The following is a 57671-nucleotide window of genomic DNA, read 5'->3' on the forward strand; positions in this document are numbered from 1 at the left end:
AGCGGCCAAGCGCCTTGGTCGCGCGGCGGCGCAGCTCGGCCATCTTGTCGAATTCGTCGGCGAACTCGTCGACCGCGCGCTGCGCCGCCGCTTCCAGCATCTCGACGCGCGATGCGCGCTCGCGGCCGGCGGCGTCGCGGTGCTCGGTGAGATCGGCGCTACGGCGCTTGCCGATTTCGGTCAGGCGGTGGTTCAGCGCCTCGATCAGCAGCGCGCGGCGCTTCGGGTTGTCGAGCAGGTCGTCCTGCAAGTACGGGTTGCGACGCACGACCCAGATGTCGCCGAGCACTTCGTACAGCATCCGTGCGGAACGGCCCGTGCGGCGTTCCGCACGCAGTTCGTCGAGCACCGACCACGCCTCTTCGCCGAGCAGGCGGATCACGATCTCGCGATCCGAGAAGGACGTGTAGTTGTAGGGGATCTCGCGCAAGCGGGGCGCGGGGTCGGCGGCGACGGCGGCGGCCGCGCCATGCGGATCGAAAACTTGTGGTGCGTTCATGTTCGGACGACTCGGAGGGCCGATATCCCGTGCACGGGCGTCGGCAAGCGCGTGGGCGCAATCTTGGGGAAATCTGTTCTGTTACCAGGCGCGCGGCTGTCCTTCATGGGGCCGGAGCGGGCGACTCGCCCCTCCTGGCCGGCGACAGGGCCTGGCGGCACTCGGGACCATCAGCACGATCGCGCGCGGCGCGCATGCCGTTCGGCCGCGGGGCTGGCTGCGCGCGGCGTCGGCTTCAACGGTGCGATCCGAGGGTGCCTCTGCATCTTCCGAATCCTTGATTCAAAACGGAATTCTAACCCATGATCGCGCCGCCCGTGACACGCCGGACAGGTCGTGGGGCTATCGCCGCGAGCCGCGCCGGGCGGGGTTCGGCACGATTTCGGGCGGCCATTCGCCGTCCGTCCGGTCGGTAACCATGCGGTTAAACCGGTAAAAAGCGGCGCGCGGCGCCCCGCCCGTATGCGCAGGTCGCCGCCCACGACCGCCCGCCCGGCATGCCGCTTGCGTGCGGGCGGACCCTTGGCGCTATCATTGACCCTTTACCGTCTGCATCCGCACTGCACGCGAGCGCCCATGGCACCCCACGATTACCTGAAGAAAATCCTCACCGCGCGCGTCTACGACGTCGCGATCGAGACGGAACTCGAACCGGCCCGCAATCTGTCGACCCGGCTGCGCAACGCCGTTTACCTGAAGCGCGAGGACAACCAGCCGGTGTTCTCGTTCAAGCTGCGCGGCGCGTACAACAAGATGGCGCACATTCCGGCGGACGCGCTCGCGCGCGGCGTGATTACCGCGTCGGCCGGCAACCATGCGCAGGGCGTCGCGTTCTCGGCGGCGCGGATGGGCATCAAGGCCGTGATCGTCGTGCCGGTCACGACGCCGCAGGTGAAGGTCGATGCGGTGCGCGCGCACGGCGGCCCGAGCGTCGAGGTGATCCAGGCGGGCGAATCGTACAGCGATGCGTATGCGCACGCGGTCAAGGTCCAGCAGGAGCGCGACCTCACGTTCGTCCACCCGTTCGACGATCCGTACGTGATCGCCGGCCAGGGCACGATCGCGATGGAAATCCTGCGCCAGCATCAGGGCCCGATCCACGCGATCTTCGTGCCGATCGGCGGCGGCGGGCTCGCTTCCGGCGTCGCCGCGTACGTGAAGGCGGTGCGCCCCGAGATCAAGGTGATCGGCGTGCAGGCCGAGGATTCGTGCGCGATGGCGCAGTCGCTGGACGCGGGCGAGCGCATCGAGCTGAGCGAGGTCGGCCTGTTCGCGGACGGCACCGCGGTGAAGCTCGTCGGCGAGGAAACCTTCCGGCTGTGCCGCGAATTCCTCGACGGCGTCGTGACGGTCAACACCGACGCGCTGTGCGCGGCGATCAAGGACGTGTTCCAGGACACGCGCAGCGTGCTCGAGCCGTCCGGCGCGCTCGCGGTCGCGGGCGCGAAGCTGTACGCGGAACGCGAAGGCATCGAGAACCAGACGCTCGTCGCGGTCACGTCCGGCGCGAACATGAACTTCGACCGGATGCGCTTCGTCGCCGAGCGCGCCGAGGTCGGCGAGGCGCGCGAGGCCGTGTTCGCGGTCACGATCCCCGAGGAGCGCGGCAGCTTCAAGCGCTTTTGCTCGCTCGTCGGCGATCGCAACGTCACCGAGTTCAACTACCGGATCGCCGATGCGCAGTCCGCGCACATCTTCGTCGGCGTGCAGATCAAGCGCCGCGGCGAATCGGCGGAGATCGCCGCGAACTTCGAGTCGCACGGTTTCAACAGCGTCGACCTGACGCACGACGAGCTGTCGAAGGAACACATCCGCTACATGGTCGGCGGCCGCTCGCCGCTCGCGCTCGACGAGCGCCTGTTCCGCTTCGAATTCCCGGAACGGCCGGGCGCGCTGATGAAGTTCCTGTCGTCGATGGCGCCGGACTGGAACATCAGCCTGTTCCACTACCGCAACCAGGGCGCGGACTACAGCTCGATCCTCGTCGGGCTGCAGGTGCCGCCGGCCGATCGCGCCGAATTCGAACGCTTCCTCGCGGCGCTCGGCTATCCGTATGTCGAAGAGAGCGCCAACCCGGCTTACCGCCTCTTCCTGTCGTAAAGGCTTCGTGCAATGAATCCCGAACATTCCCCGCTCGGCAAGGCCACCGTCTACGCGGCGCAGTACGATGCGTCGCTGCTGTTCCCGATCCCGCGCGCCGGCGCGCGCGAGCAGCTCGGCATCACGTCGGCGCTGCCGTTCTTCGGCACCGACATCTGGAACGCATACGAACTGTCGTGGCTCAACGCGCGCGGCAAGCCGCAGCTCGCGATCGCGACGTTCTACGTGCCGGCCGAATCGCCGAACATCGTCGAATCGAAGTCGTTCAAGCTGTATCTCGGCTCGTTCGCGCAATCCAAGTTCGACTCGGTCGACGCGGTGCGCGACGTGCTCAAGCGCGACGTGTCGGCCGCATGCGGCGCGAGCGTGTCGGTGCAGCTGGTGTCGCCGCACGAATTCGGCAAGCTCGAGATGGACGAGCTCGACGGGCTGTCGCTCGACCGGCTCGACCTCGACACCGACGTGTACGAACCCGATCCGTCGCTGCTGTCGGCAGCCGACGGCGAGAACGAGGCGCCGGTCGAGGAGACGCTCGTGTCCGACCTGCTGCGCTCGAACTGCCCGGTCACGGGGCAGCCGGACTGGGGCAGCGTGCAGATTCATTACGTGGGGCCGCAGATCGATCACGCGGGGCTGCTGCGCTACATCATTTCGTTCCGCAACCATACGGGCTTTCACGAGCAGTGCGTCGAGCGGATCTTCCTCGACATCATGCATGCGTGCAAACCGGTGAAGCTGGCGGTGTATGCGCGCTATACGCGGCGCGGCGGGCTCGACATCAACCCGTTCCGCACGAATTACAACCAGCCGATGCCGGATAACGCGCGGACGGCGCGGCAGTAAATGAGTCTGTTGGCGGCATCTTGCGGTCCGCCAACCCTCCCTGCTTGCGGAAGGGTGCGTCTCTCTAATTCGGCGCGAACATGGCGGCCCGGCACTTCGGACAATACAGGTAGATTGTTCGACCATCGTGCATGGAAATGAAGCCTCGCCTTGCCTGGTCTATCCTCCATTTCGCCGCGCCACCACCCGCTAGACGCGCTTCGCCTTCGGCATAGCAACTCGCGGCATCCAAGTCATGACTGTACGCCCGTTCCGTTACGCGGTTCGCACGCTTGAAAAACGCGCTGACATCCGTCTGCCGAAGAATGAACTGGCGGCACATATCCGCGGTTTCGCCTCCGCTGATGTCGGCCGACCACGCCCCGTTGCTGACGATTTCGACAGACCTCGGCGCAACATGAGGCACTACTCCTCGCAGCGGCGTCTTGTCGGACAACGTGCTCGCAACGGCAGTGCGGTCGAGCACGAGCAGCAACATCAGAATTGCGATCCGCATCACCATTGCACGCTTGCTCGCCGCTGCGTGGCGCTTGCCCAATGCGACCGTCATTTCGGCTGCGCCGGCAAACCGCCGAAGGTGCGTGCAAAGTTGCTCTCGATATGGGCCAGCAAACGTGTGAGCGTTTCCTGGTCTTCGTACCGATCTGCGAGCGCATCCTCATCGAGCGAATCCGGATCCATGCACTCGATCTGGTCGAGTCGCAAGCGGATCGTTTCCATCAGCACGGCCCATTCGCCCATCAGCAATGGGATGGCCATGTCGCCGCGACCTTGCCGCTGATCACTCATGTTCATTTCAGCATCATCTACGGCTGGCACTGTCATCCTGCTTTCGCTGCACTTCGGCCAATCGCTCGGCATCCCATTTCCTCCCGACCGCCGCACGATGCAGCATCGCGAGCGTAATTGGTTCACGCTCGAGGTGGTGCGGTTTTCGAAGCACCCATCGCCGAAACAGCGAATAGAGCAACCCCTCGCCTTCCATCAAAAAATATCGATGGAAATCGAAGTCGCCGGTATCGACGGCAAACCGCTCAAAAAAGCGCCACATGAAGTCATTGGCTTCGTCGCCGGTTTGACCCAGGTCTTCCCAGAGCCGGGTATGAGCAGCGAGCGGCTTCGATGGACCGAGCCCCACCTCCGACCTCACAAAAGCTTCGATCTCGTCCCAACTCACGTTTTGCATCAAAACACCCTGTCCTCGTTTCTGACGAGGCCGTTGTACCGGGAGGTCGTTCCGTGAACGATCGCGAACACGTCACGCGCAAGCAGCGCCCAACCCACGCCAGGCACGGCACGTCCGACGAACACGCTGAGTTTTCGGGTCAGGATGATCCGAAACGACTTGATACTCTGCAGCGTCACGGTTGGTAAAACCTTCCTGTTCAACTGGTGGCGGAAAATCGATCGAGCCATCACGGATGCGACGGACGTTCCTTTCGTCGCGCCGCCGAATTTCTGCCGCGTCGGCAATACCGGCCAACCCGCCAGAATCAGGATCACAGCTTCGACATCGTCGATCCCGGCCCGTGCACACGTCTCTTCTACAGCGACGAAAAAGAAAAGCTCGGCGGGTGTGAGATCCGAATGAACGCCGTAGCGGTATGTATTGCTGGTCATGGTGCGACTTCACGAAATCGTTGATCGGGAAGACGACCATACCCAGCAATCCACTTAGTCTGCTCGTTCGAATTTCATGATGCCCGTTGCCAATTACGCGTCCATCACTGTTGTCACCCGCCAGACGGACCTGTCGTCTCGCGCTCTCATCGACAGGATTCTATTCAAAGCGTAAAAATTCAGTGCCAAATGCAACAAGGCCGGTGCACGTCCATGCACCGGCCTTGTCGTACAGCTTCCGCCCTCGCGCGTTACTTCACCGGCGGCTTGTACGCGATGCAGTCGACCTCGACCTTGCAGTCGATCACCATGCTCGATTGCACGCACGCGCGTGCCGGCGGGTTCTCGCCGAAGTACGACACGAACACCTTGTTGAACGACGCGAAATCGCGCGCATCGTCGAGCCACACGCCGCAGCGCACGACGTGCTCGAGGCCGTAGCCGGCTTCCTTCAGGATCGCGATCACGTTCTCGATCGCCTGCTTCGACTGCGTGACGATCCCGCCTTCGACGACCTCGCCGTTCACCATCGGCGTCTGGCCCGACACGTACAGCCAGCCGTCGGCCTCGACCGCCCGCGCGAACGGCATCACCTGGCCGCCGGTCCCCTTCGCTTCGCCTACGCCATATCGCTTCATCGTTTCACTCCTCGTGTTGTCGACCGGAGCCGGCGCTTCAGCGCCTGCTCCTGCCCATGCAACGCACGGTTGCGGGTACGCGCGCCGGCTGCTGCGGCGCGCGGAAGATCGGAATGCGCGCGTTCAGAACGCCGCATCGGCACTGGCCGACACGCGTTCGCCGCGCGCGACGAAACCGCCGGCGCGCTCACCGGTCGGCTGGCCGTTTTCGTAAGTCAGCACACCGTTCACCCACACGGCATCGATCCCGTGCGCGGGCTGCTGCGGCTTCTCGAACGTCGCGGCGTCGATCACGCTCGCCGGATCGAACAGCACGAGATCGGCGTGATAGCCGACGTGCACCTCGCCGCGCCGAGCGAGCCCGAAGCGGCGCGCGGACAGCGACGTCATCTTGCGGATCGCCTCCTCGAGCGGCAGCAGGCTGGTGTCGCGCACGTAGTGGCCGAGCACGCGCGGGAACGCGCCCCACAGCCGCGGATGCGGCAGCGGATCGTTCGGCAGGCCGTCGGAGCCGACCATCGTCGCCGGATGCGACAGGATCCGGCGCACGTCGTCCTCGGACATGTTGTGGTACACGGCGCCGGCCGGGCGAATGCGCTGCGCGGCCTCCTGCTCGGTCACGCCCCAGTCGGCCGCGATCGCCTTCAGCAGCTTGCCCGCGACTTCCGGATGCGGTTCCGACCACGTGATCGTGATGTCGATGTCGCCCGTCACCTGCTTCAGATCGAGCGTCGACGAGCTGCGGCTGTACGGATAGCAGTCGCAGCCGACCGGCTGGTAGCGGCGCGCGCCTTCGAGCGACGCGAGCACCTCGGTGCTGCGCCCCCAGTTCGACGGGCCCGCGCACTTCAGGTGCGAGATCACGACCGGCACGCGTGCATGACGGCCGACCTGGTACGCCTCTTCCATCGCGTCGAGGATCGCGTCGAATTCGGTGCGCATGTGCGTCGTATACAGCGCGCCGGCTTGGGCGAGCGGTTCGGCGAGCGCCATCACTTCCTCGGTCGGCGCCGCGAACGCCGAGCCGTACGCAAGGCCAGACGACAGGCCGAGCGCACCGTTCGCGAGCGCCTCCTCGAGTTGCGCGCGCATGCCGGCGATCTCGCCGTCGGTCGCCGCGCGGTCGAGGCGGTCCATCTGGTTGTTGCGCAGCGCCGTATGGCCGACGAGCGCCGCGACGTTCACGGCCGGGCGCGCGTCGTTCACGGCCGCGACGTAGGCGGCGAAGGTCGGGTACTGGAACGCGCCGCGCTCGCCGAGCAGGTTCATCGGATCGGGCGGGTCGCCCGCGAGCGTCACCGGCGATGCGCTGATCCCGCAGTTGCCGACGATCACGGTCGTCACGCCCTGCGAGATCTTCGGGATCATCTGCGGCGCGCGGATCACGTGCGTGTCGTCGTGCGTGTGCACGTCGACGAAACCCGGCGCGAGCGCGCGGCCGTTCGCGTCGACGACGTTCTCGGCGAGCCAGTTCGACAGGTTGCCGATCGCCGCGATCAGGCCGTTGCGGATCGCGACGTCGCGCGTGACGGGCGGCGCGCCGGTGCCGTCGTACAACTGCGCGCCGACGATCAGCGTATCGGCGGCTTCGGGGTGCGAATGCATGGTCAGTCTCCTACCGGTTGACGGTCTCCGCCGCCGCGGTGCGCGTCGAGCGCGTGCTTGATACGGCGCAGCGATTCCCGGCCCGCATCGCCGAGCCGCAATGCGACGCCGGTGACGAGCACGTCGATCGCCATCATCATCGCGTAGCGCGATGTCGAAGGCTTGTAAATGAAATCGGTTTCGAATGCGACGACGGGGATCAGGTGGTCGGCGAGCTTCGCGAGCGGCGATGCCGGCGCGGTGAGCGCGATCAGCTTCGCGCCGTAACGCTTCGCGAGCCGGCAGCTCTCGAGCAGCTCGGGCACGCGCCCGCTCACCGACAACGCGACGACGACGGTATCGCCCGACAGCGTCGCGGCCACCATCCGCTGCAGCAGGCTGTCCTGGTAGCTCGCGACCGGCCGGCCGAAGCGCACGAGCCGGAAGCGCAGCTCGTCGGCGAGCGCGGTCGAGCCGCCGCCCTGCCCGTACACGTAGGTCATCTTCGCGCCGGCGAGCAGATCGGCCGCCGCGTCGAACGACGTGTTGCGCAGCAGCTGGTGGTTGTGCGCGAGCGCCACGCGGATCTCGTCGTAGACGATCGACGCGGGGCTCGTGTCGTCGGCCGGCGCGTCGTCGGACGGCACCAGGAAGCGCTGGCCGACGGCCGCCGCCTGCGCGACGAGCACCTTCAGCTCGCGCACGTCGCGGCAGCCGACGGCCTTCGCGAAACGCGTGACCGTGGCGACGCTGACCTCCGCGTCGCGCGCGAGCGCGCCGATGCTCGCATGCGCGGCACGCGCCAGATCGGCGAGGATGAACGCGGCGACCTTGCGCTCGGCTTCGCGCAGCTCGGGCGCGCATTCGGCGATCCGCGCGACGATGTCGAGGACCGGCGGAGCGGCCTGAGCCGGATGCGGCTCGGCCGCGGGCGAAGCGGACGGGGAAGCGGGCGTATTCATCGGCGGAAAAGGGGGTGAAGCAGGATGTTATTAAATAACATCACCGCGCCGATGCTACTTTCTGTACCATCTGCATGTCAACTTCAGTGCAATGCATAGTGATGATGGAGCGGGATGACATGAAAGTTACAAACTATCAGGAAGCGACGATCGATCCGTTCGGCAAGGGCCTGGGCAATCTGCCGAGCGCGAGCGTGCCGCTCGGCGACGCCGGCCGGCTCGAATGGAACCTGCTCGCGGAAGACGTCAGCCTGCCGGCCGCCGTGCTTTACGAGGATCGCGTCGAGCACAACCTGAACTGGATGCAGGCGTTCGTGCAGAAATACGGCGTCAAGTTCGCGCCGCACGGCAAGACGACGATGGCGCCGCAACTGTTCCGCCGCCAGCTCGACGCCGGCGCGTGGGGCATCACGCTCGCGACCGCGCACCAGACGCAGGCCGCGTATCACGGCGGCGTGCGGCGCGTGCTGCTCGCGAACCAGCTGGTCGGCCGCCAGAACATGACGATCATCGCGGGGCTGCTGTCCGATCCCGATTTCGAATTCTTCTGTCTCGTCGATTCCGCGGAGAGCGTCGACCAGCTCGGCCGCTTCTTCGGCGACGCGAAAAAATCGCTGAACGTGCTGATCGAGCTCGGCGTGCCGGGCGGCCGCGCGGGCGTGCGCGATGCCGCGCAGCGCGAGGCCGTGCTCGCCGCGATCGCGCGCTATCCGGACACGCTGAAGCTGGCCGGCATCGAACTCTATGAAGGCGTGCTGAAGGAGGAAGGCGAGATCCGCGCGTTCCTGCAGCAGGCGGTCGCGCTCACGCGCGAGCTGGCCGAAGCCGGCCGCTTCGCGCGCACGCCCGCGATCCTGTCCGGCGCCGGTTCGGCGTGGTACGACGTGGTCGCGGAGGAATTCAGGAAGGCGTCCGATGCGGGCTTCGCGGAAGTCGTGCTGCGTCCGGGCTGCTACCTGACGCACGATGTCGGCATCTACAAGAAGGCGCAGACCGACGTGTTCGCGCGCAACCCGATCGCCCGCTCGATGGGCGAAGGGCTGCTGCCGGCGCTGCAGCTGTGGGCGTACGTGCAGTCGGTGCCGGAGGCCGACCGTGCGATCGTCGCGCTCGGCAAGCGCGATGCGGCGTTCGACGCGGGCCTGCCCGAGCCGGCGCGCCACTTCCGCCCGGGCCGCGACACCGCGCCGCGCGACGTCGCCGCCGCCGAAGGCTGGGCCGTCACCGGGATGATGGACCAGCACGCGTACCTGCAGATCCCGCCGGGCGCGGACGTGAAGGTCGGCGACATGGTCGCGTTCGACATCTCGCACCCGTGCCTGACGTTCGACAAGTGGCGCCAGGTGCTCGTGCTCGATCCGCAGTTCCGCGTGACGGAAGTCGTCGAAACCTTCTTCTGACGCATGCCGCGCGCGGCGCCGCCTTGCCGCTCGCGCGGGGCGGCCGTCACGCGCGCTTCAATCCGCCGGAGTACACTGCGCTTTCGCCCTCGGGCCCGTCGCGGCCGTCATGCACGGCGCGATCGGGCCTTCAACGCTGCTTCTCTGGAGAAAGCCATGGCCGCCAAGAAGATCCTGTTCCTGACCGGCGATTTCGCCGAAGACTACGAAACGATGGTGCCGTTCCAGGCGCTGCAGGCCGTCGGCCATCACGTCGACGCAGTCTGCCCGGGCAAGCGCGCGGGCGACAAGATCAAGACCGCGATCCACGATTTCGAGGGCGACCAGACCTACACCGAGAAGCCCGGCCACAACTTCACGCTGAATGCGGCGTTCGACGACGTCGATGCGGCGCGCTACGACGCGCTCGCGATCGCGGGCGGCCGTGCGCCCGAATATCTGCGGCTCGAACCGAAGGTGATCTCGCTCGTGCGCGAGTTCGCCGAAGCCGGCAAGCCGATCGCGGCGATCTGCCACGCGGCGCAACTGCTCGCGGCCGCCGACGTGATCCGCGGCAAGCGCATTTCGGCCTACCCGGCCTGCGCACCGGAGGTGAAGCTCGCGGGCGGCGAATACGCGGACATACCGGTCGATGCGGCCGTGACCGACGCGCCGTTCGTCACCGCGCCCGCGTGGCCCGCGCATCCTGCCTGGCTCGCGCAGTTCCTCGCGCTGCTGGGCACGCGCATCGAGCTGTGAACGACGCGGGAATGAATCGAAATGATGTGAAGTGAAACGCCGGCCGGCAGCGGGTGCGTACGTGCGCTCGGCCGCGCCGGCCACGATCGGCCGACGGGGGGGCGCCCCGTCGCGGCCTGCCCTTCAGTGCGGCGCAGGCGTCGAGCCGACGTCCGCGATCCGCGACTCCAGCATCGCCAGCGCGCCCGACAGCGCGGTCAGCACGTCGTCCGGCAATTGCGCCATCGTCTGGTCGATGAACGCCTTGCGGCGCGGCAGGCACGCTTCGAACGCGGCGCGGCCGTCGGCGGTCAGCGTGACGTTGGTCACGCGGTTGTCGCGTGCATCGGACGCGCGCTCGATCCAGCCGAGCGCGTCGAGCGACTTCAACTGGCGCGTGAGCGCGCCCGGATCGATGCGCAGCACCTCGACGAGCTTCTTCTGCGACGCATGCCCGTCCATCGTGTGCAGCGCGACCATGATGCGCCAGCGCGGCATCGGCTGCCCGACGTGCGTTTCGAATGCGGTCATGAACGCACGATACGTGCGTCCGAATTGCTGCAAGATCGCGACGCGGTCCTGTTCTTCCATGCGCTCAGTTCTGTTCGTTCAATCGGTCAATCGGCCGCGACGTGCGGTTCGATCTTGCGCCGCAGCGCGATCGGCGGCACGCGACGGCACTGCCACACCGACACCACGGCGACGACGGCCGCCATCGCGACACCGAGGTGGATCGCGCCGACCAGCGATTCGCGGGCCGCTTCCAGCAGCAGCGCGCCATTATGCCCGGCACGCGTCAACTCCGCGACGAGACCGCCCTGCGCCGCGCGATCGATCAGGATCTGCGGATCGGCGAGCCGCGCGTGCCACTGCATCGCGTGGTCGGCCGACAGCGCGCTGCGCACGCCGCCCGAATACATCTGGTTGACGAGCGTGCCCGTGAGCGCGGTACCGAGCATCCCGCCGACCATGCGCAGCGACTGCAGCAGCGCCGTCGCGATGCCGAGATGCTCGCGGCCGGCCGTCTGCTGCGCGAACACGGTGAGGTTCGGCAGCACGAAGCCGAGCCCGATGCCGCCCGCGACCATCAGCGCCATCAGCATCCAGGCCGGCGTCGCGTGGGTCGCCACGACGACGCCCGCGCAGGCGGCCGCGAACAGCACGAAGCCGACGTGCAGCATCGCGTTCGGGTTGCGGATGCGCGTGATGACGCGGCCGTTCATGATGCTGCCGATCGTGATGAACACGACGAGCGGCGTGATCACGAGCCCCGCTTCCTTCGGCGACATCCCGAAGCCGCCCTGGAACAGCAGCGGCGCGTAGAACAGCAGCGAGAACATCGAGAAACCGGCGAGGATCGCGAGCACGAACAGCGCGGACAGCGCGCGGTTGGCGAACATGTCGAACGGCAGGATCGGCTGCGCGCAGCGCTTCTCCCAGTGCCACAGGCCGGCGCCCGCCGCGACCGCGACGACGAGCAGCAGCGACGCCCAACTCATGACGCCGTACTTCGGCAGCCATTCGACGAACAGTTGCAGCGCGCCGAGCGACAGCGCGATCAGGAGCGCGCCCGGCCAGTCGAGCCGCATCTTGCGATCGTGCTCGACGTGGCGCAGGTGCGGCAGGTAGCGCCACACGAAGAACAGCGACAGGATGCCGATCGGCAGGTTCACGTAGAACACCGAGCGCCAGCCGAACGATTGGGTCAGGAACCCGCCCAGCGACGGCCCGACCGCATTCGCGATGCCGAACGCGGAGCTCATCAGCACCTGCCAGCGCAGCCGCACGACGGAATCGGGAAACAGATCGGGAATGCATGCGAACGCGGTGCCGACCAGCATCCCGCCGCCGATGCCCTGCAACCCGCGCGCGAGCACGAGGGTCAGCATGTCGTTGGCCATCCCGCAGAGCACCGACGCGCCGGTGAACACGACGATCGACGCGATCACGAACGGCTTGCGCCCATAGTAATCGCCGAGCCGGCCGAAAATCGGCACGGTAATCACGGAGCTGAGCAGGTACGAGGTCGCGACCCATGCGTACAGGTCGAAGCCGCGCAGTTCGGCGACGATGGTCGGCAGCGCAGTGCCGACGACCGTCTGGTCCAGCGCGACCAGCATGGTGACGAACGAGATCCCGATCATCGCGAGCAGCGATTCGCGGAACGGCAGGACTTGCCCGCTCGAATGGTGGGCGGCAGTATGGACGGCCATTTTTTGTCGATGCAACTTTTGCCGGGTCAAATAATCTCAAAATTCTAGCATGCCGGAGTAATCTAGGCTGGCGATGGTTCAGGGCCCGTTCAGGCCAAGGAGAAAGATGGAACCGATTTCAATCAACCCCGCGACGACGCTGTCGCCGGAGGACCGGGACGCGCTGCGGCGCGCGAAGCAGGTGCTGGAAAGCCCGTCGCTGACGATGAAGCTGACGGGCGTGCTCGGCGCGCCGGTCGAGAAGATGATCGCGCGGCTGCCGGACTTCGCGACCGGCAAGATCAACGATGCGACGCAGCTCGCGCTGCGCAAGTGCCTGAACATCGCGCTGCGCACGCTCGGCAAGCCGCAGGCGCCGGACGCCGAGCCCGACAAGCCCAGCAATCTGCTGCACAAGCTCGCGGTCGCGACGGCCGGCGCGGCGGGCGGCGCATTCGGCTTTCTCGCGCTGCCGGTCGAGCTGCCGGTGACGACCACGCTGATCTTCCGCTCGGTGTGCGACATCGCGCGCAGCGAGGGGGAGGATCTGACGTCGGTCGATACGCAGCTGCAGTGCCTCGCCGTGCTCGGGATGGGCGGCCACCCGGACAAGCAGGAGGAGGACGCCGATCTCGGCTATTTCGTGCTGCGCGGCGCGCTCGCGCAGGCGATCTCGAAGGCGTCGTCGGACATCACGGCCAAAGGCATCGCCGCGCACAGCTCGGCGGCCGTGTTCAAGCTCGTGCAGACGGTGGCCTCGCGCTTCTCGGTGCAGGTGACCGAACAGATGGCCGCGAAGTCGATCCCGGCGATCGGCGCCGTGCTCGGCGCGACCGTCAACACGCTGTTCATCGACCACTTCCAGCAGATGGCGCACGGCCACTTCACCGTGCGCCGGCTTGAACGCAAGTACGGCCCGGTGGCCGTCCAGGCCGCCTATCAGGCAATCGACGCCTCGCCCGCGCGCTGAGCCGCGCGCTCGAGCGCGACGCGGCGCAGGAACGCGGCCGCGCGGTCGAGCGCGTCGCGCGCCTCCGGCACCATCGGCGCATACAGCTGCCACACGTGCGGCATGTCGGGCCACACCTCGATCTCCACCGCCACGCCGGCCGCCTTCGCCTTGTCCGCGACGCGGCGCGAATCGTCGAGCAGCACCTCGGTGCTGCCGACCTGGATGTACAGCGGCGGCAGGCCGGTGAAATCGGCGTGGAGCGGCGATGCGTACGGATGCGTCGCCGGCGTGTCGCCGAGATACAGCTTCGCGGCCTTCGGCAGCGCCGCGGCCGCGAACATCGGGTCGCGGCCGTCGTTGCTGCGCATCGTGTCGCCGGTGCCGGCCAGATCCGTCCACGGCGAGAACAGGATCGCGCCGGCCGGCAACGGCTCGCCGCGATCGCGCAGCGCGACGAGCGTCGCGAGCGCGAGGCCGCCGCCCGCCGAATCGCCGCCGAGCACGATCGACTCGGGCGGCGTGCCGAGCGCCAGCAATTGCCGGTATGCGGCGAGCGCATCGTCGAGCGCGGCCGGGAAGCGGTTTTCGGGCGCGAGCCGATAGTCGAGCGAGAACGCGCGCACACCCGCGCGCTTCGTCAGCCCGAACACCAGCGGCCGGTGCGTCTTCGTCGAACAGAAGTAGTAGCCGCCGCCGTGGAAATACAGCAGCGTGCGGCCGGACCCGCGGCCCGTGGCGGTGTCGGTGCGCTCGAGCCATTCGCCGCGCAGCGGCGCGTCGCCGGCGCCGAAGCACGGGCGCAGCCGGTAGCCCGACGGCGGGCGGCGCGGCACGATCATCCGCAGGTCGGTAAAGCGCCGGGCACGCGCGGGGTCGAGCACCTCGCGCGTGGTTTCGGGACGAAACTGCCAGCGCAGCAGCCAGCAGGCGAACTTGCTTTGCCAACTCATCGGACGCCCTCCGTCATCGCAATGTGACGATGGTACGGGCGAACGTGCGCGCGTCGCTCGACAGGTGCCTCTACATCGAACGCCTGCGCTCAGTTCGCCGGCATCACCTGGCCGCGGATCTCGCCGGACGGGTGTTCCTTCGTATGAATGTTGAAGTACCACTTGCCGCTCATCAGGTCGGTGACCTGCGCGTCGGTGAGTTCCTTCGATCCCTTGATCGGGCTCGTCAGCTCGTCCTTCGGAATCGGAACCTGCACGCCGGCGTTCTGGCCGACCGGCGCGGGCCCGTGGAAATGCGCGGCCGTGGCCGGCCCCGTGAGGTGTTCGTAGGTGACCGTCCACTGCAGCATGCGGGTGGCCGTGTCGTAGGTGGCGGCGACGGCGCCCGAGCCCTTGGTCGCCGTCGGCGGCACTTCGCTCGACGGCTGCAGACTGGCGGACAGGCGCACCGTTTCGGCAGCGGCGCTGCCGGCGGCCAGCACGCCCGCGAATAACGCGACCTGGAGCAAACGCAGCTTGAGCATGGATTCTCCTTGTACGACGTGGACGCCACCCGGACGGGGGCGCCAGTTGCGATGGTAGTCGATTGCGGTCGATCCGGGCAGCCTGCCGAAACGTGGAAGAGACCTTTGCAGCAGGCCCCCTGAATCGCGACGCGGCCTTTCGCTACACTTCGCTTCACAGTTGCTTGTTTCCTTCGTCCGAAGGAGTCTGCGAGTATTCACGCGGCCGCCCGGCCGCGTTTTTTTTGCGTGTATCGACCGGCACGCGACATGCCGCACACGAACGTCTCTTTCCGGAATAAGAAGCATGACGAATCGTTTTTCATCTCGCGAACGCCGCGATCGAAACGCATGCCGACGCGTGCCGGGACCCGACCGCGTACCCCGCATGTTGTCACGATACGTGTAATACGGTATTGCGAGAACCCGGGTCGACACGTGTTTTCCCGCGCAGGAAAATGATCGCGTGTTGTCGTGACTGGAAAGTTGACCGTGCCGGCCCGTCTCCCGCTGCCCCGCCCGACCCGCCCCGTCCGCGCCCGCCCGCTGCTGGCGGGACTCTGCTCCGCCGCCGCCCTCTACGGCGCGCCCGCCGACGCGCAGGAATTCTCGCTGTTCACCGGCCCGCTGTGGGGCGGCGGCCAACGCACGTATTCGTGGGCGTTCGATTACCAGGAAGGCTTGAGCCCGCATACCGCGCTCGGCTTCACGTGGTACAACGAAGGGCACATCCCGAATCACCACCGCGATGGCCAGGCCGTGCAGTTCTGGGGCCGCATGCCGCTCGATCGCCGCCGGCTGGTGCTGTCGGCCGGCGCGGGCCCGTATCGCTACTTCGACACGGTGCCGGCCGCCGAAGGCCGCGGTTACTCGAATACGCATGGCTGGGGCGTGTTGATGAGCGTGCGCGCCGCGTACTACACGTCACACCGCTGGATGGCCCAGCTTCAGGTCAACCGCGCGCAGGTGTTCGGCGGGCCCGACACGACGGCGGTAATGTTCGGTGTCGGCTACCAGCTCGATGCGCCCGACACGCCGGGCCCGCGCGACACCGCGCTGCCGCGCGCGAGCCGGGTCACGCACAACGAAATCACGGCGATGCTCGGCGAGACGATTCTCAACAGCCGCTCGTCGCCGTCGACGCTCGGCGGCAGCCTCGAATACCGGCGCGGCCTGACGCGTTCGATCGACTGGACCGCGACGTGGATGTACGAAGGCGCGAAGCAGGCGGTCCGCCGCAACGGCGTCGCCTCCCAGCTGTGGCTCACGCGCGCGTTCCTGAACGACAAGGTCACGCTGGCGGCCGGCGCCGGCGCGTATTTCACCGTCAACCAGCGCAACCGCGAAGGCCAGCCGGGCCCCGGCGACGGCCGCCTCTCCGGCATCGTGTCGATCTCGGCCAGTTACCGGATCTCCGAGCGCTGGCTCGCGCGCGTCACGTGGAACCGCGTGGTCACGCGCTACGACCGCGACACCGACGTGATCCAGGCCGGCCTCGGCTACCGGTTCTAGTCGGGCGCACTCGCCGGGCGCGCCGCCCGCGTCACGCGCGATAGCCCGGATCGATCCGGTCGACGATGCGCTGCAGCGCGTCGAACGCGTCCTGCCCCGCGCCATGCTTCGGATCGAAATTCAGCGAATCGCGCACGCACCCTTCGAGAACGGGCGGCGCAATCGGCAGCGCATCGCCGATCGCATGCGTCGCGATCTGCACCTCGCACGCCCGGTTGAGCAGCCACATCAGCGAAAACGTCTGCGCGAGCGTCGCGCCGATCGTCACGGGCCCGTGGTTGCGCAGCAGCAGCACGGGCCGCCCGAGCGCGCTGTCGACGATGCGCCGGCCTTCCTCGAGATGCACGGTGATGCCTTCGAAGTCGTGATACGCGACCTTCCCGTACAACTGCGCGGCATAGAAATTCGAGAACGACAGCCCGTCGCGCGAACAGCACACGGCCATCGTCGGCGTCGTGTGCACGTGCATCACGCAGTGCGCATCGGGGAGCGCCGCATGGATCGCACTGTGGAACGTGAACCCGGCCGGATTGATCGGCCAGTCGGAATGACCGATCACGTTGCCGTCGATGTCGATCTTCACGAGGTTCGATGCGCACACCTCGCGGTAATGGAGCCCGAACGGATTGATCAGGAAATGCCCGTCCTCGCCCGGCACGCGCAGCGAGATATGGTTGTAGATGAGCTCGGTCCAGCCGAGGTGGTCGAAGATGCGGTAGGCAGCCGCGAGCTGCACCCGCGCCTGCCATTCGGCTTCGGAAAAGCGCGCGGGGCGCGTGAACGGCTGGTTCGGTACACGTTGCATGGGGAACTCCGGTTGCGCGGGCGCGCAGCGTAGCGGTGCGCGTCGTCCATCGTCTGCCGGCGCCGCGCAGGGTGCGGATCCCGCACGTGCGGCGGCACGTCGTTCGGCACCGTTCCGGCCCGCATTGCGCGAGCGGTCCGGCGCCCTTCACGATTCACATATCGTTGCGCACACAACCATATCATCTTTCCCCGCGCGCCGGTATCGCGGGTTTTGCCGGAGCCGTTCCCGCCCTTACAACTGATCGTCGACCGGCAGCAGCGTGAAGATGCCCGTCATCACGTTGCGCAGCAGCCCCGCATGCGGGTCGACGTGATAGGTGGTGGTCCGGCCGCCCTCGGTGCCCGTCCATTCGAGCGCGGGCGGGCTGCCGTCGGCCCCCTTCGCGAGCGTGACGCGATAGCTTTCGTCCGGCTGCGTCACGCGCGCGAAAATCGCCGCGGCCTGCTGCGCGAGCACCGGGCTGTGGATCACGAGCGCGAGCTCGGTGTTCAGGTACGCGGAACGCGGGTCGAGATTCAGCGAGCCGATCACGAGAATCTGCCGGTCGATCACGTACGCCTTCGCGTGCAGGCTCGCACGCGAGCGCGAGCCGAACAGCCGCGCCGGCTGCTGATCCGGCTGCGACTTGAATTCGTACAGCTCGACGCCGCGCCGCAGCAACGGCACGCGATACGGCGCATAGCCGGCCTGCACCGCGACCGCGTCGGTCGCCGCGAGCGAATTCGTGACGATCGCGACGCGCACGCCGCGCGCGGCCGTCTCGCCGAGGATCTTCACGCCGGCGTCGTGCGGCACGAAGTACGGCGAGAACGCGAGGAATTCCTTGCGCGCGCCGCGCGTGAGCTCGGCCAGGCGCTGCATCGGCGGGCTCACGTACGTGCCGGTCGGCCGCGCGACCTTGGTCGGTGCATCGACCTTGAATTCGGCCGGCGCCCATACGAGTTCGAGTTCGTCGCGCGCGATCTGCCGCGCGAGCGGCGTCGCGTTCAGCGGCTTCGCGTTGTACGGATCGGCATTCTTGCGCCAGTGCTCGCGCAGTTCGTCGCGCATCGCGTCGAGATCCTTCGGATCGAAGGTCTGATGATTGAGCACGCGCAGCGGATAGCTGCTCGCGCTCGCCCAGTACTCGTCGAAGCTCGTCGAGATGTCGTGCGTCACGGGGCCGGCCGCCAGCACGTCGAGATCGCGGAACTGCAGCGTCGGGCTCGCACTGAAGTATTCGTCGCCGAGATTGCGGCCGCCGACGATCGCGAGCTGGTTGTCCGCGATCATCGCCTTGTTGTGCATCCGCCGCGTGAAGCTGTCGATCCGCGTGAAGAAGTTGGCCGTACGCTCGACCATGCCGCGCTGCGATGCGCCGAACGGGTTGAACACGCGGATCTCGATGTTCGAATGCGTATTCAGCGCAGCCATCACGCGGTCGATATCGTCGAAGTTCAGGTCGTCGACCAGCATCCGCACGCGCACGCCGCGATCGGCCGCGTACAGCGCCGCGCCGAGCAGCAGCTTGCCGGTCGTATCCTCGGTCGCGATGTAGTACTGCATGTCGAGCGTCTTCGTCGCCGCACGCGCGAGCGCGATGCGCATCTGCAACGCGGTGGCGCCGTCGGCCAGCAGCCGGAAGCCCGACTGCCCCGGATGCGCGGCCTCCGGCGCGGCCAGCGCATCGCGCAACGGCGTCGCGGTAGCGGCCGGCAACGCGTGGGAGACGGGGCGATCGAGCGAAGTGGCAGGCGGATGCGTCGCGCAGGCGGCGAGCGGCAGCAGCGCACAGACGATCAGCGCGCGGGCCTGGCGGCATGCGGCGCGCCACGGCAGCGCGGCCGGTGCGCGCCGGATCAAGGACGTGAGCACGGAAGCTTCCTCGACAGTCGGATCAATGGGCACGTCATTGCCGCGGCGCGCGGCTGACAGGCGGTCCCGATCGATTCTAGTGGGCGCCCGACGAACCGGTCAATTGGGCGGGCCGAGCATGCCGCGCCGTTGCTCCGACCCATCTCGCGGTACATCGCTCGGTTCGAAATGGCTGCGTACGTAGTCGATATGGTCTGCATCGCGGGTGCGCGTCTCTTGGAGCCGGCGCGTGCGAATCGCCCCGCACACGACCGGGTGCCGCAATGACAGCAACCCGGGTGCCTGCTCGTCCTCCATCGTCATCCCGGCCATGTCGATCCGATGTGCTCGCGCAGCATGCGCGCCACGCCCGTATGTCGATGCACGCACATCGTGTTGCGCGACGCGAGCGCGATCGCCTCGTGCAGCTTCGCGTCGGTCGCGCCTGCGACGGCCGCGTCGCCGTTCGCGTGCGCGGTTTCGAGCGCATAAGCGGCGGCAGGCGCGCCGAGAAAACAAAACCCCACGCCCGAACAACGAGCGTGGGGTTTTTCATGTCGCTTGCCGATCGCCGGCGCGGACGGCCGGCGATCCGCCGCGCGATCGGCTGCGGAATCAGCTACCTTTCGCGATGCGATCCTCGATGTGCTGCGCACGGCTCGACGAAGACGGGTGCGAGCTCATCATCGAGCTCTGGCCGCCGTCGAGCTTCGCGAGCTTCTGGAACGCGGTGACGAGGCCCTTCTGGCTCATGTTCTTCTGCTTCATCAGGTCGAACGAGTAGTCGTCGGCCGCGCTTTCCTGCGACTGCGAGAACTGCGCGTTGATGAACTTCTCGGTGATGTCGCCGAGCTGCGAGCTCGTCAGCGCCGCCACGCCCGGCGAAGCCGCGCCGGCCGCGGTACGCGCCGCGCTCACCGCATACGCCGTCTGCATCGCCTTCTTCGAGTGGCCGAGTGCGACGTGGCCCATTTCATGGCCGATCACGCCGCGCAGCTCGTCGTCGTTCATCATGTCCATCAGGCCGCTGTACACGCGCACGCAGCCGTTGCCCATCGCCCACGCGTTGACGTCCTTGGTCAGGTAGACCTTGGAGTTGATCTTCTGGCCGTTCAGCGTCATGTCGCCGAAGCCCTTCATCACCTTCGCCAGGCGCTTCGCGTACGCGCTGTTCGGCGGCGCGATCTTCGATTCGGCGTCGCTCGCTTTGCACGACTCGTTCGACAGCGCGGCGATGTCGCTGTCCGACAGCGTCGCCGCCTTGTACAGGTTGGTCCCCGCCGACGTCAGGCTGTTCGCGTCAAGGTTCTGTACCCCACCGCACGCGCTCAACAGAAACGCCACGCCACACGCCGCCACCGCTTTCTTGAGTTGCATCCCGGAATCCCTCGATAGTTGTATTTGGGAGCGGCGATTTTGCATAATCCGGCGGAAAATTACCAGATGTTTACATCACATGACATGTCTATTACTCGGTAGATTGAAAATAAGTGTCAAATCATGACCGAATTGACGACAAAAAGCGCCGCAATTGTCGCGCTCGGGCGACGGCCGCAACGGAAGCCGGAAACGGTGTCGCTCAGGCCGTCTGGCGGCGGCGGCGCGTCAGGCGGCGGGCGACCAGCATCGGCAGCCGCACTGCAAAGCCGGTGAAAAGACGCAAGTGCATCCACGCGAGCAGCGCGTTGTCGCGACCGTAGTGAAAGTGCGACACGCCGCCTTCGTGCCGGCCGAAATAGCGCACCGGCGCGTCGATGCGGATCGGACGCACGCCGGCCCAGCACAGCCGCACGGCCGCTTCGGGATCGAAGTCGAAGCCGCGCATCCACGGCTGGCGCCGCATGATCGCCGCCAGCGGCGCGACCGGATACACGCGAAAGCCGTACAGCGAATCGCCGATGCCGGCCCAAAGCGTCTCGAGGTCGGCCCACGCGTTCGACAGCCGGCGCCCCTGCACGCGCAACTGCGGCGCGCTCGCGTCGAACTTCGGCACGCCGAGCACCATTGCGTCGGGCGCGGCCTGCGATGCCGCCATGAAAGCGGGAATCAGGTCGGCCGGATGCTGGCCGTCGGAATCCATCGTCAGCACGTGCGTGAAGCCGCTCGCGGCCGCCGCGTCGAGGCCCGCGAGCACCGCGGCGCCCTTGCCGCGATTCTCCGGCAGTACGATCACGCGCAAGCCGGGATCGCGCTCGGCCATCGCCTGCAGCCGTTCGGCGCTGCCGTCGGTGCTGCCGTCGACGACGACCCACACCGGGTTCCACTGCGCGCGTGCATTGCGCACGGTCGTGTCGACCTTGGCGCCCGGGTTGTAGCTCGGAATCAGGACGAGATGGGTGGACGACGCGTGCAGCCTGGACATGGGAACAGCCGATGACGAAGACGGGGATCCTGACAAAAGTGTATGACTTGCCGACGAACGCTCGCACGCGTCGTCGACCTCGGTTGCATGCCGGGCCGATTGCCGGATCGCGAGGCTCTCGCGCTTCATGGCAGCCACTCCATCGCATGACCGGCGCTGGCCTCGATCTCGACCAGCAGGTCGTCGCGACACACGTGCGCATGCACGAACAGCGGCCGCACGTGAGAACCGGCCGCATCGCGCAGCACGCGGTCGATCCCGGTCAGCGCCGCGGTGTCGCCGGCGTCGCGCACGTAGACGCGATAGCCGAGGTCGGCGAGCGAGTATGGGCCGTGCCCCTGCCGCGCGGCCTGCTCGAGCACCGCCGCGAGATTCGCGACCGTCTCGCGCGTCTGCGCGACGACGTCGCCGCGATGCACGGTGCGATGCCCGACGATGCTCGCGGTGCCCGATACGAACAGCACCGGCGCCGCATCGCCATCGGCCCATGCGGCGGCGCGTGCGAACGTCGGCGCACGCGGGCCGTACTGCGCCGGATAGTGATACGCGCTGACCTGGCGCGGATTCTCGACGGCATCGGCCGGCGTGCGGCTCGCGAGGAAATGAATCGCGAGCGGCGCGGCAGGCGGCGTATCGCCCGCGACCGGCACGACCGAGCCGAGCGCGCATGCGGCCGGCACGCCGCCCGTCAATGCGCGCCGGCACGCATCGAACGCGTGCTGACGGCCGATATTGAACTGACGATAGCGCTCGATCCCGAACTGCACCGCGTTGATCGCCGGCACCGTGTTCCAGATCCGCAGCGGATGCGGCATGCCGAGCGTATCGAGCAGGCCGAACAGCGCGTGGTACGCATCGAACGTCGCGCGTTCGAGCGGCGTGCCGCCGTCGCGCGGCGCGTCGTACGCCGCGTCCGTCTCGTGCACGACGAGGCTGCCGAACACGAGCCCCGCCGCTTCGCTGTAGCGGTAGTGCAGCGCACCGCGCCGTTCGCTGCGCAGGTCGTGCGCGTCGCATTGCCAGAGTTCGCAGACGGCATCGCCCGGCGCGACTTCGGCGCCGAGCAGCGCCATCCGCACCGGCGCGACCGGCAAGCCGGGCGCAACATCGGTCAGCATCCGCGCCAGCGCCTGCGCGCGCGATTCGTGCGGCGTGCCCGCGGCGCCGATGCACACCGCGCCCAGCGCGCCGGGAAACACGCGATCGAGTGCGTCGCCACGGCCGCGCGCATCGTGCAGCAGCGCGACGAGCCGCGCATCGCTCATCTGGACGAGCCGCAGCGCGCGGTCGCCGCCGTGCGCGAACGGCGCGGCGGCGGGGGACGGCGAACACGGTTGCCGTTCGGCGTCGACTGGTTGCACGGACACTTCGATTTCCTCACTATGGGGGCGCAGGCCGAACGACGACGCGGCCCTGCACCGCGGTGCGTTACATCAGGCCAATGCGGTCAGGCCAACGCGACACGCCGCGTCATGCGAGCCCGCCGTTGACGGACAACACCTGCCCCGTCACATAGGCCGCGGCGTCGGATACCAGATACGCGACCATCGCCGCGACTTCGTCGGGCCGGCCCGCGCGCTGCGCGGGCACGAGCTGCCTGATGCGTTCGGCGGGAAACGCCTGTTCGGCCATCGGCGATGCGATGATCCCGGGCGCCACCGCATTCACGGTGATGCCGCGCGACGCGAGCTCCAGCGACAGCGACTTCGTCGCGCCGATCAGCCCCGCCTTCGCGGCCGCGTAGTTGGCCTGCCCGCGATTGCCGGTCACGCCGGCCACCGATGCGATGTTGACGATCCGTCCGTGCCGCGTGCGGATCATCGGCAGCAGTAGCGGCTGCGTGACGTTGAAAAAACCGTTGAGCGTCACGTCGATCACGCTGCGCCACTGCTGGCGCGACATGCCGGCCATCGGCGCGTCGTCGTGGATGCCCGCGTTGTTGACGAGGATCTGCACCGGTGCCTCGTCGATGAACGGCTTCAGCGCGGCAAGCGTCGCGTCGGCATCGGTCACGTCGAACGCGATCGCGTGCGCGGCGCCGCCGGCCGCGACGATCTGCTGCGCGACCGCCTGCGCGTGCGCGAGATGGCGGTTCGCATGCACCCACACTTCATGGCCGGCCTGCGCGAGCGCCGTGCAGATCGCCTGCCCGAGCGCGCCGCTGCCGCCCGTCACGAGCGCCCGCATCGAATGGCTCCGTTCATCGCGTTTTCACCTCGATCGACGCAGCCGCGCATCGTCCGCCGAGCGCCGCCGCGTGCCGTCTTCATCGTTGCGCCGCGCGCTGCGCTACGCCGCTGCGCGACACCGTCACTTCGTGCGATGCGCGGCGACGTACGCCGCCAGCGCGCCGAGCGTCGCAAAGATCTTTTGGTTGTCCGGATTGTCCGAGCGCAGCTCGAAGCCGTATTGCTTCGAAATCAGCAGCGCGATTTCCAGAATGTCGATGGAGTCGAGCCCGAAACCTTCGCCATACAGCGGCGTGTCGGCCGTCACTGTATCGAGCGAGACGTCTTCGAGATTCAGTTCGCCGATGATCAGCGTGGCGAGCTCTTGTTCCAGTGCGTTCATCATGCGTGCGTGCAGGCGGCCCATGGCAGCGGGAGGCGCCCGGAAACGGCAACCGTCGTGCACGCCCGGCGCGTGCGAATCTCCGTCCCTCCGGCCTCTGCCGGCTTCCCCGCCTGCGTCGTTTGGGGATCGTTTGTAAAAGTTACGCGGATTCTAGACGAAGGGTATCGGGCCGTATACCGCGAATGGTTACAAGACTGGCGAGCCGCCGCCGTGGCCCGTTTCGGCCACGAATACACGAGACGCTTGAGCCGCTTTGGATGGAAATGCACCGACCCCGCGAAACCGTTCGTCCCGCGCCATACAATCGGTTACAAAAGCCGGTCGCGGCCGCCCCGAACGGGCGCTGCCGCGGCCCTAAAATGAGCGTGCCCGACCACCGGCCCGAACCCGCGTCCGGGCCGCCATTCATATGATGTTTGACGGCCCGACCGCGCGTCCGCCGACGATCCACCCGATGTCTCCAGTCATGCCGCGTCCGCTCTTGTGCCCCGTTCCGGTTCGCCCGCCCGTCCGCCGCCGCCATCCGGCCGCCGGCCGGTGCACACGCGGCGCGCCCGGAGGCCGCCGATGAGCCGCCTGCTGCCCGTCGTGCGCGGCATTGCGGCGGCCGGCGCCGTGGCCGCCTACCAGGTGGGCGCACACTACGCGAGCGCGACACCCGGCGCGCACGGCTTCGGCCTCGCAATGGCGCTCGTGCCGCCGCTGCTGCTCGCGCTGGGCGCGGCGCTGCGCTCGCCGCGGCGCGCATGGCTCGTGCCGGCATGGCTGCTGGCCGCCGCCGCGCTGTGGGTCGCGCGCGCGCCGCTCGCGCAGCACTTCGAATGGGGTCTGTATCTGGAACAGGCGAGCTTCAACGTGGCGATGGCGCTGCTGTTCGGCCGCACGCTCGTGGCCGGCCAGGTGCCGCTGTGCACGCGCTTCGCGGCGATGATCCACGGCACCGTCACGCCGGCCGTCGCGCGCTACACGCGGCGGATCACGCTCGCGTGGACGCTGTTCTTCGTCGCGACCGCCGCCGTGTCGACGCTGCTGTTCGCGACCGCGCCGATCGTCACGTGGTCGACGTTCGCGAACTACCTGTCGCTGCCGCTCGTCGCCGTGATGTTCGCCGCCGAGCATGCATGCCGGCGTTTCGCGCTGCCGCACGAGCCACGGCCGCGGATGATCGACGCGGTGCGCGCGTATCGCGCGTCGACCCACGCGTCGCAGGCCTCGCGATGAATTCATGACCGGCGCGGCTTCACGGCCGCGCCGGCCTTCGTTCCCGTCTTGACCGATTTATGCCGACTCACCCGCTGGTATTCCATGCCTCGCCCGACCAGACGATCGCCTGGCGCGACGGCTCGCCCGTCACCGTGCGCGCCTTCGTCGCCGACGTCGCGCGCGTGGCCGCCGCGCTGCCCGCCGGCGGCCACGTGTTCAACGTGTGCCGCGACCGCTATCGCTTCGCGGTCAGCCTGTGCGCGGCGCTCGTCGCCGGCAGGATCAGCCTGCTGCCGTCGACGCATACGCCGGAAATGGTCCGCCAGCTCGCGTCGTTCGCGCCCGACGCGTTCTGCCTGCACGATGCGCCCGACTGCGCGATCGACCTGCCGCGCTTCGCGTATCCCGACGCCGCGCCCGGCGAATGCACGAGCGACGCGCCGTTCGCCGTGCCGCAGATCGACGCGGCGCGGATCATGGCCTACGTGTTCACGTCCGGCTCGACCGGCGCGCCGGTGCCGCACCGCAAAACCTGGGGCTTCCTGGTCGGCTGCGTGCGCGCGGCGGCCGAGCGCCTAGGGCTGCTCGACGGCCGCGCGGCCACGCTGATCGGCACGGTGCCCGCGCAGCACATGTACGGCTTCGAGTCGACGGTGCTGCTCGCGCTGATCGGCGGCCTCGCGTTCAGCAACCGCCAGCCGTTCTACCCGGGCGACATTCGCGACGAGCTCGACGCGATCCCGCAGCCGCGCGTGCTCGTCACGTCGCCGATCCACCTGCGTGCGCTGCTGTCGGCCGGCCATGCGCTGCCGCGCGCGGCGCTGGTGCTGTCGGCCACCGCGCCGCTGTCGGAAAAGCTCGCGTGCGAAGCCGAGGCCGCGCTCGACGCGCCGCTCGTCGAGATCTACGGCAGCACCGAGACCGGCCAGATCGCGACCCGTCGCACGTCGCAAGGCGCGGCGTGGGACCCGTTCCCGGGCATCCGGCTCGACGCGCGCGACGCACGCGACGATCCGGCCGGCGGCGACAGCGGGCCGACGGTCTGGGTATCGGGCGGGCACGTCGAGACGCCCGTGCCGATGGGCGACGCGCTCGAGCTGCTCGGCGACGGCCGGTTCCTGCTGCACGGCCGCAAGGCCGACCTCGTCAACATCGCCGGCAAGCGCACGTCGCTCGCATATCTAAATCATCAGCTCAACGCGATCCCCCGAGTGGTCGACGGCGTGTTCTTCATGCCCGACGAAGCCGCGCCCGCGCGGGGTGACACGGCGCTCGAACCGGTCACGCGGCTCGTCGCGCTGGTCGTCGCGCCGACGCTCGCGGCCGCCGATCTGCAACGCGCGCTGCGCGAGCGAATCGACCCCGCGTTCATGCCGCGCCCGCTCGTGTTCGTCGATGCGCTGCCGCGCAACGAAACGGGCAAGCTGCCGCGCGACGTGCTGGCCGCACTCGTCGCGCGTCATGCGCGCGCCGCCACCGCGGCGGCCACGACGGTCGTTCCGCCGGCCGAGGGCGACCCGGCCGGCACGCCGTCGCCCTCGCCCTCGCCCTCGCTCGCGTTCACGATCGCCGCCGACCATCCCGCGCTGCCCGGCCACTTTCCCGGCCATCCGGTCGTGCCGGGCGTCGTGCTGCTCGATCACGCGATCCATGCGATCGGCGCGGCGCTGAACCGTCCGCTGCACGCGTGGCGGCTCGGCGCCGCGAAATTCCTGAGCCCGGTCGCACCCGGCGAACCGCTCGATCTCGCGTACGACGCCGCGGCCGGCGGCGCGATCCGCTTCACGGTGCGCGCCGGTTCGCGCGAGGTCGCGACCGGCGTGCTGTCCGCGCCACCGGCCGCGCGGGATGGCGCGCAGCCATGAAGCGCACCGCGTGGGCCGAGCGTCAGGAGCGCAGCAACGCGGGCTTGCTGCGCGCGATGACGTGGATCTCGCTGCGCTTCGGCCGACAGCGCGCGCGCATCGTGCTGCACCTGATCGCGACGTATTTCGTGCTGTTCTCGCCGGCCGCGTGCGCGGCGTCGCGCGACTACCTGCGCCGCGTGCTCGACCGCCCCGTGCGCTGGCGCGACGTGTACCGGCACGTGTTCACGTTCGCGGCGACGATCCACGATCGCGTGTACCTGATGAACGGGCGCTTCGACCTGTTCGACATCCGGCTGCACGGCGAAACGCTCGTCGACGCTGCGCTCGCGGGCGGACGCGGCGCGTTCCTGATGGGCGCGCACCTCGGCAGCTTCGAGGTCGTGCGCGCGATCGGCCGCACGCGCCCGGACCTGCGCGTGGTCGTCACGATGTACGAGCAGAACGCGCGCAAGATCAACGCGACGCTCGCGGCGGTGAACCCGGCCGCGCAGCCGGAAGTGATTCCGCTCGGGCAGGTCGACTCGATGCTGAAGGTGCGCGAGCGCCTCGACGCAAATTGCATGGTCGGCATGCTCGCCGACCGCACGCTGCTCGACGACGCGGCCGCGTCGCTGCGGCGCCTGCCGCTGCTCGGCGCGCCGGCCGCGTTCCCGGTCGGCCCGCTTTACATGGCCGCGATGCTGAAGCGCCCGGTGATCTTCATGACGGGCCTGTATCGCGACGGCAACCGCTACGACGTGCACTTCGAGACCCTTGCCGATTTCTCCGACGTGCGGCGCGATACGCGCGCGGCGGCGGTCGACGCGGCGCTCGCGCGCTTCGTCGCGCTGCTCGACAGGTACTGCCGCGCGGCGCCGTACAACTGGTTCAACTATTTCGATTTCTGGCAAGGCGGCGACGCCGCGCCCGCGCGCCGCGAGCCGGTGCACGCCGGCGCCGACCTGCCCGCCACGAGGGATTCCGACGCATGATCGCCGCTCGCCGCTGCCTGTTCCCGTTCTCGTTGCCCATGGCCGCGCGCATCGCCCGCGTGCTCGCCGCCAGCGCCGCCGCAACCGCGCTGGCCGTGCCTGCGCACGCGGCCGATGCCGGTTCGGCCTGGACCCTCGACCGGCTGATGTCGACGCTCGCGCAGCACAAGTCGGGCCGCGCGACCTTCACCGAGACGAAGCACCTGTCGATCGCCACGCAGCCGGTCGAATCGTCGGGTGAACTGGTGTTCGTCGCACCCGATCATCTGGAAAAGCACACGCTGAGCCCGAAGCCCGAGCACCTCGTCGTCGACGGCGACATGCTCACCGTCGAGCGCAACGACCGCAAGTACACGCTCGCACTCGCGCGCTATCCGGAACTCGGCGCGTTCATCGACAGCATCCGCGCGACGCTTGCCGGCAACCGCTTCGCGCTCGAACGGGTGTACAAGGTCGCGCTGTCCGGGCGCGGCGACGGCTGGACGATGACGCTCACGCCGCTCGACGCGCGGATGCTGAAGGTCGTCAGCACGATCACGCTCGACGGCACGCGCGACACGTTGCGCAGCGTCACGATCCGGCAGGCCGACGGCGACCGTTCGGTGATGCGCCTGCAACCCGCCGCGGCGAACGCGAACTGATGGACGATCGCATGCGCCCCTCCCCCGTCGCCCCCCGCGTGCCCGCATGGCGGCAGCGCGCGGTGCTCGTGTGGCTGCTCGCGCTCGTCGCGTGCGGCGTCGCGATCGGGCGCGCGCACTTCACGGCCGACCTGTCCGCGTTCCTGCCGAACGCGCCGAGCGCCGGGCAGCGCGTGCTCGTCGACCAGTTGCGCGACGGCATCGTGTCGCGCCTGATCCTCGTCGCGATCGACGGCGGCGATGCGGCCACGCGCGCCGCGCTGTCGCGGCGCGTCGCCGGCACGCTGCGCGCCGATCCGCGGTTCGCGGCCGTTCACAACGGCGAAGCCGCGAACGACGCGCGCGACCGGCAGTTCATCTTCGATCACCGCTATCTGCTGAGCCCGGCCGTCACGCCGCAGCGCTTCAGCGCCGACGGCCTGCACCAGGCGCTCGGCGACAGCCTCGACCTGCTGAGTTCGTCGGCCGGCCTCGTCGCGAAGGCGATGCTGCCGCGCGATCCGACCGGCGAAGTCGCCGCGCTCGTCGACGGCCTCGACGGCGCGGCCGAGCCCGCGAGCCGCGACGGTGTGTGGGCGGCGCGCGACGGCACGCGCGCGGTGCTGGTCGTGCAGACGGCCGCCGCCGGCTCCGATACCGATGCGCAGGCCCGCGCGATCGACGCCGTGCGCCGCGCGTTTGCGGCCGCGACGCGGGCCGTGCCGAATGCAAACGCGGCGACGCTCGCGATGACGGGCCCCGGCGTGTTCTCGGTCGACACGCGCGACACGATCCGGCACGACGTCGAACGATTGTCGACGGCGAGCGTCGTGCTGATCGTCGCGCTGCTGCTCACGCTCTACCGTTCGCCGCGCACGCTCGCGCTCGGCTTGCTGCCGGTGCTGACGGGCGTCGCGGCCGGAATCGCGGCGGTCAGCGTCGCGTTCGGCACGGTCCACGGGCTGACGCTCGGGTTCGGCACGACGCTGATCGGCGAAGCCGTCGACTATTCGATCTACCTGTTCGTGCAATCGGCACCGGTCGGCACGCGCGGCGCCGCGCGCCCGGCCGACGCGACGCGCGCGTGGGTCGCCGCGTACTGGCCGACGATCCGGCTCGGCGTGCTGACGTCGGTGTGCGGGTTCGCGTCGATGCTGTTCTCCGGATTCCCGGGCCTCGTGCAACTCGGGCTCTATTCGATCGTCGGGCTGACGGCCGCCGCGCTCGTCACGCGCTTCGTGCTGCCGCACCTGCGCGGCGAGCATGTCGCGATTCGCGACGTATCGCGCGTCGGCGCCATGCTCGCGCGCGCGGCCGACGCCGCGCCGCGGCTGCGCTGGCCGCTCGCGGTACTCGTGGTTGCCGCGTGCGCGGCGCTCGCGCTGCATCGCGACGGCCTGTGGAGCCGCGAGCTCGCCGCGCTCAGCTCCGTGCCGGCACAGGCGCAGGCGCTCGACGCACGGCTGCGCGCCGACGTCGGCGCGCCCGACGTGCGCTACCTCGTCGTGATTGCCGCGCCGACCGAACAGGCCGCACTCGAACGCGCGGAAAAGGTGGCCGCGCAATTGCAGCCGCTCGTCGACCGCGGCACGCTCGGCGGTTTCGACAACCCCGCACGCTACCTGCCGAGCGACGCCGCGCAGCGCGCGCGCCAGGCGAGCCTGCCGGATGCGAACGTACTCGCCGAACGGATGCGCGTTGCCGTCGCGAGCCAGCCGATCTCGGTGAACCCCGACCTGTTCGCGCCGTTCGTCGCCGACGTCGACGCCGCGCGTCGCGCGCCGCTGCTGACGCGCGCGGACCTGCGCGGCACGTCGATGGCGCTCGCCGTCGACGCGCTGCTGACCGAACGCGACGGCCGCTGGAGCGCGATGCTGCCGCTGCGTGCGCCGGACGCCGCGCGCACCGCGCAGCCGGCGCCGAGCGTCGACACCGCGCGGATTCGCGCCGCCGTCGCGCGCGCGGGCGTGCCCGATGCGCTGTTCGTCGACATGAAGGCCGAAGCCGATCGGCTGTACGTGAGCTACGTGCACGAAGACATCCGGCTGTCGCTCGCGGGATTCGCCGCGATCGCCGTGCTGTTGCTGATCGCGCTGCGCTCGCCCCGGCTCGCCGCACGCGCGCTCGCCCCGCTCGTCGCGGCCGTGCTGGTCGTGACGGCCGGTTTCGCGCTCGCCGGCGTGCAACTGACCATCCTGCACCTCGTCGGGATGCTGCTGATCGTCGCGGTCGGCTCGAACTACGCGCTATTCTTCTGCCGGCGCGGCGACGCGCAGCCCGTCACGCCGTACACGCTGGTGTCGCTGCTGATCGCGAACCTCGCGACGGTCGCCGGCTTCGGGCTGCTCGCGCTGTCGCGCGTGCCGCTGCTCGAAACCTTCGGGCTGACCGTCGGCCCCGGCGCGATGCTCGCGCTCGCGTTCGCGGCGATTCTCGCGCCGCGCGCCGCGACGGCGGTCGGCAATCACGAGCAAGGAGGCCGCGCATGAACGTGCCGCCTTTCATCCCCCCGCGCGATACCAGCGACGCACGCCGCTGGAAGCCGACGCCGCTGATCGCGGGCGCCGCAGCGCTGCACGCGGGCGCGGCCGCCGCCGTGATCGCGCAACCGGCCGCGTGGCCGTGGGCCGTCGGCGGCGTGGCCGCGTCGCATCTCGCTCTGACCGCGGCCGGCCTGTGGCCGCGCAGCACGCTGCTCGGCCCGAACTGGACGCGCCTGCCGGCCGGCGCGGGCCGCTGCATCGCGCTGACGATCGACGACGGCCCCGACCCGGACGTCACGCCGCGCGTGCTCGACCTGCTCGACCGTTACGACGCGCGCGCGACGTTCTTCTGCATCGGCGATCTCGCACGCCGTCATCCGCGGTGGATCTCGGCGATCGTCGCGCGCGGCCATGCGGTGGAGAACCACAGCCAGCGGCACCGCCATACGTTCTCGCTATCGGGGCCGGCGGCGCTGCGGCGCGAAATCGCCGCCGCGCAGCAGACGCTGACCGACATCGCCGGCACGCGCCCGCTGTTCTTTCGCGCGCCGGCCGGCCTGCGCAATCCGTTTCTCGAACCCGTGCTGTGCGAATTCGGCCTGCAACTCGCGAGCTGGACGCGGCGCGGCTTCGACACGCGTGCGCGCGACGCCGCGACCGTCACGCGCCGCCTGCTGCACGGGCTCGATGCGCGCGACATCCTGCTCGTGCACGACGGTCACGCGGCGCGCGATGCGCGCGGCGAACCGGTCGTGCTCGACGTGCTGCCGGCGGTGCTGCGCGCAGCCGCCAACGCGCAACTGCACTGGACCACCTTGCGCGCGGCGCTCGCGCCCGAACCGCCCGGCCAGCCGGGCGTTCCGGCACCCCCGTTTGATAAGATCTGACCTCGAACGGCGCGCGTGCCGGCCCTGCTGCAGCGCCCGTTCCGGCCACCGGATGCGACTCTCGTGAACCCTCTCCTGCTCTCGCACTTCACCGCCACCAGCTGCATCGGCCGCGGCCTCGACGCGACCCTCGATGCACTGCGCCACGCCCGCGGCGGGCTCGTGCCGTGCAACTTCGAGCGTGCGGATCTCGACACGTGGATCGGCGCGGTGGACGGCGTCGATGCGCGGCCCGTACGCGCCGATCTCGCCGACTTCGAGTGCCGCAACAACCGCCTCGCGCAACTCGGCCTGACGCAGGACGGCTTCGATGCGCGCGTCGCGGCGGCGGTCGCGCGCTACGGCGCCGCACGCGTGGGCGTGTTCGTCGGCACGAGCACGGCCGGCATCCTCGAAACCGAACGCGCGTACCGGCGCCGTGCCCCGACGAGCGGCGCGCTGCCGGCCGACTTCCGCTATGCGCACACGCACAACCCGTATTCGCCGGCCGCGTTCGTGCGCGCGTATTTCGCGCTGCGCGGGCCGGCGATGGCGATCTCGTCCGCGTGCTCGTCGGGCGCGAAGGTGTTCGGCTCCGCGCGCCGCATGATCGAGGCCGGGCTGATCGACGCGGCCGTCGTCGGCGGCGTCGATTCGCTGTGCCTGACCACGCTGTACGGCTTCAATTCGCTGGAACTGCTGTCGCGCCAGCCGTGCCGGCCGTTCGACGTCGCGCGCGACGGCATCTCGATCGGCGAGGCCGCCGCGTTCGCGCTCGTCGAACGCGCCCCGGCCGCGCCTGCCGCGCTCGACGGCGACGCGATCCTGCTGCTCGGCATCGGCGAATCGAGCGACGCGCACCATATGTCGTCGCCGCATCCGGAAGGGCTCGGCGCGCGCGCCGCGATCGAACAGGCGCTCGCGTCCGCCGGCCTCGGCGCGCACGATATCGATTACGTGAACCTGCACGGCACCGCGACGCCAAGCAACGACGCAGCGGAAAGCCGCGCGGTCCGCGCGTTGTTCGCGCGCACGCCGTGCAGCTCGACGAAGGGCGCGACCGGCCACACGCTCGGCGCGGCCGGCGCGCTGGAAGCAATCGTCGCCGCGCTCGCGCTGCGCGAGCAATTCGTGCCGGCCGGCGTCAACACGACGCAGCCCGACCCGGCGCTCGTCGCCGATTACGTGCTCGCGAGCCGCGACACGCGCGTGCGCGCCGTCCTCTCCAATTCGTTCGGCTTCGGCGGCACGAACTGCAGCCTGATCCTCGGCCGCGCCGATCACGACCGCCGTTGAGGCCCGCCATGACGCTCACCGCCTTCATCGAAAGCATCGGCCTCGTCGGCCCGGGATTGAACGGCTGGCCGCACGCGGCCGACGTGCTCGCGGGCCGCGCGCCCTACGTGCCTGCCCGCACCGAGCTGCCGCCGCCCGCCGGCCTGCCGTCGGCCGAGCGGCGTCGCACGGGCCCCGTCGTGCGCGCCGCGCTCGCGGTCGGCCACGAAGCGGTGGCCGCGAGCGGCCGCGACGCCGCGACGCTCGCGACCGTGTTCAGTGCATCCGGCGGCGACGGCCAGAACTGCCACGCGATCTGCGAAACGCTGGCCGGCGACGATCGCCAGTTGTCGCCGACCCGCTTCCACAACTCGGTGCACAACGCGCCGGCCGGCTACTGGAGCATCGCGACCCGCGCGATGGCGACGTCGAACGTGCTGTGCGCGCACGACGGCAGCTTTGCCGCCGGCCTGCTCGAAAGCCTGTGCCAGATCGTCGTCGATCGCGTGCCGAGCCTGCTGATCGCGTACGACACCGACTATCCGGAACCGCTGCGCGCGGTGCGGCCGATCGGCGACGCGTTCGGCGCCGCGCTCGTGTTGGCGCCGGAAGCCAGCGAGCGAGCGCTCGCCCGTATCGACGTCCAACTCACCGACGCACCCGCGACGGCGCTCGCACACGCCGGGCTCGACGCACTGCGCAACGGCAATCCGGCCGCGCGCGTGCTGCCGTTGCTCGAGGCGCTCGCCACGCAACGTACGACGCGCGTCGTGCTCGACTATCTGGACGACACGCGCCTTCAGGTCGACGTCGCGATGCCCGGGACCTTGGCGGAGCGCGCGCGATGAACGCAACCGCCGCACCGGCCCCGCCGCTCGACCACGCGTGGATTGCCGCGCACATTCCGCACGCCGGCGCGATGTGCGTGCTCGATTCGGTCGATGCGTGGGATGCCGAACGCATTCGCTGCACCGCGACGAGCCACCGCGATCCGCACAACCCACTGCGTGCGCACGGGCGGCTCGCGTCGGTCTGCGGCATCGAATACGCGGCGCAGGCGATGGCCGTGCACGGCGCGCTGCTCGGTGCGCACGATGCACGCCCGCGCGCCGGCTATCTCGCGAGCGTGCGCAACGTCGACGCGTTCGTCGACCGGCTCGACATCTTCGCGCAGCCGCTCACCGTGGACGCGCAACGCGTGAGCGGCGACGGCCGCTCGGTGCTATACGGCTTCGCGCTGCGCTGCGGCGAGCGCGTGCTGCTGTCCGGCCGCGCTGCGGTGATGCTCGACGCATCGGCCGCCGGCGCGTTTCAACCGGCGCCTGCCGGCAACCCGAAACCTCGATGACGAGGCCCACCTCAAGGAACCCGGTCGTGAAAGTTCGTCAGTTCATTGGCGCCGCGCTCGTTCTGGCGCTGCTCAGCCCGCTCGCCCACGCGGACCTGTCGGAAGTGAAGCAGGACATCAAGCGCGATTCGAAGGAAGCCGCGCACAAGACCGGCGAAGCGGCGCGCAGCTTCGGCCACGCGACCGCGAGCGCCGCGAAGGCGGTCGGGCACGGCGTCGCCCATGCGTCGCGCGAAGGCTGGGAAGCCACCAAGCGCACGACGAAGCGGATCTTCCACAAGAACGACTCGGGCGAATCGGCCGGGAAGGGCGAAAGGAACGACTGATCCCGCGCCCACGCGTCGCGGACGGCATGCGCGCGGGACGTGACCGCCGATCGGCCGCTCATCGATCACCGATCGCAACGCGTCGGCGCGACGGCCAACGTGCGCGGCGCAGCGGCCTGGCCGGCCTGCGCGCGAAGCACTTGCCGTACGCTGCGAGCCCGCAATCGCGATGATCGAAATTCCGCAACAGCCGCGCGCGGCGCCGCTCGAGCCGGTAGAGCGAAATCGCCATCGTCAGCGCGACGGCCAGTGCCGTGCCGCCGATCACGAGTCCCATCCAGGTGTCGCCCATGCGTCCTCCGGAATGCGAGGCCGAAGCGGCGCGCCTGCCGTCGCTCCGGCACGGGATGGTGCGCAACGCTGCCCGCACGCGCGCGAATGCCGTGCGGGCCGCCGCGCGTCAGTGCATGTGCTGACCGCCGTTGATCGCGATGTTGGAGCCCGTCACGAAGCCGGCCTCCTCCGAGCACAGGTACGCCACCAGCGCCGCGACTTCCTCGGGCTTGCCGAGCCGGCCCACCGGAATCTGCGGGAGGATCTTCGCGTCGAGGATGTCCTGCGGGATCGCGGTGACCATCTTCGTCGCGAGGTAGCCCGGCGACACCGTGTTCACCGTCACGCCCTTGCGCGCGACCTCGAGCGCGAGCGATTTCGTGAAGCCGTGCATGCCGGCCTTCGCGGCCGCGTAGTTGGTCTGGCCGACCGAACCCTTCGAGCCGTTCACCGACGAGATGTTGACGATGCGGCCCCAGCCGCGCTCGACCATGCCGTCGCAGACCGGCTTCGTCATGTTGAACACGGAGTCGAGGTTCGTGCGGATCACCGCATCCCAGTTGACCTTGTCGAGCTTGCGCAGCGTCATGTCGCGCGTGATGCCCGCGTTGTTCACGAGAATGTCGACCGGGCCGACGTCCCGCACGATCGTCTCGATGCATTCCCGGCACGAGTCGTGATCGGCCACGTCCACCGGGTACGCAAGGAACGTGCGACCGGCCGCATGCATCTCGGTCAGCCAGCGGTCCGCGCCGGCGTTGTTCGGCGAATACGTGACGACGACCCGGTGGCCCGCGTCGTTCAACCGGATGCTGACCGCTTCGCCGAGACCGCCCATCCCACCTGTCACAACTGCGATTCGCTTGGTCATACTATGAATTACCGACAAAAAAGTAATCGATGAAAGACGGGGCGACGGCCTCGCACCTGCTGCCGCCCCACCGCTTCGATGCACGGCCGCCCCGCGTCGCGGCGCGGCACGCATCGGTACCTCGCGCTTATTGTCGATTTCCCGTCTTGCGCGACACCCGCGCAGCTCGCCCGCGGCGCTGGCGCGCGCCGCAAGCGAACCGTGCCGTCAATCACTGCTCACACACGCTCGACCGCGAGCGCGACGCCCATCCCGCCGCCGATGCACAGCGACGCCAGCCCGCGCTTCGCATCGCGCTTGGCCATCTCGTGCAGCAGCGTCACCAGGATCCGGCAGCCCGACGCGCCGATCGGGTGGCCGATCGCGATCGCCCCGCCGTTCACGTTCACCTTCGATGTGTCCCAGCCCATCTGCTTGTGCACCGCCAGCGCCTGCGCCGCGAACGCCTCGTTGATCTCCATCAGGTCCAGGTCGCCCGGCGTCCACCCCGCGCGCTCCAGGCACCGGCGCGAGGCCGGCACCGGACCCATGCCCATCACGCTCGGATCCACGCCCGCGTTCGCGTACGCCTTGATCCGCGCCAGCGGCGTCAGGCCCAGCGCCGCCGCCTTCTGCGCCGACATCACCAGCACCGCCGCCGCGCCGTCGTTCAGCCCCGACGCGTTCGCCGCCGTCACCGAGCCGTCCTTCGCGAACGCCGGCTTCAGCCCGGCCAGCGATTCCGCCGTCACGCCGTGACGCACGAATTCGTCGGTCGCGAACTGCAGCGGCTCGCCCTTGCGTTGCGGGATCGACACCGGCACGATCTCGTCGTCGAAGCGCCCGGCCTTCTGCGCGGCTTCCGCCTTGTTCTGCGACAGCGCCGCGAACGCGTCCTGCTCCTCGCGCGTGATCCCGTATTCCTTCGCGACGTTCTCCGCCGTGATGCCCATGTGGTACTGGTTGTACACGTCCCACAGGCCGTCGACGATCATCGTGTCGACCAGCTTCGCGTCGCCCATCCGGAAGCCGTCGCGCGAGCCCGGCAGCACGTGCGGCGCCGCGCTCATGTTCTCCTGGCCGCCCGCGATCACGATGTCCGCGTCGCCCGCGACGATCGCGTTCGCCGCCAGCATCACGGCCTTCAGGCCCGAGCCGCACACCTTGTTGATCGTCATGCCCGGCACGGCGCTCGGCAGCCCCGCCTTGATCAGCGACTGCCGCGCCGGGTTCTGCCCGGAGCCGGCCGTCAGCACCTGGCCCATGATCACTTCGCTGACCTGCTCGGGCTTCACGCCCGCACGCTCCAGCACCGCGCGGATCACCGTCGCGCCCAGTTCCGGCGCGACCACCTTCGCCAGCGAGCCGCCGAATTTGCCGACCGCGGTCCGCGCGGCCGATACGATCACTACGTCCGTCATGTTCAGTTCCTGCATCGAAATCAGTGTGTGGTTCTGACGCCCGCACGAGGTGCTGTACACGGCGATGACGCGTGTCGGGCCATCCGGCGCGATCGCGGCCACACGCCGCCGTACGCCATAGGGCGGGCGGCATCCGTTCGCACCGTGACACGGGCAACCGTGCACGGGCGTCTTGCGGCGAACCGAAGCTCGCCAGCCCCGCGTGGCACACGCGGCGCCGGCGCCAATCAATCGTGTCGCGCCTGCGCGCGACACGCATTCATGCGCATTCATGCGCGTTCGGGCCCGTTCGTGCCCGTTCGCGCCGTCACGCAGCCGATTCGCGCGCAGCCGCTGCGTCCTTGCGTGCGGCGGCCGCCGTCTGCTTCGCGCCGCGCGTGGCCGTTTCGCTGACCACATCGAAGCCGCTCTTCGCCGCTTCGATCGCCTGTCCCGTCGCTTCACGCACGGAGTCGGCCGCGGCGCTCGCCGCGGACAGCGCCGAATTCAGCGCGGCCACCACCGGCGCCGAGCCGGCCGGCGCATGCTTCGACAGCTCGCCGAGCACGTCCTTCAGGCGCTTGTCGTTCTGCTCGTACTGCGCCTGGGCGACCTTGGCCCATTCGGACTGCGTCGACACCGCGATCTCGAACAGATGCCGGCCGTACGACGCGACCTTGCCGGCCGCTTCCTGCGGCGCGGCGACCTGCTGCGCGAAGCCCGCGGCCGGGTTGCTGCCGGTGAACGCGTTCTTCAGCTTGTCCTCGTAGTCCTCGAGCGCCGTCCGGGCCGCTTGCAGGTTGAGTTCGACGACAGCCTCGAAACCGTGGATCGCCGGACGGGCGATTGCAAACCACGCGGCGATACCGGACTGATAATCGGCGGTGAGTTTTTCGGGGGCAAATACGGACATCGGGCACGCTCCTGTTGGCTATGCGAGAGACGACGTAAAGAAAAATGGAAGCTCGGGTAAACAACCGCTTCCTTATTGAAACCCGTCACCTGTTTGGGAACGGGCGGTAGAAGAAAGTCATTCTAGATCGATTAATTGTCAATTAAATGGCATTAATGATAGGTGTAAACCCTTATTACCCTTTGAACCGTCCGCCGAAGCTGCGGGCACGCCGAAATCTCAGACAAGACAGTGCCCCTCACCGGCCGGCGACGCATTTTTACCTTTTGCAGCATAGCGCATCATGACGTGGCGCAATATTTGCCAATTCATTATTCCGCTTATTAGAAAACCGGGCACCGGTGAAAATGGAGCAACCATTTATGTCTTATTTTTTGTGGATTTCTTGTGAAATCGTTTTCTTGATTATTAATGACGAAATCAATAATCGGACGAATTGCCGGTCGCGACAAAAAAAGGCCGCTCGAAGCGGCCTCGGTCGATGCGGTCACGCCCAAAATCAGCCGGCCAGTTCGCGATGCAGCGCGCGGAACTCCTGCGCGAGCTTGTGCGTCGGCTCGAGATGGATCACCGGCCTCGACTGCTGATGCGACTCGCGGATCTTCACCGATGCGGACAGCCGCGACGCGAGCACCGGCAGCCCTTCGTCGACGAGCTCGTCGACCAGCCGTTGCGGCAGGCTCGCGCGCGGCTGGAACTGGTTGATGACAATCCCTTCCACCTCGAGCGCCGCGTTGTGGTCCTGCTGGATTTCCTTCACGTTCTCGAGCAGCGTGTACAGCGCGCGGCGCGAGAAATCGTCGCAGTCAAACGGGATCAGGCAGCGCTCGGCCGCGATCAGCGCCGAGCGCGTATAGAAATTCAGCGCGGGCGGCGTGTCGATGTATACGGCGTCGTACATGTCGAGCTCGTTCAGCGCGTCGCGCAGCTTGTAGATCTTGTAGCGCGATTCGAGCTTGCCGTGCAGCGTGTCGAGATCCGGATGCGCGGGCATCACGTCGAGCCCGTCGAACGGGGTCGCGTGGATGAACGACGCGACGTCGATCGGACGGAAGTTGAAGGTCAGCGCGGTTTCGAAGAAGCCGGCGACGCCCGGTTGCGCATCGGCCGCGGCGTCGCCGAGCAGGTAGCGCGTCGAGTTCGCCTGCGCATCGAGATCGATGACGAGCGTGCGCAACCCTTCGCTCGCGCTGATCGCCGCCAGGTTGCAGACGATCGTCGATTTGCCCACGCCGCCCTTCTGGTTGAACACGACACGCCGCATAGTCCCCTCTCGATCGAAGCCAACGGAAGACACCAGCATACCCGAGACAGGTTGGCTGCCGTATCGCGACGTGCATCGGGATCGTGCGGCGAATCGCCAAGCCCCCTGCGTGCATCGACGTGCGCCCGCCGCGGACGCATCCGCCGCCGCCCGCATTCGAGAGTTGCGCCACCCACACAGACGGCCGGGCACGCGGCCCCGCTGCGCCGGCCCGCTTGGGTCGCGCTGATCAACGACGAAGGCGGGGCACCGGATCACTCCGATGCCCCGCCTTCAGTGACTACGACAAGCGACGGTCAGCTTCGCGGGTGGCCGGCGAAAAGCCCGCCCCCCGCATCGAGACCGGTGCGCTTACCGGGACGCGATGACGCGACGGCCAGCACCGATCTGTTGCACCGCGGCTGCCGCGCCGGTTGCCACGCTCGACTCGATATGTCCGTAGTTCAAGCCCGCCAGACCACCGTAAGCCTGGTCATACCCGGACACATAGTTGATGCGGCTGCTCGTCGTCGAGTCCTTCACCGTGGCCACGTTATAGCCGACGAGACCACCGAGGCGCGCGCCCCTACCGCCGCTCACCGTACCCGACGATTCCGAGCTCGACACGAGGTGGCCGTTAGTGCCGACCAGACCGCCGACGCTCGCATAATCGCCGCCCGTCACGTCGCCTGTCGCCTTGCTATTCGCAACGCTGCCCGCCACATTGCCCATTCCGACCAGACCGCCTACGGCGCTACTCGTGCCGGCAGTCACCGCGCCGGACGCTTCCGAGTTCGACACTCGACCGTCGTTGTGGCCGACCAGGCCGCCGGCGTACGCGGAGTTGCCGCCCTCCACCATGCCGCTCGCCTTGCCATTCGAAATGTCTCCGTTCGCGTTCTTGCCGACCAGACCGCCGACGCTCGCGGAAGCGCCCGCTACGACCTTGCCTGACGCCTTGCTATTTGCGATGGTGCCGCCGTTGATGCCGACGAGGCCGCCCGCGAGGCTGAAAGCGCCGCCCGTCACCTGGCCGTAAGCCTCCGAACCGGAAATCGTGCCCTTGTCGTTATTGCCGACCAGACCACCGACATGGCTGGCTCCGCCGCTGGTGACGTCGCCGCGGGCGATCCCCACCGTGATTTGCCCCTTGTTTTGACCCACGAGGCCACCGATAAGGGCAGCCGACTTGTCGGTCACGTTGCCCGTTGCCGTCCCGTTCGTGAGGACGCTTTCGTTCACGCCGACGAGACCGCCGATCGCGGCCGAGCCGACGCCCGAGACATTGCCCGTCGCCGTTCCATTGGCGACCGTGCCGAGAAGATGCCGGCCGATGAGGCCGCCGATCGTGGAACCGGACGCGGTGCCGTTGACCGCGCCGCTCGCCGACACATTCGCGAGCGAACCGCGGTTCACGCCGATGAGACCACCGATCGCGGAATTACCGGCGCCTCGAACGGTGCCGCTCGCCGACGAGTTCGCGATGCTCGTGCCGACGTCGTTGTCGCCCACCAGGCCACCGATGCTGCTGTTACGGCCGCTGACGGCAACGTTGACGCTCGACGACGAATTCTGGATCGCACCCGTGCCGACGTCACCGTTCACGCTGTTCACGCCGACCAGACCGCCCACCTTCGCATTGGTCTGCGCCAGCGTGATGCTTCCCGTGCTGCTCGAATTCGAGATCACGCCGCCGCGGTTGATGCCGGCCAGACCGCCCACGCCGCCGTAGAACCAGCTCTGATCCGCGATCCCGCCCGAAATGGTCGTATTGGCCGAGCTGTTGCTGATCGTGCCGAGCTTGTCCGGACGGCCCAGGATCGTGTAGTTTTCGCCGACGAGCCCGCCCATCGACAACGTGGCCCAGCTGCCTGCAATGCGCCCGGTGACCGACGACCGATCGATGTCGCCGCCCAGGTTCGTGCCGACGAGACCGCCCAGCACCTGCATGCGCGACGTCCCGCCGTTCACGACCACGTTCGTCGCCTTCACGTTGGAGATGACGCCGGTGTCCGTATTCACGCCCGCGAGGCTGCCGATCATCGCCGGCCCGTTGCCCGTGTACGATCGCGCGCCCGTCACGTTCACCGACGCGAGCTTCAGGTTGCCGATGTAGCCGGCGTTCACCGAGAACAGGCCGATGAACGGGCCGGTGCCGTACACCGATACGTTGCTGATCGTGTTGCCCAGGCCGTCGAACTTGCCGAAGAACGTGCGGTCGTTGCCGATGCTCCGGAACTGGCGGCCACCGCCGTCGATTGCGCTGCCGAGCACGTAGCGGCCCGACAGGTCGTTGTCGATCGAACGCAGTTGATCGACGCTGTTGATCACGCGATACGCGTCGCCGTTCGAACGGTACGACGCATTCGCACCCGACAGCGTGACGACGCCGTCGCCGTTCACCGCGAGACCGCTACCCGGATTCAGTTCCAGCTTCGCGTTGCGGCCATCGAGCGTCAGCTTGTCGTTCACGCGGATCTGCTTCGCCGCGTTCACCGTGACGCCCGCGTCGTCGCCCGTCGCCGTCACCGGCCCGTGCAGTTCCACGTCGCCTTGACGCGACGTCAGCGTCAGCCCGTTGTCGCTGCTCCAGGTAACCGGCGCGTCCACCTTCAGCGTGCCGGTCGTGCGAGCGAGTTCGACGTTGGTCGTGCCGAGATTGCGCGCCAGCGTATCCGCGCCGATCGCGGCATCCGAACCGCCCGAACCGCCGACCTGCTGGCCGCCGATCACGAGCGCGCGCGACGCGGCGCTCCGACCCACGCCGGCATTCGCCGACTCGATCGTCCACTTGCCCGCCACACCATCGTGCCCGCGCGTGTCGACCGTCGTCGTGTCCGCCACGCGCACCGCGGCACCCTTCGTCACCACGGCGCCGTGACCTTCCGCGCCCGCCAGCGTGCTCGCGTCCAGCGTCCCGGCCACGTGCACCGCGCCGTCGCCACCGTCCAGCGTGATCCGGCCCGCGACGTTGTTCAGCCCCTTCGCCTCGATCGTCCCGCTGTTGTTCACCACCGTGCCCAGCAGGCTGTTCGCCGACCGTGCCGACATCAGCACCTGGCCGCCGTCGGCCTTCAGCAGGCCGCCGTTGCTCACCAGCGCGTCCACCGCCGCGCCGTTCACCTCGAGGCTCAGCAGCTTGCTGCCGTCGAAGTTCACCTTCACGTCATTGCCCGCGCCCAGCGCGACCGTGCCCATCTGCGCCCGGATCACGCCGTTGTTCGTCACCTGCGCGCCCAGCAGCGCGACACCGCCGCCGTCCGCCGCGGTGATCGTGCCGTGGTTCACCACCTGGCCTGCCGACTTACCGTTGAAGCGGAAGTTGCCGTTCAGGAAATCCTTGTCCGAGATGTCGCGCGTCGACGCCACGAGGCCACCGACGTTCACTTGCGCGCCGGATCCGAACAGCACCCCGTTCGGGTTCACCAGGAACACCTTGCCGTTCGCATCGATGCGGCCTTCGATGTTGCTGCCGTTCGCACCGACCACCCGGTTCAGCGCCAGCGACTGGTTCGTCGGCTGATTGAACGACACGCGCTCGCCGCCGGCGACGCTGAAGTCCTGCCAGTTCGTGATCAGCTTGTCCGTATGCTGGTTGATCGACATCGTCTTGTTGTCGGCCGACGTCGCGAAGTCCCCCTTGCCCGACACGATCTCGGCGCCCGTGGGCAGCGCATATGCGCTCGACGCCGCGAAGCCTAGCAGCGACACGGCCGCCGCGATTACCCGGCGGCCGCCCGCCTTGCCGCGCCGACGCGCGTTCTCGCCCGCCACGCTCCAGCATCCGTTCGCTTGATTCCAGACCAATGCATAAGCCTTGTTCATCTTTGGTTTCCTTGTTGTATTGACTGCCAAACCCTGCGTCATGCAGGCGCTCGTCCAGACGCTCAGAAATACTGAGTCGCCTGAAACCAGATTCGCGGCGAGCCGGCGGACGACGCCAGCCCTTCGCTTGAGGCGAACGGCCAGGCGGCCGCCACCGTGACTTGATGCCCCTTCCCGTACCAGCCCGCGCCGAACCCCGCGGCCTGCATGCGGATGATGTTGGTGTCCTTGAACACGCGATGCTTGTTGATGCCGACCCGGCCGGCGTCGACGAACGTGCTGACCCGCCAGCCGGGCGCCACCGCATACCGCAATTCCGCGCTCGCCTGCCACCCCTGATCGCCGCTGCCTGAGCCGAGCGTGTAGGCGCGCACGCCGTACGGGCCGCCGAGGCTGAACTGCTCGGACGCGTCGAGATTGCCCGACGACAGTTGGCCGCTGAACTGTGTGTAGAACTGGAAGCGCGAGCCGAGCGCCTGCAGGCGCATCACGCTGACGCCGAGTTTCTTGAAGGTGCCGCGCGTCTTGACGAACCCCTGCGCGCCAAGCACGTCGGCCGTGCGCAGGCGGCCCGCGCCGGCCGACACGGAGAAGGCGGTGGTGCCGCCGCCGAGCAATGCGTCGTCGCCGTTGCCGCTCAGCGTGAAAGTCCATAGACCGACGTTCTTGTCGTCCTGTATCTGGAACGCGCGATAGTCGTCGTGAAGGTTCTTGTTCTCGTATTGGAGTTGCGCGTTCAGGTTGAACGCGCGGCCGCGCAGCAGCGGCTGAACGACAAATGCGCTCTGGATGTTGGCGCGGCTGTGAAGATCGAGTTCCTCGAAGCCTTCGCCGACCTTCGAATGCAGATTCGAGTAGCCGACGCCGACGCGCGTCGACCACGGCCCGACCGGCAACTGGTACGACGCGCTGTAGTAGCGCTGCAGCGTGTCGCTTCCCATGCCGCGCAACGTGAGCCGATCGCCGATGCGCAGCGGCGAATTGACCGCGATGCTGCCGGTAAGCCGGTAGCGCCCCGTCGACAGGTTGCCGTAGTTGTCCGCCTCCAGCGTTCCCGTCGCGATCGGCCCGGGATCGGCGTCGATCACCAGATCGGTCGAGCCCTGCGTGCGCCCCGAGCGCAACGTGCCCTTGGCGTCGACGCCGGGCAGGTCACCGACGAGCAGCAGGCTGCGCGCCAGATCGGCGCCGCGCACCGCCTCGCCCGGACGCAGCGCGGACAGCGGCTGGCGCACCACGCCGTCCAGCACGCGCGAGCGGTTATGGAGTTCGATCCGATCGTAGCGGCCTTCCAGCACGTCGATCCGGACGACGCCGTCGTCGATGTCCTGACGCGGCAGATAGGCGCGCGCGAGCACGTAGCCATGCTCGCGGTAGTAGGAAGTGATGCGAGCCGCAGCCGCCTGCAACTCGCCAAAACTCAGCTCCCGCCCGGTCAGGTCCTGGAGGAGCGGCTCGAGCTGCGCCGACGTGAACACCCGATTGCCGCCGATCGCGAACGCGCGGACCGTCACGCGCGGCCCCGCATCGACGCCCTCAGGCGCGGGTGCGGCCTGCTCCGTACGCTCGATGCTCAACTCGGGCGCCGACGCGGCCGGGAGCGCCGGGCGCACGGATTCGATTTCGCGCATCGACTGGCCCGCGTTCGGCAACTGCGAAAACGCGACACCGGGCAGGAACAGCCCCATCGCCGCGCAACAGCCCAGCGCGTATGGAACACCGCCGCCGAGGCCGGCAACGGGCGCGCGCACCGCCGCTGGCCGTGCGTCTCGATGATGCGTGACGCCTGGATGCCGGGTCGCAAGAAAATACCAGAAGCCTCGGCCGTAACGATCCATTATCAATTCGGTAAACCACCATTTGCATTCGCTACCGAATCATAATTTTCAGTCCTATCAAGATAAATAATACAAGTACGATTTATTTCTATAAAAACGAAATCCTTCGATAAATTCCTAATACTCCCCGAAAAAACTGCACATCATTCGGCTTTCTTGTCGACTGCCGCCGCCCGATTCCATCACCGACATGTCCGCCCCGGCCGTCGGAATCAGACGGTGTCCTAACGATACTGGCGCAACAAGGTCCTCTAGCGTCGATCGGGCATGCGAAAGTGAAGGAATGCGGACCGCGTACAGGCCGTCCGGACAATTGATCAGCCGGAGACGTGGCCCAGCGCGAAAGCGCTACCTGCCGCCGCTATTCGGGGCGAATGTTCCCGAAGCAAAATAAAAATCGCCGCAGAAAATCGAATCAGATTTGATCCGCCATGGGCTAAAAAGGCTAAAAAAAACCCCGCCAAAAGGCGGGGTCGATCTTTACAGCGTTTGGTTGCGAGATCTCAGAACGGAATATCGTCGTCCATCTCGTCGAAGCCGCCGCCTGCCGGCGCGCTCGGACGGCTCTGGCCGCCGCCACTTGCCCCGCCGCGCGCCGCGCCGCCGGCACGACCGCCGCCGCCACCGCCACGCTCCATCTGCTCGCCGCGACCGCCGCCGCCACCGCCGTAGCCGCCGCCATAACCGCCTTCGTCACCGCCGCCACCGCCGCCGCCCGAACCGCCGCGGCCGCCGAGCATCTGCATCTGTTCGGCGACGATTTCGGTCGAGTAACGGTCCTGGCCGTCCTGGCCCTGCCACTTGCGCGTGCGGATGCGGCCTTCGATATAGACCGACGACCCCTTCTTCAGGTATTCGCTGACGATTTCCGCCAGACGGCCAAAGAACGCGACGCGATGCCACTCGGTCATTTCCTTGAAATCGCCGCTTGCCTTGTCCTTGTAGCGGTCGGTCGTCGCGAGGCGGATGTTCGCAACCGCGTCGCCGCTCGGCAGGTAACGGACTTCAGGATCGGCGCCGAGGTTGCCGACGAGGATGACCTTGTTGACGGATGCCATGTGTTTCTCCAGTAAATTCGATGCCGGGCCGCCGCGACAGCCGTCGGAGCAGCCCGCCGGGGGAGCCGGCGAACGCCGCCGGCGCCTACCCGACAATCAGGTTCCGGCCTTGCGCGGCGGCGCTTTCATGTTGGCCGCGATTATAAGCCACGCGGCCACGAGCCCCGAACACGTGTAGAACACGGTGTTCGCGCCGCCGTGCTTCAGCAGCCAGCCGCCCACGATGCCGCCGAGCGCGAGCCCGATCGACTGCGTGGTGTTGTAGACGCCCGTGGCCGCGCCCTTGCGCGAACCCGGCGCGAGCTTCGACACGAGCGACGGCTGCGACGCTTCCAGGATGTTGAACCCGAGGAAGTAGACGAAAAGGATCGTCGCCACAATCAGGATGGTATGCGGCGCGCTGCCCAGCAGCAATTGACCGATCAGGATAGCCAGAATGCCGCCGAGCAGCACCGGCTTCATCTTGCCCCGTTTTTCCGCGACGATGATCGCCGGCACCATCATCACGAACGCGAGCCCCATCACCGGCAGGTACACCTTCCAGTGCGCGGCGACCGGCAGCCCGCCGTCGACCAGCAGGCGCGGCACGACGAGGAACAGCGCCGTCTGCGTCGCATGCAGCACCAGCACGCCGAAGTTCAGGCGCAGCAGCTCGACGTTGTGCAGCACCTCGGCGAACGGCGCGGGCACGTGCACGGGCTTCGCCGCATCGGGCACGATCCACAGCACGACGCCGATCGCGAGGATCGACAGCACGCCGACGATCGCGAACAGCCCGCTCATCCCGACCCAGTGGAACACGATCGGCGCGCCGACGATCGCGACCGCGAACGACACGCCGATCGAGCCGCCGACCATCGCCATCGCCTTCGTGCGGTTCTGCTCGGAGGTCAGGTCGGCGATGAACGCGAGCACCGCCGACGACACGGCGCCCATGCCCTGGATCACGCGGCCGACGATGATCCACGTGATGTCGTGCGCGAACGCGGCGACGAAGCTGCCGAGCGCGAAGATCACGAGGCCTGCGGCGATCACCGGCTTGCGGCCGAACTTGTCGGACGCCCAGCCGTAGAAGATGTAGAACAGCGACTGCGTGACGCCGTAGGCCCCGAGCGCGATCCCGACGAGCAGCACGTTGTCGCCGCCCGGGATGGTTTTCGCGTAGACCGAAAACACCGGCATGATCATGAACAGGCCGAGCATGCGCAACGCGAAGATCGCCGCGAGCGACGTGGTCGCGCGCAGTTCGGGCGCAGTCATGCGGGAAGACGTGGCAGACGGATTGGACATCGGGAATGAATTTCGAATGATCGGAATGTCCGCCCGGCAGCGGGCGGCGGAAGATCAGGGCCGGTGGCCTGGCGGCCTTTCGGGCGACACGTCGGGGCCGGATGCGGATGGCCTGCGGGCCGCCCGGAACCGTGCGGCGCGACCGCTTTCCCCGGCGCAGGTGTCGCCTTGCTGCCACCTGCCGCAAGGGCTGGGGGCCGTAAACGACGGTCTCGAAAAGCCGTTATAGTAGCAGGTTTGGTTTCCTCCATTTTCGCCAGGTTCATGGAACAGATCCGTATCCGTGGGGCACGCACCCACAACCTGAAAAACGTCAATCTCGACCTGCCGCGCCACAAGCTGGTCGTGATTACCGGGTTGTCCGGGTCGGGCAAGTCGTCGCTCGCGTTCGACACCCTTTATGCCGAGGGCCAGCGCCGCTACGTCGAGAGCCTGTCCGCCTATGCCCGCCAGTTCCTGCAGCTGATGGAGAAACCCGACGTCGACCTGATCGAGGGGCTGTCGCCGGCGATCTCGATCGAGCAGAAGGCGACGTCCCACAACCCGCGTTCGACCGTCGGCACGGTCACGGAAATCCACGACTACCTGCGACTTTTGTACGCACGTGTCGGCACGCCGTACTGCCCCGATCACGACATCCCGCTCGAGGCGCAGAGCGTGTCGCAGATGGTCGACGCGGCGCTCGCGCTGCCCGAGGAAACCAAGCTGATGATCCTCGCGCCCGTCGTCGCCGATCGCAAGGGCGAGCATGTCGAGCTGTTCGAGGACATGCAGGCGCAGGGCTTCGTGCGCTTTCGCGTGCGCTCGGGCGGCGGCGCCGCGAACGAAGGCGCCGCGAAGATCTACGAGGTCGAGTCGCTGCCGAAGCTGAAAAAGAACGACAAGCACACGATCGACGTCGTCGTCGATCGCCTGAAGGTGCGCCCGGACATGAAGCAGCGGCTCGCCGAATCGTTCGAAACCGCGCTGCGCCTCGCCGACGGCCGCGCGATCGCGCTCGAGATGGATACCGACAAGGAGCACCTGTTCAGCTCGAAGTTCGCGTGCCCGATCTGCTCGTACTCGCTGCAGGAGCTCGAGCCGCGCCTGTTCTCGTTCAACAACCCGATGGGCGCGTGCCCGGAATGCGACGGCCTCGGCCAGATCACGTTCTTCGACCCGAAGCGGGTCGTCGCGCACCCGTCGCTGTCGCTTGCCGCCGGCGCGGTGAAGGGCTGGGACCGCCGCAACCAGTTCTACTTCCAGATGCTGCAGAGCCTCGCGGCGTTCTACGAATTCGACATCGACGCCGCGTTCGAGGATCTCCCCGAAAAGATCCGCAAGGTGCTGCTGTTCGGCTCGGGCAAGCAGACGATTCCGTTCTCGTACATCAACGAGCGCGGCCGCACGACGATCCGCGAGCACGTGTTCGAAGGGATCATCCCGAACCTCGAGCGCCGCTACCGCGAGACCGATTCGGTCGCGGTGCGCGAAGAGCTGTCGAAGTACCAGAACAACCAGCCGTGCCCGTCGTGCGACGGCACGCGCCTGCGCCGCGAGGCGCGCCACGTGCGGATCGGCACCGGCGACCATGCACGCGGCATCTATGAAATCAGCGGCTGGCCGCTGCGCGACGCGCTCGGCTATTTCGACGGGCTGACGCTCGACGGCGCGAAGCGCGAGATCGCCGACAAGGTGATCAAGGAAATCGTCGCGCGCCTGACGTTCCTGAACAACGTCGGGCTCGACTACCTGTCGCTCGAGCGCAGCGCCGAGACCTTGTCGGGCGGCGAGGCGCAGCGCATCCGGCTCGCGTCGCAGATCGGCTCGGGCCTCACGGGCGTGATGTACGTGCTCGACGAGCCGTCGATCGGCCTGCACCAGCGCGACAACGACCGCCTGATCGCGACGCTCAAGCATCTGCGCGACCTCGGCAACTCGGTGATCGTCGTCGAGCACGACGAGGACATGATCCGCACGGCCGACTACGTCGTCGACATGGGCCCCGGCGCCGGCGAGCACGGCGGCGTGGTGGTCGCCGAAGGCACGCCGAAGCAGGTGCAGTCGAACCCGCAGTCGCTGACGGGCCAGTACCTCGTCGGCAAGCGCGTGATCGAGTACCCGGACGAGCGGCTCGCGCCCGATCCGGAGCGGATGCTGCGCATCGTCGACGCGCACGGCAACAACCTGAAGCACGTCGATCTCGATCTGCCGGTCGGCCTCCTGACCTGCATCACCGGCGTATCGGGCTCCGGCAAGTCGACGCTGATCAACGACACGCTGTATCACGCGGTCGCGCGCCACCTGTACGGCTCGGCCGCCGAGCCGGCGCCGCACGAGGCGATCGAGGGCCTCGAGCACTTCGACAAGGTGATCAACGTCGACCAGTCGCCGATCGGCCGCACGCCGCGCTCGAACCCGGCCACGTATACGGGTCTGTTCACGCCGATCCGCGAGCTGTTCTCGGGCGTGCCGACGTCGAAGGAGCGCGGCTACGATCCGGGCCGCTTCTCGTTCAACGTGAAGGGCGGCCGCTGCGAATCGTGCCAGGGCGACGGCGTGCTGAAGGTCGAGATGCACTTTTTGCCGGACGTCTACGTGCCGTGCGACGTGTGCCACGGCAAGCGCTACAACCGCGAAACGCTCGAAGTGCAGTACAAGGGCAAGAACATCAGCGAAGTGCTCGACATGACGGTCGAGCACGCGTACGAGTTCTTCAGCGCGGTGCCCGTCATCGCGCGCAAGCTGAAAACGCTGCTCGACGTCGGCCTCGGCTACATCCGTCTCGGCCAGTCGGCCACGACGCTGTCGGGCGGCGAGGCGCAGCGCGTGAAGCTGTCGCTGGAGCTGTCGAAGCGCGACACCGGCCGCACGCTGTACATCCTCGACGAACCGACCACCGGCCTGCACTTCCACGACATCGCGCTGCTGCTGGAAGTGATTCACCGGCTGCGCGACCAGGGCAACACGGTCGTGATCATCGAGCACAACCTCGACGTGATCAAGACGGCCGACTGGGTGATCGACCTCGGCCCCGAAGGCGGCGCCGGCGGCGGCCAGATCATCGCGCAAGGCACGCCCGAGCAGGTCGCGAAGACGAAGGCGAGCTTCACCGGCAAGTACCTCGCGCCGCTGCTGAAGCGTCCCACCCGCAAGGTCGCGGCCGGCTGACGCCCCGTTCCGCCGTTCCCGCGCGCGGCCGCCCGGCCGCGCGCCCCCTCGTTTTCCCTTCTGCGTTTACACCACGCGCCAAACGGCCCGTTTGCGGACCATAATGGCAGCTATACTTTACGGTCGTAAGGTTCGCCATCCGCACCAATCCGGTGCGGCGCCGGGCGGCCCGCGCTCTGCCGCGCGCTCCGCGGCACGACACACGGACGACAGGAATCCACGATGGAGAAGCAACAAGAGTCGCGCGACACGCAGAACCGCGAGCCGCACCTGCGCAGCGTGCGGCTGACCAGCGACTTGAGCCTGCCGAAGCTGTCGGCACTCGAGATCGGCAGCTATCTCTTCGCGCTCGTCATGATGTGGCTCGTCCTCGAGCTGCGGCTGCTCGGCGGAATGCTGGCCGGCCTGCTCGTCTATCAGCTGATCCACACGATCGCGCCCGTGATCGAACGCCATACCACCAGCATGCGCGCGCGCTGGGTCGCCGTCGTGCTGCTGTCGATCGCGATCGTCGGCGCGCTCACCGGCCTGACGCTCGGCATCATCGAGCATTTCGAGCACACGGTGCCGAACCTGCAGAGCCTGCTCGGCCAGCTGATGCAGATCGTCGAGCAAACCCGCGCGCGCACGCCGGCCTGGATCGCGAACCTGCTGCCCGTCGACGTCGAACAGATGAAGACGAAGGCGGCCGTGCTGATGCATTCGCACATGGACCAGCTCCAGCAAAGCGGCAAGAGCGTCGCACGCGGCTTCGGCCACGTGCTGTTCGGGATGATCATCGGCGCGATGATCGCGATCGGCGTCGAGCAGGGCAAGGTGCGCCGGCCGCTGTCGACCGCGCTCGTCACGCGCGTGTCGCGCTTCGCCGACGCGTTCCGCCGGATCGTGTTCGCGCAGATCAAGATCTCGGCGATCAATGCGGCCTTCACCGGCATCTACCTGCTCGTCGCGCTGCCGATCTTCCACCAGCGGCTGCCGCTGTCGAAGACCCTCGTGCTCATCACGTTCATCGTCGGCCTGCTGCCGGTGATCGGCAATCTGATCTCGAACACGCTGATCGTCGCGGTGTCGCTGTCGGTCAGCATGGGCACCGCGATCGCGTCGCTCGCGTTTCTCGTGGTCATCCACAAGCTCGAATACTTCCTGAACGCGAAGATCATCGGCGGCCAGATCGAGTCGCGCGCGTGGGAGCTGCTGCTTGCGATGCTGATCATGGAAGCCGCGTTCGGGCTGCCGGGCGTGATCGCCGCACCGATCTTCTACGCGTACCTGAAACGCGAGCTGTACCTGCTGCGGCTGATCTGACGCCGCCCGCTCGCCAACGGCAAACGAAAACGCCGCGCCCCGTGAAGGGCGCGGCGTTTTTGCTTGTTGAGCGGGCGTTCCGCGGCCGACGGATCAGCGGAACACGACCGTCTTCGTCCCGTTCAGCACGATCCGGTGCTCGACGTGCCACTTCACCGCCCGCGCGAGCGTCACGCACTCGACGTCGCGGCCGATCGCGGTCAGCTGGTCGGGCGTCATGCTGTGGTCGACGCGCTCGACTTCCTGCTCGATGATCGGGCCTTCGTCGAGATCGGTCGTCACGTAGTGCGCGGTCGCGCCGATCAGCTTCACGCCGCGGTCGAATGCCTGGTAGTAAGGCTTCGCGCCCTTGAAGCTCGGCAGGAACGAATGGTGGATGTTGATCGCGCGCCCGGCGAGCTGCTCGCACATGTTCGGCGACAGGATCTGCATGTAGCGCGCGAGCACGACGAGATCGGCCTGGTGCTCGTCGATCACTTCCAGCACGCGTGCTTCCTGCGCGGCCTTCGCAGCATCGGACGAACCGCCGACGAGCGGGAAGTGATGGAACGGAATGTTGTAGCTCGCGGCGAGCTGGTAGAACTCCTTGTGGTTCGACACGATCGCCGGGATCTCGATCGGCAACTGGCCGGTGCGATAGCGGAACAGCAGGTCGTTCAGGCAGTGGCCGATCTTCGACACCATGATCACGATGCGCGGCTTCACGGCCGCATCGTGCAATTCCCAGCGCATCGAGAACTGCTCGGCGAGCGGCGCGAATTCGTTGCGAAGCGTGTCGAGCGCCGACGCGGCATCCACGCCGCCGCCGTCCTGCTCGAAGTGCACGCGCATGAAGAACTCGCCGGTGCGGCTGTCGCCGAACTGTGCGGAATCGAGGATGTTGTTGCTGCGCTCGAACAGGAAGCCCGAGACCGCATGGACGATGCCGTGCCGGTCGGGGCACGACAGTTTCAAGATAAAGCTGTGATCGGTCGGCATGACCGCGACTCCCATTGTTTCCGTATTCGTCAAATTGCCCGTTCGCGCCGCCAGGCCGCGCGCGGCGCGCGTCATGCGCCCGGCACGAACAGCGCGTCGATGCCGGCCGCGTCGGCCGCCGCAAGCCAGCGGTGGCGCAGCAGCGTATCGAGCGTCGCGAGGCTCGCATCCATCGTCGCGCGGCCTTCGCGCAGCCAGCCGATCACCTCGGGCACGCCGGCCAGCAGGTGCTCGGCCACTTCGCCGTCCTGGTTGCGCGGCGCGAAGTCGTGCGGCAGCGGCAGGTCGTACACGAAGATCAGCTCCGACTGCGTGCCTTCCGGCAGCGAGTTCAGCACCTGCACCGTGCGGCCCGCGATCGCGCGCGCCGCCAGGTCGGCCGGAATGCCGGCTTCTTCCCAGCACTCCTTCGCGAGCGTCTCGTGAACGCCCAGCCCCCAGCCGATCCCGCCCGCGACGACGTTGTCGAGCATGCCGGGGTCGGTGGCCTTGGTCTCGCTGCGGCGGCCGAGCCACATCTTCGGCGCGGCCGCGGCGGGCTCGCCGGGCGTAACCGCATATTCTACGATGCCGTTCACGTGCACCGCATAGGTCTGCGTGCCGAAGAAGCGCGACGCCGCGCGCTCGATGTACGCGAGCGGCGGATCGTCGAAGCGGTTGCGGATCGCGTAGATCTCGTCGCGCCAGCCGGGAATCGCGCCTTCCGCCGCGAGCGCGCCGATCGCGCCGGCCAGCGCCATGCTGCGCGCATCGACCGAATCGTAGCGCGCCGACAGCACGACGCGCTCGCCGGTCAGCTCGAACACGTCGGGCCAGCGCGCGAGCTTCGCGACGTCCTGGCGGCGCACCCAGCCCACCGCCTGGCCGGCGATCTCGAAACGCAGGTGCGCGGCCGGATCGAAGCGGCGCGCGGCCGCGATGCACGGAAACGTCATCGCGCTCAATCCTTCAGCGCGACGCGGATGCCGATCGCGATGAACGTCGCGCCGGCGATCCGGTCGAGCCACACGCCGGCCTTCGGGCGGCGCTTCAGCCATGCGCCGATCATGCCCGCGCCGACGCCGAACAGCGAGAAGACCGCGGCCGTCTGCAGCATGAACAGCGCGCCGAGCTCGAACATCTGCAGCGTCACGCCCTGCGCGCCGTGCGGATCGACGAACTGCGGCAGGAACACGACGAAGAACAGCGTGACCTTCGGGTTCATCAGGTTGCCGATCACGCTCTGCCGGAAGATCGTGCCGAGCGGCTGCGGCGGGCGCGCATGCGCGTTCGCGAGGCCCTGGCTGCGCAGCGCCTTGATGCCGATCCACACGAGGTACGCGGCGCCCGCGAGCTTCAGGATCTGGAACGCGACCGGCGACGAACGCAGCACGGCCGCGACGCCGAGCGCCGCGAGCGTCGTGTGGAACAGGATCCCCGCCGTGAAGCCGAGCGCGGCGACGAAGCCGGCCGCGCGGCCCTGCGAGATGCCGCGTGCGAGCACCTGCAGGTTGTCGGGACCCGGCGCGAACGTGATCGCGATCGACGTGGCGAGAAACAGCATGAAGTTGGGCATCGTGAACCTCGCTGCGGAAGGTGAACCAGGCGCGAACCAGCGCAAACCGGGGCGGCGGGCCCCGACGGACCGGCGTTCAGTGGCCGGAGAATTCGGTAACGGTATAGACGGGCAACCCGGCGTTGCGCAGCAGCGCCGAGCCGCCGAGATCGGGCAGATCGATGATCGACGCACCTTCGACGACCACCGCGCCGAGCCGCTGCAGCAGGTTGCGCCCCGCCATCATCGTGCCGCCGGTCGCGATCAGGTCGTCCATGATGATCACGCGGTCGCCGGGGCGGCACGCATCTTCGTGGATCTCGACCGTCGCGCTGCCGTATTCGAGATCGTACGATTCCGAACGCGTCTTGTACGGCAGCTTGCCGACCTTGCGGATCGGCACGAAACCGACGCTCAGCTCGTACGCGACGATCGGCGCGATGATGAAGCCGCGCGCGTCGAGGCCCGCGACGTAGTCGAGCTTCGCGTCGACATAGCGTTCGACGAACAGGTCGACGAGGATGCGCAGCGCCTTCGGGCTCTGCAGCAGCGTCGTGATGTCGCGGAACTGCACACCCGGCTGCGGCCAGTCCGGCACCGTGCGGATCTGGCTGTGGATGAAGGCGACCGGATCGAGCGGTGCGCCCGGCGACGAATGCGGCATGAAACTCTCCGAAAAAAACGGTGCGCGAAGATCGGGCACCGTTTCTGATCAATACGGGTCGGGTTGCGAATCGCGGCTCACGCAGCCGCGGCCGGCGGATCGCGCCGATGGCGCGACAACCGCTCCTCCGCGAGCGCGAGCGCCTCGGGCAGCCCGCGCAGCACCACGATGTCGCTCGCGCGCAGCTTGGTCTGCGGATCGGGTTCGACGCCGCGGATGCCGTGGCGGCGGATCGCCGTGACCTCCAGCCCGAGCGCGTACAGCCCGAGTTCTTCCAGCGACCGCCCGACCGCGTCCGCGCGCGCATCGACCGGCACCGATTGTAGCCGCACCTGCTCGTGATCGTCGTCGTCCGCGTCATCGGCGCCGCGGAAATAGCCGCGCAGCAGGCTGTAGCGCTCGTCGCGCATCTCCTCGACGCGCCGCACGACCTTGCGCATCGGCACGCCGACCAGCACCAGCGTGTGCGACGCGAGCATCAGGCTGCCCTCGACGATCTCCGGAATCACCTCGGTCGCGCCGGCCGCCAGCAGCTTTTCGAGATCGGCATCGTCGACGGTGCGCACGATCGCCGGCAGCGTCGGCTCCAGCTCGTGCACGTGATGCAGCACGCGCAGCGCGGACGGCGTGTTCGCGTAGGTGATCGCGACGGCCGCCGCCCGGTGGATACCGGCCGCGACCAGCGACTCGCGGCGCGCGGCGTCGCCGAACACGACCGATTCGCCGGCCGTCGCGGCCGCGCTCACGCGATCGGGGTCGAGGTCGAGCGCGACGTACGAAATGCCTTCCTGCTCGAGCATGCGCGCGAGGTTCTGCCCGGCGCGGCCGTAGCCGCAGATGATCACGTGGCCGCGCTGCTTGAGGCTTTGCGTCGCGATCCGCGTCATCTGCAGCGACTGCTGCATCCATTCGGTCGACGACAGCCGCATCACGATGCGGTCGGCGTTCTGGATCAGGAACGGCGCGGCGAGCATCGACAGCAGCATCGACGCGAGGATCGCCTGCAGCAGCGTCGAGTCGACGAGATGCCGGTCGAGGATCAGGTTCAGCAGCACGAAGCCGAATTCGCCGGCCTGCGCGAGGCCGATGCCCGTGCGCATCGCGACGCCCGGCGTCGCGCCGAACAGCCGCGCGAGCCCGGCGATCATCGTCGCCTTGAACAGGATCTGCCCGACGAAGAAGCCGAGCACGATCAACGGATGCTCCCAGATCACGCGTGGATCGAGCAGCATCCCCGTCGTCACGAAGAACAGCCCGAGCAGCACGTCGCGAAACGGCTTGATGTCTTCCTCCACCTGATGGCGGAACGGCGTCTCGGAAATGAGCATCCCGGCGATGAACGCGCCGAGCGCGAGCGACAGCCCGAAGCGGTCGGTGATGAACGCCGCGCCGAGCGTGACGAGCAGCAGGTTCAGCACGAACAGCTCCTGCGAGCGGCGCCGCGCGACCACGTTGAGCCAGCGCGTCATGAAGCGCTGGCCGATGACCAGCAGCAGCGCGAGCGCGATCACGATCTTGACCGCCGCGAAGCCGAGCGTGAGCGCGAGATCCTTCGACGATTCGGCGCCGAACGCGGCGATCACGATCAGCAGCGGCACGACCGCGAGATCCTGGAACAGCAGCACGCCGAAGATGTTGCGGCCGTGCTCCGTCTCGATCTCGAGCCGCTCGGCGAGCATCTTCGACACGATCGCCGTCGACGACATCGCGAGCGCCCCGCCGAGCGCGATGCTGCCCTGCCACGTGATGTGCACCCAGTGCTCGAACAGCGCGCCGAGCACGAGCGCGAGCAGGAGGGTCGCGACGACCTGCAGCAGGCCGAGCCCGAACACGAGCCGCTGCATCGCCCTCAGCTTCGCCAGCGAGAATTCGAGGCCGATCGAGAACATCAGGAACACCACGCCGAACTCCGCGAGGTGCTCGGCCCGTTCGAGATCCGCCGCGACGCCGAATGCGTGCGGGCCGACCAGGATGCCGACGGTCAGGTAGCCGAGCATCGGCGGCAGGTTCAACGAGCGGAATACGACGACGCCCACCACCGAGGCCAGCAGCAGCAGCAGGGTCATTTCGAGCGGGGAAATCACGGGCGAAGCGTCCTCGTTCGTCGGGGCCACGGCAATGCGGGCGCGGGTGGTGGCGGTGGACACGCGACATCGGACGAGTCCGAAGGCGCGGCGCGGCGAACAAACGCCTTTGCTATACTCCGCGCATGATAGCGAAAATCAATGATGACCGGGCGCTCGCGCTCGCCCGCGACGTGCTCGACATCGAGGCGGACGCCGTGCGCGCGCTGCGCGACCAGCTCGACGGCGGCTTCGTCCAGGCCGTGGCGCTGCTGCTC

Annotated in this window: 52 protein-coding genes and 1 pseudogene (1 of these 53 running past the window's edge); 19 read left to right on the top strand and 34 right to left on the bottom strand. The window is 68.2% G+C overall.

What is annotated here, in order from left to right; all coding sequences use genetic code 11:
* Positions 1 to 499 (bottom strand): DUF3683 domain-containing protein (locus QZM15_RS26945; RefSeq protein WP_302107585.1); only part of this gene is annotated, 499 nt, incomplete at its 3' end.
* 576 nt (positions 500 to 1075) lie between these two features.
* On the opposite strand from QZM15_RS26945, the gene ilvA reads away from it, so the two are divergent.
* Together ilvA and queF are read left to right on the top strand one after the other, a co-directional pair.
* A complete protein-coding gene (gene ilvA, locus QZM15_RS26950) occupies positions 1076 to 2599 on the top strand; it encodes a threonine ammonia-lyase, biosynthetic (protein WP_059637918.1) in 1524 nt (507 codons plus the stop codon).
* Positions 2600 to 2611: 12 nt separating this feature from the next.
* Positions 2612 to 3442: an NADPH-dependent 7-cyano-7-deazaguanine reductase QueF gene (gene queF, locus QZM15_RS26955; RefSeq protein WP_124864372.1), complete on the top strand. Its 831-nt coding sequence runs from the start codon at positions 2612 to 2614 to the stop codon at positions 3440 to 3442.
* A 64-nt stretch (positions 3443 to 3506) separates the two neighbouring features.
* Here queF and QZM15_RS26960 read toward each other — a convergent pair whose 3' ends face one another.
* The 7 genes from QZM15_RS26960 to QZM15_RS26990 form a co-directional block, all read right to left on the bottom strand.
* Entirely contained in the window at positions 3507 to 3992 is a 486-nt protein-coding gene (locus tag QZM15_RS26960) for a hypothetical protein (protein ID WP_302107586.1), read from the bottom strand.
* Positions 3989 to 4237, bottom strand: a complete 249-nt coding sequence (locus QZM15_RS26965; RefSeq protein WP_155634584.1) for a hypothetical protein — start codon at positions 4235 to 4237, stop codon at positions 3989 to 3991. Before QZM15_RS26965 ends, QZM15_RS26960 begins: the two co-directional genes overlap by 4 nt.
* Before the next feature lie 7 nt (positions 4238 to 4244).
* Complete coding sequence (locus QZM15_RS26970; protein WP_124864368.1) at positions 4245 to 4628, bottom strand: DUF1493 family protein; 384 nt, start codon at positions 4626 to 4628, stop codon at positions 4245 to 4247.
* Positions 4628 to 5062, bottom strand: a complete 435-nt coding sequence (locus QZM15_RS26975; RefSeq protein ID WP_275905567.1) for an STM2901 family protein — start codon at positions 5060 to 5062, stop codon at positions 4628 to 4630. The genes QZM15_RS26970 and QZM15_RS26975 overlap by 1 nt, the downstream gene beginning before the upstream one ends.
* A gap of 251 nt (positions 5063 to 5313) precedes the next feature.
* Entirely contained in the window at positions 5314 to 5700 is a 387-nt protein-coding gene (locus QZM15_RS26980) for a RidA family protein (protein ID WP_059580793.1), read from the bottom strand.
* A gap of 123 nt (positions 5701 to 5823) precedes the next feature.
* Positions 5824 to 7305 carry an amidohydrolase family protein gene (locus QZM15_RS26985; protein WP_089465134.1) on the bottom strand — a complete coding sequence of 494 codons (1482 nt, stop codon included), beginning with the start codon at positions 7303 to 7305 and terminating at the stop codon, positions 5824 to 5826.
* 2 nt (positions 7306 to 7307) lie between these two features.
* A complete protein-coding gene (locus tag QZM15_RS26990) occupies positions 7308 to 8246 on the bottom strand; it encodes a MurR/RpiR family transcriptional regulator (RefSeq protein WP_302107587.1) in 939 nt (312 codons plus the stop codon).
* Between the two features lie 119 nt (positions 8247 to 8365).
* On the opposite strand from QZM15_RS26990, the gene QZM15_RS26995 reads away from it, so the two are divergent.
* On the top strand, positions 8366 to 9646 hold the full coding sequence (locus QZM15_RS26995) for an amino acid deaminase (RefSeq protein ID WP_059580786.1): 1281 nt from the start codon (positions 8366 to 8368) through the stop codon (positions 9644 to 9646).
* A gap of 156 nt (positions 9647 to 9802) precedes the next feature.
* Positions 9803 to 10384 (top strand): DJ-1/PfpI family protein, encoded by a 582-nt coding sequence (locus tag QZM15_RS27000; RefSeq protein WP_302107588.1) that lies wholly within the window; start codon positions 9803 to 9805, stop codon positions 10382 to 10384.
* Positions 10385 to 10507: 123 nt separating this feature from the next.
* On the opposite strand, the gene QZM15_RS27005 is transcribed toward QZM15_RS27000, so the two are convergent.
* Together QZM15_RS27005 and QZM15_RS27010 are read right to left on the bottom strand one after the other, a co-directional pair.
* Positions 10508 to 10954: a MarR family winged helix-turn-helix transcriptional regulator gene (locus QZM15_RS27005; RefSeq protein WP_059580779.1), complete on the bottom strand. Its 447-nt coding sequence runs from the start codon at positions 10952 to 10954 to the stop codon at positions 10508 to 10510.
* 26 nt (positions 10955 to 10980) lie between these two features.
* Positions 10981 to 12576, bottom strand: coding sequence for an MDR family MFS transporter (locus QZM15_RS27010; RefSeq protein WP_059580775.1), 1596 nt, complete (start codon positions 12574 to 12576; stop codon positions 10981 to 10983).
* A 106-nt stretch (positions 12577 to 12682) separates the two neighbouring features.
* Between QZM15_RS27010 and QZM15_RS27015 the strand changes: the two genes are divergently transcribed.
* Positions 12683 to 13525, top strand: a complete 843-nt coding sequence (locus QZM15_RS27015) for an EcsC family protein (RefSeq protein ID WP_302107589.1) — start codon at positions 12683 to 12685, stop codon at positions 13523 to 13525.
* Here QZM15_RS27015 and QZM15_RS27020 read toward each other — a convergent pair.
* Positions 13495 to 14457: an alpha/beta hydrolase gene (locus QZM15_RS27020; protein WP_059580771.1), complete on the bottom strand. Its 963-nt coding sequence runs from the start codon at positions 14455 to 14457 to the stop codon at positions 13495 to 13497. The genes QZM15_RS27015 and QZM15_RS27020 overlap by 31 nt on opposite strands.
* An 89-nt stretch (positions 14458 to 14546) precedes the next feature.
* Positions 14547 to 14981: a CHRD domain-containing protein gene (locus QZM15_RS27025; protein WP_059580768.1), complete on the bottom strand. Its 435-nt coding sequence runs from the start codon at positions 14979 to 14981 to the stop codon at positions 14547 to 14549.
* 489 nt (positions 14982 to 15470) lie between these two features.
* Here QZM15_RS27025 and QZM15_RS27030 point away from each other — a divergent pair, with 489 nt between their 5' ends.
* A complete protein-coding gene (locus QZM15_RS27030; RefSeq protein WP_059580815.1) occupies positions 15471 to 16472 on the top strand; it encodes a hypothetical protein in 1002 nt (333 codons plus the stop codon).
* Between the two features lie 31 nt (positions 16473 to 16503).
* Here QZM15_RS27030 and QZM15_RS27035 read toward each other — a convergent pair whose 3' ends face one another.
* From QZM15_RS27035 to QZM15_RS27070, 8 genes and pseudogenes are all read right to left on the bottom strand, one after another.
* On the bottom strand, positions 16504 to 17277 hold the full coding sequence (locus tag QZM15_RS27035) for a class II aldolase/adducin family protein (RefSeq protein ID WP_059580812.1): 774 nt from the start codon (positions 17275 to 17277) through the stop codon (positions 16504 to 16506).
* A 234-nt stretch (positions 17278 to 17511) separates the two neighbouring features.
* Positions 17512 to 19134 (bottom strand): phospholipase D family protein, encoded by a 1623-nt coding sequence (locus QZM15_RS27040; RefSeq protein ID WP_124659454.1) that lies wholly within the window; start codon positions 19132 to 19134, stop codon positions 17512 to 17514.
* A gap of 99 nt (positions 19135 to 19233) precedes the next feature.
* Positions 19234 to 19598, bottom strand: a pseudogene (locus QZM15_RS27045) (hypothetical protein); the annotation flags it as partial.
* A 130-nt stretch (positions 19599 to 19728) separates the two neighbouring features.
* Positions 19729 to 20490: a M48 family metalloprotease gene (locus tag QZM15_RS27050; protein ID WP_302107590.1), complete on the bottom strand. Its 762-nt coding sequence runs from the start codon at positions 20488 to 20490 to the stop codon at positions 19729 to 19731.
* Between the two features lie 202 nt (positions 20491 to 20692).
* Entirely contained in the window at positions 20693 to 21475 is a 783-nt protein-coding gene (locus QZM15_RS27055) for a glycosyltransferase family 2 protein (protein WP_060317973.1), read from the bottom strand.
* A 125-nt stretch (positions 21476 to 21600) separates the two neighbouring features.
* The gene (locus tag QZM15_RS27060; RefSeq protein WP_302107591.1) at positions 21601 to 22842 is read right to left on the bottom strand and encodes an endoribonuclease L-PSP; all 1242 of its coding nucleotides are present in this window, start codon (positions 22840 to 22842) and stop codon (positions 21601 to 21603) included.
* Between the two features lie 103 nt (positions 22843 to 22945).
* Positions 22946 to 23662 carry a 3-oxoacyl-ACP reductase FabG gene (gene fabG, locus QZM15_RS27065; protein WP_059580749.1) on the bottom strand — a complete coding sequence of 239 codons (717 nt, stop codon included), beginning with the start codon at positions 23660 to 23662 and terminating at the stop codon, positions 22946 to 22948.
* A gap of 123 nt (positions 23663 to 23785) precedes the next feature.
* Positions 23786 to 24070 carry a phosphopantetheine-binding protein gene (locus QZM15_RS27070; RefSeq protein WP_081066508.1) on the bottom strand — a complete coding sequence of 95 codons (285 nt, stop codon included), beginning with the start codon at positions 24068 to 24070 and terminating at the stop codon, positions 23786 to 23788.
* 546 nt (positions 24071 to 24616) lie between these two features.
* Here QZM15_RS27070 and QZM15_RS27075 point away from each other — a divergent pair.
* The 10 genes from QZM15_RS27075 (at position 24617) to QZM15_RS27120 (ending at position 35009) form a co-directional block, all read left to right on the top strand.
* Entirely contained in the window at positions 24617 to 25270 is a 654-nt protein-coding gene (locus QZM15_RS27075) for a hypothetical protein (protein ID WP_302107592.1), read from the top strand.
* A 59-nt stretch (positions 25271 to 25329) separates the two neighbouring features.
* On the top strand, positions 25330 to 27117 hold the full coding sequence (locus tag QZM15_RS27080; protein ID WP_302107593.1) for an acyl-CoA synthetase family protein: 1788 nt from the start codon (positions 25330 to 25332) through the stop codon (positions 27115 to 27117).
* Complete coding sequence (locus QZM15_RS27085; protein WP_302107594.1) at positions 27114 to 28091, top strand: acyl-CoA synthetase; 978 nt, start codon at positions 27114 to 27116, stop codon at positions 28089 to 28091. The genes QZM15_RS27080 and QZM15_RS27085 overlap by 4 nt, the downstream gene beginning before the upstream one ends.
* Complete coding sequence (locus tag QZM15_RS27090) at positions 28088 to 28732, top strand: outer membrane lipoprotein carrier protein LolA (protein WP_302107595.1); 645 nt, start codon at positions 28088 to 28090, stop codon at positions 28730 to 28732. Before QZM15_RS27085 ends, QZM15_RS27090 begins: the two co-directional genes overlap by 4 nt.
* Positions 28732 to 31200: an MMPL family transporter gene (locus QZM15_RS27095; protein WP_302107596.1), complete on the top strand. Its 2469-nt coding sequence runs from the start codon at positions 28732 to 28734 to the stop codon at positions 31198 to 31200. Before QZM15_RS27090 ends, QZM15_RS27095 begins: the two co-directional genes overlap by 1 nt.
* Positions 31197 to 32081: a polysaccharide deacetylase family protein gene (locus QZM15_RS27100; protein WP_302107597.1), complete on the top strand. Its 885-nt coding sequence runs from the start codon at positions 31197 to 31199 to the stop codon at positions 32079 to 32081. The genes QZM15_RS27095 and QZM15_RS27100 overlap by 4 nt, the downstream gene beginning before the upstream one ends.
* Before the next feature lie 63 nt (positions 32082 to 32144).
* Positions 32145 to 33356 (top strand): beta-ketoacyl-[acyl-carrier-protein] synthase family protein, encoded by a 1212-nt coding sequence (locus QZM15_RS27105; RefSeq protein ID WP_302107598.1) that lies wholly within the window; start codon positions 32145 to 32147, stop codon positions 33354 to 33356.
* Between the two features lie 8 nt (positions 33357 to 33364).
* Positions 33365 to 34183: a beta-ketoacyl synthase chain length factor gene (locus QZM15_RS27110; protein WP_302107599.1), complete on the top strand. Its 819-nt coding sequence runs from the start codon at positions 33365 to 33367 to the stop codon at positions 34181 to 34183.
* The gene (locus QZM15_RS27115; protein ID WP_302107600.1) at positions 34180 to 34683 is read left to right on the top strand and encodes a hotdog family protein; all 504 of its coding nucleotides are present in this window, start codon (positions 34180 to 34182) and stop codon (positions 34681 to 34683) included. Before QZM15_RS27110 ends, QZM15_RS27115 begins: the two co-directional genes overlap by 4 nt.
* Complete coding sequence (locus QZM15_RS27120; protein ID WP_059580721.1) at positions 34680 to 35009, top strand: hypothetical protein; 330 nt, start codon at positions 34680 to 34682, stop codon at positions 35007 to 35009. Before QZM15_RS27115 ends, QZM15_RS27120 begins: the two co-directional genes overlap by 4 nt.
* A 58-nt stretch (positions 35010 to 35067) precedes the next feature.
* Here the strand turns inward: QZM15_RS27120 and QZM15_RS27125 are convergent, their stop codons facing one another.
* From QZM15_RS27125 to QZM15_RS27165, 9 genes are all read right to left on the bottom strand, one after another.
* Positions 35068 to 35301, bottom strand: coding sequence for a hypothetical protein (locus tag QZM15_RS27125; RefSeq protein WP_060966647.1), 234 nt, complete (start codon positions 35299 to 35301; stop codon positions 35068 to 35070).
* Positions 35302 to 35409: 108 nt separating this feature from the next.
* A complete protein-coding gene (gene phbB / locus QZM15_RS27130; RefSeq protein ID WP_059580714.1) occupies positions 35410 to 36153 on the bottom strand; it encodes an acetoacetyl-CoA reductase in 744 nt (247 codons plus the stop codon).
* Positions 36154 to 36371: 218 nt separating this feature from the next.
* Positions 36372 to 37553: an acetyl-CoA C-acetyltransferase gene (locus tag QZM15_RS27135; RefSeq protein ID WP_302107601.1), complete on the bottom strand. Its 1182-nt coding sequence runs from the start codon at positions 37551 to 37553 to the stop codon at positions 36372 to 36374.
* A gap of 307 nt (positions 37554 to 37860) precedes the next feature.
* Positions 37861 to 38445, bottom strand: coding sequence for a TIGR01841 family phasin (gene phaP, locus QZM15_RS27140; protein WP_059575684.1), 585 nt, complete (start codon positions 38443 to 38445; stop codon positions 37861 to 37863).
* Positions 38446 to 38944: 499 nt separating this feature from the next.
* Entirely contained in the window at positions 38945 to 39709 is a 765-nt protein-coding gene (locus QZM15_RS27145; RefSeq protein WP_124862531.1) for a ParA family protein, read from the bottom strand.
* Positions 39710 to 40060: 351 nt separating this feature from the next.
* Positions 40061 to 43513 carry a GLUG motif-containing protein gene (locus QZM15_RS27150; protein WP_302107602.1) on the bottom strand — a complete coding sequence of 1151 codons (3453 nt, stop codon included), beginning with the start codon at positions 43511 to 43513 and terminating at the stop codon, positions 40061 to 40063.
* Positions 43514 to 43575: 62 nt separating this feature from the next.
* Positions 43576 to 45264, bottom strand: a complete 1689-nt coding sequence (locus QZM15_RS27155) for a ShlB/FhaC/HecB family hemolysin secretion/activation protein (RefSeq protein ID WP_275905555.1) — start codon at positions 45262 to 45264, stop codon at positions 43576 to 43578.
* A 590-nt stretch (positions 45265 to 45854) separates the two neighbouring features.
* Positions 45855 to 46409, bottom strand: a complete 555-nt coding sequence (locus QZM15_RS27160; protein WP_059575676.1) for a single-stranded DNA-binding protein — start codon at positions 46407 to 46409, stop codon at positions 45855 to 45857.
* 96 nt (positions 46410 to 46505) lie between these two features.
* Positions 46506 to 47699 carry an MFS transporter gene (locus tag QZM15_RS27165; RefSeq protein ID WP_302107603.1) on the bottom strand — a complete coding sequence of 398 codons (1194 nt, stop codon included), beginning with the start codon at positions 47697 to 47699 and terminating at the stop codon, positions 46506 to 46508.
* 264 nt (positions 47700 to 47963) lie between these two features.
* Here QZM15_RS27165 and uvrA point away from each other — a divergent pair, with 264 nt between their 5' ends.
* A complete protein-coding gene (gene uvrA / locus QZM15_RS27170; RefSeq protein ID WP_059642614.1) occupies positions 47964 to 50849 on the top strand; it encodes an excinuclease ABC subunit UvrA in 2886 nt (961 codons plus the stop codon).
* 222 nt (positions 50850 to 51071) lie between these two features.
* Complete coding sequence (locus QZM15_RS27175) at positions 51072 to 52154, top strand: AI-2E family transporter (RefSeq protein ID WP_059575670.1); 1083 nt, start codon at positions 51072 to 51074, stop codon at positions 52152 to 52154.
* A gap of 93 nt (positions 52155 to 52247) precedes the next feature.
* Here the strand turns inward: QZM15_RS27175 and purU are convergent, their stop codons facing one another.
* The 5 genes from purU to QZM15_RS27200 form a co-directional block, all read right to left on the bottom strand.
* On the bottom strand, positions 52248 to 53132 hold the full coding sequence (purU, locus tag QZM15_RS27180) for a formyltetrahydrofolate deformylase (RefSeq protein WP_302107604.1): 885 nt from the start codon (positions 53130 to 53132) through the stop codon (positions 52248 to 52250).
* Positions 53133 to 53203: 71 nt separating this feature from the next.
* Positions 53204 to 54067 carry an NUDIX hydrolase family protein gene (locus tag QZM15_RS27185; RefSeq protein WP_059642785.1) on the bottom strand — a complete coding sequence of 288 codons (864 nt, stop codon included), beginning with the start codon at positions 54065 to 54067 and terminating at the stop codon, positions 53204 to 53206.
* 5 nt (positions 54068 to 54072) lie between these two features.
* Positions 54073 to 54687, bottom strand: coding sequence for a LysE family translocator (locus QZM15_RS27190; RefSeq protein ID WP_059575668.1), 615 nt, complete (start codon positions 54685 to 54687; stop codon positions 54073 to 54075).
* 76 nt (positions 54688 to 54763) lie between these two features.
* Positions 54764 to 55330, bottom strand: a complete 567-nt coding sequence (locus QZM15_RS27195; protein ID WP_059575666.1) for an adenine phosphoribosyltransferase — start codon at positions 55328 to 55330, stop codon at positions 54764 to 54766.
* Between the two features lie 77 nt (positions 55331 to 55407).
* Positions 55408 to 57414 (bottom strand): monovalent cation:proton antiporter family protein, encoded by a 2007-nt coding sequence (locus QZM15_RS27200; RefSeq protein ID WP_059642787.1) that lies wholly within the window; start codon positions 57412 to 57414, stop codon positions 55408 to 55410.
* A gap of 125 nt (positions 57415 to 57539) precedes the next feature.
* On the opposite strand from QZM15_RS27200, the gene kdsD reads away from it, so the two are divergent.
* Positions 57540 to 57671 carry the beginning of an arabinose 5-phosphate isomerase KdsD gene (gene kdsD / locus QZM15_RS27205; RefSeq protein ID WP_059575664.1) on the top strand. The gene runs 852 nt beyond the window's last position, so the window shows 132 of its 984 coding nt (coding positions 1–132); its start codon is at positions 57540 to 57542; the stop codon falls past the right edge of the window.

The sequence above is a fragment of the Burkholderia sp. AU44665 genome (assembly GCF_030504405.1).
GTDB classification, from domain to species: domain Bacteria; phylum Pseudomonadota; class Gammaproteobacteria; order Burkholderiales; family Burkholderiaceae; genus Burkholderia; species Burkholderia semiarida.

Bases quoted from the DNA above. Each gene is read 5' to 3' on its own strand.
- QZM15_RS27005 (WP_059580779.1), bottom strand. From the start codon at position 10,954: ATGGAAGAACAGGACCGCGTCGCGATCTTGCAGCAATTCGGACGCACG.
- QZM15_RS27190 (WP_059575668.1), bottom strand. From the start codon at position 54,687: ATGCCCAACTTCATGCTGTTTCTCGCCACGTCGATCGCGATCACGTTC.
- QZM15_RS27160 (WP_059575676.1), bottom strand. From the start codon at position 46,409: ATGGCATCCGTCAACAAGGTCATCCTCGTCGGCAACCTCGGCGCCGAT.
- QZM15_RS26995 (WP_059580786.1), top strand. From the start codon at position 8,366: ATGAAAGTTACAAACTATCAGGAAGCGACGATCGATCCGTTCGGCAAG.
- QZM15_RS27175 (WP_059575670.1), top strand. From the start codon at position 51,072: ATGGAGAAGCAACAAGAGTCGCGCGACACGCAGAACCGCGAGCCGCAC.
- QZM15_RS26965 (WP_155634584.1), bottom strand. From the start codon at position 4,237: ATGAACATGAGTGATCAGCGGCAAGGTCGCGGCGACATGGCCATCCCA.
- QZM15_RS27150 (WP_302107602.1), bottom strand. From the start codon at position 43,513: ATGAACAAGGCTTATGCATTGGTCTGGAATCAAGCGAACGGATGCTGG.
- QZM15_RS27095 (WP_302107596.1), top strand. From the start codon at position 28,732: ATGGACGATCGCATGCGCCCCTCCCCCGTCGCCCCCCGCGTGCCCGCA.
- QZM15_RS27010 (WP_059580775.1), bottom strand. From the start codon at position 12,576: ATGGCCGTCCATACTGCCGCCCACCATTCGAGCGGGCAAGTCCTGCCG.
- purU (WP_302107604.1), bottom strand. From the start codon at position 53,132: ATGCCGACCGATCACAGCTTTATCTTGAAACTGTCGTGCCCCGACCGG.
- ilvA (WP_059637918.1), top strand. From the start codon at position 1,076: ATGGCACCCCACGATTACCTGAAGAAAATCCTCACCGCGCGCGTCTAC.
- QZM15_RS27115 (WP_302107600.1), top strand. From the start codon at position 34,180: ATGAACGCAACCGCCGCACCGGCCCCGCCGCTCGACCACGCGTGGATT.
- QZM15_RS27020 (WP_059580771.1), bottom strand. From the start codon at position 14,457: ATGAGTTGGCAAAGCAAGTTCGCCTGCTGGCTGCTGCGCTGGCAGTTT.
- QZM15_RS27185 (WP_059642785.1), bottom strand. From the start codon at position 54,067: ATGACGTTTCCGTGCATCGCGGCCGCGCGCCGCTTCGATCCGGCCGCG.
- QZM15_RS26960 (WP_302107586.1), bottom strand. From the start codon at position 3,992: ATGACGGTCGCATTGGGCAAGCGCCACGCAGCGGCGAGCAAGCGTGCA.
- QZM15_RS27085 (WP_302107594.1), top strand. From the start codon at position 27,114: ATGAAGCGCACCGCGTGGGCCGAGCGTCAGGAGCGCAGCAACGCGGGC.
- QZM15_RS27050 (WP_302107590.1), bottom strand. From the start codon at position 20,490: ATGCAACTCAAGAAAGCGGTGGCGGCGTGTGGCGTGGCGTTTCTGTTG.
- QZM15_RS26975 (WP_275905567.1), bottom strand. From the start codon at position 5,062: ATGACCAGCAATACATACCGCTACGGCGTTCATTCGGATCTCACACCC.
- QZM15_RS27165 (WP_302107603.1), bottom strand. From the start codon at position 47,699: ATGTCCAATCCGTCTGCCACGTCTTCCCGCATGACTGCGCCCGAACTG.
- QZM15_RS27015 (WP_302107589.1), top strand. From the start codon at position 12,683: ATGGAACCGATTTCAATCAACCCCGCGACGACGCTGTCGCCGGAGGAC.
- QZM15_RS26985 (WP_089465134.1), bottom strand. From the start codon at position 7,305: ATGCATTCGCACCCCGAAGCCGCCGATACGCTGATCGTCGGCGCGCAG.
- QZM15_RS27090 (WP_302107595.1), top strand. From the start codon at position 28,088: ATGATCGCCGCTCGCCGCTGCCTGTTCCCGTTCTCGTTGCCCATGGCC.
- QZM15_RS27000 (WP_302107588.1), top strand. From the start codon at position 9,803: ATGGCCGCCAAGAAGATCCTGTTCCTGACCGGCGATTTCGCCGAAGAC.
- QZM15_RS26990 (WP_302107587.1), bottom strand. From the start codon at position 8,246: ATGAATACGCCCGCTTCCCCGTCCGCTTCGCCCGCGGCCGAGCCGCAT.
- phbB (WP_059580714.1), bottom strand. From the start codon at position 36,153: ATGACCAAGCGAATCGCAGTTGTGACAGGTGGGATGGGCGGTCTCGGC.
- QZM15_RS27080 (WP_302107593.1), top strand. From the start codon at position 25,330: ATGCCGACTCACCCGCTGGTATTCCATGCCTCGCCCGACCAGACGATC.
- QZM15_RS27025 (WP_059580768.1), bottom strand. From the start codon at position 14,981: ATGCTCAAGCTGCGTTTGCTCCAGGTCGCGTTATTCGCGGGCGTGCTG.
- QZM15_RS27075 (WP_302107592.1), top strand. From the start codon at position 24,617: ATGAGCCGCCTGCTGCCCGTCGTGCGCGGCATTGCGGCGGCCGGCGCC.
- QZM15_RS27145 (WP_124862531.1), bottom strand. From the start codon at position 39,709: ATGCGGCGTGTCGTGTTCAACCAGAAGGGCGGCGTGGGCAAATCGACG.
- QZM15_RS26980 (WP_059580793.1), bottom strand. From the start codon at position 5,700: ATGAAGCGATATGGCGTAGGCGAAGCGAAGGGGACCGGCGGCCAGGTG.
- QZM15_RS27120 (WP_059580721.1), top strand. From the start codon at position 34,680: ATGACGAGGCCCACCTCAAGGAACCCGGTCGTGAAAGTTCGTCAGTTC.
- QZM15_RS26970 (WP_124864368.1), bottom strand. From the start codon at position 4,628: ATGCAAAACGTGAGTTGGGACGAGATCGAAGCTTTTGTGAGGTCGGAG.
- QZM15_RS27035 (WP_059580812.1), bottom strand. From the start codon at position 17,277: ATGCAACGTGTACCGAACCAGCCGTTCACGCGCCCCGCGCGCTTTTCC.
- QZM15_RS27195 (WP_059575666.1), bottom strand. From the start codon at position 55,330: ATGCCGCATTCGTCGCCGGGCGCACCGCTCGATCCGGTCGCCTTCATC.
- QZM15_RS27110 (WP_302107599.1), top strand. From the start codon at position 33,365: ATGACGCTCACCGCCTTCATCGAAAGCATCGGCCTCGTCGGCCCGGGA.
- fabG (WP_059580749.1), bottom strand. From the start codon at position 23,662: ATGCGGGCGCTCGTGACGGGCGGCAGCGGCGCGCTCGGGCAGGCGATC.
- uvrA (WP_059642614.1), top strand. From the start codon at position 47,964: ATGGAACAGATCCGTATCCGTGGGGCACGCACCCACAACCTGAAAAAC.
- phaP (WP_059575684.1), bottom strand. From the start codon at position 38,445: ATGTCCGTATTTGCCCCCGAAAAACTCACCGCCGATTATCAGTCCGGT.
- QZM15_RS27125 (WP_060966647.1), bottom strand. From the start codon at position 35,301: ATGGGCGACACCTGGATGGGACTCGTGATCGGCGGCACGGCACTGGCC.
- QZM15_RS27100 (WP_302107597.1), top strand. From the start codon at position 31,197: ATGAACGTGCCGCCTTTCATCCCCCCGCGCGATACCAGCGACGCACGC.
- queF (WP_124864372.1), top strand. From the start codon at position 2,612: ATGAATCCCGAACATTCCCCGCTCGGCAAGGCCACCGTCTACGCGGCG.
- QZM15_RS27135 (WP_302107601.1), bottom strand. From the start codon at position 37,553: ATGACGGACGTAGTGATCGTATCGGCCGCGCGGACCGCGGTCGGCAAA.
- QZM15_RS27070 (WP_081066508.1), bottom strand. From the start codon at position 24,070: ATGGGCCGCCTGCACGCACGCATGATGAACGCACTGGAACAAGAGCTC.
- QZM15_RS27055 (WP_060317973.1), bottom strand. From the start codon at position 21,475: ATGTCCAGGCTGCACGCGTCGTCCACCCATCTCGTCCTGATTCCGAGC.